Genomic DNA, 57671 nt, shown 5'->3' with positions numbered 1-57671 from the left:
CGGATACAAAAAGGCAAGTCGTTTCATGCTGCGCCTCCGAGCCACTTCATCATTTCCGCAAGCGCCCGAAACATTTTTTCAAACAAGCCGTTCAACGTCAGCAAAAATGCGGGCATGACCACGATCAGCATCAGAAAGCTGGCGAGCAATTTGATGGGCAATCCCACCACAAAGATATTAAATTGCGGGACCGATTTGGCGATAATTCCAAGAGAGAGATCGACCAGAAAAATGGCGACCACGATCGGTGCCGCAATCAGAAAGGCACTGAGAAACATGTCGCGAAACACCTTGACGGCCATCCACATCACTTGCTCACTGCCAAACGCAGCCCACATCTTGTCAAGCGGAATCGCCTGATAGCTGGCAAGAATCCCTTGGATCAGCACGTGATGGCCGTTGATGCTCAACAAATAAAGCATCGCCAGGATGTTCTTGAAGTTGCCCGTCAGCGGCACGTAGGCGCCGGTGCGCGGGTCGATCACGTTGGCCATCGCCAGCCCCATTTGCATGTCCATCAATCCGCCGGCAACCTGGACGGTGACGTACATCAGCTCGCATATCACGCCGAGAATCAGGCCGACCAGCGCTTCCTTGACCGCGTAGAGCACAAAGGTGAGATCCAGCGGAATCTGCCCCTGGACCGGCACGTAGCTGAAACTGATCAGCGCCAGGACAAAAGCCAGGCCGATCTTGTACGGATTGGGCACGCCGCGCACCGAGAAAAACGGAGCCGAGACGAAAAACGCGGTCATCCTGACAAACACCAGCAGCAAAACAGGTAGATGAAGCATGATTGCAGCTATCATTTTTATCTATCCCACAAAGCGGTGCAGATTGCCGAAGATCCCCATCGTGAACTCCAGCATCACCCGCAGCATCCACGGCCCGACGGCCAAAATCGTGACGAAGATGGCGACAATTTTCGGGATGAATGCCAGCGTCTGTTCTTGAATTTGTGTGGTTGCCTGAAAAATGCTGACGAGCAAGCCGACCAGCATGCCGACGCCCAGCGCCGGTGCCGTCACCAGCAGGATGGTGTATACGGAGCTTTGGGCGATTTGCATCAAAAATTCTTGTGTCATGCTCTCCCTCCTAGGCTGGCTTGTCGGCCGGATGTCAGAAACTGGCCAATAGTGATTTCACGACCAAATACCATCCGTCCACCATGATGAACAGCAATATCTTGAACGGCAGCGAAATCATCACAGGGGGCAGCATCATCATCCCCATGCCCATCAGGATGCTGGAAATGATCATGTCGATGACGAGAAACGGAATGAAAATCATGAAGCCGATTTGAAATGCGGTCTTCAATTCGCTGATGGCATACGCCGGCACGAGCGCGCTCAGCGGAATGTCCTGAATTGTCTTGGGCCTTTCTGCTTTCGTGTACGACAAAAAGAGCGCCAAATCTTTTTCCCGCGTCTGCTTGGCCATAAATTCCTTGAACGGAACGACCGCCGCTTCCAGCGCTTGCTGTTGGGTCATTTTGCCCTGCATGTACGGTTGTACCGCCGTCTCGTTTACCTTTGCCAGCGTGGGCGCCATGATGAAAAACGTCATGAACAGCGCCAGCGAAATCAGCACCTGATTGGGCGGCATCTGCTGCGTAGCCAGCGCGTTGCGGACGAAGGACAGCACGACCACGATCCGCGTGAAGCTGGTCATCAACAGCAGGATGGCAGGCGCTACGGACAAGACCGTCAATATCAGCAGAATCTGTACCGCCGAGGAGGTTTCTTGCGGCGTTCCGCTGCCTCCGCCAATCTTCAGATCGATGGTAGGTACGAGCGGCACATTGGCAGGCGCTGCCGCCGCCCATTCCGGTATCGCCAGCAGCACCGCAGCGATCACCAGGAGCTGGAATAGTTGTTTCATCCTCGATCCCCTCTGTCATGACCTTGCTTCTCCACCCAGGTCCCCGTCTGATCGGACCGCTTGTCGAGATCGTTCCACTGCTTGCGCAGCAGTTCTGCAAACGTACGCCCGTCCGCATCCGACAGGTGTATTTCTTCGTCTTCTGTCTGCCGCTTTCGGCCAAACGGCAGCCAATCGAGCGAAAAACCGGCAAGCGGCGGCTTGATCTCCGCTTCTGCCAGGATGAGGTCTGCCTCTTCCCCTGGTGGAATCTGCTTGAGCAGCTGAACGTTCTCTCCCACGCCGAGCAGGTACAGCGACTCCCCGATCATCACCAGTTGGATCGTCTTGCCGTTGCCCAGCGGAGCCGCACTGATCACTTTGATCGGACCATGCGCCTGTCCCATCTGCCGCCGGCCGAGAAAACGAAGCAGCAGATAGATCAGGACGACGATCACCCCGAGTGAAAAGATCACCTGAAACAGATAGCCCCACATGCTGCCTGTCTCACTGCCGGGTATGGCCGCCGGCTCTGGGCCGCCGGCGGGCGCACCGGGAGAGAGTGTTCCTTTGCGCAGGGCGTCTGCTACGGAGTCTTCCTCTGCCAGTGCGGAAGCCGGAAGGGAAGCGACAATCGCAGCGATGATGCAATACACCCAGATGAGACGCGCCCCTGGTTTCCGGAAAAACTTCATCATTAGCCCAGCGTTTTCTTGATCGCTTCCAGCACGCGATCAGCCTGGAACGGCTTGACGATAAAATCCTTGGCGCCCGCCTGAATCGCATCAATGACCATCGCCTGCTGCCCCATTGCCGAGCACATGATGACACGGGCGTTCGGATCAATTTTCTTGATCTCCTTCAGTGCAGTGATGCCGTCCATCTCCGGCATGGTAATGTCCATCGTCACCAGATCCGGTCCCAGCTCTTTGTACTTCTCCACCGCCTGCGCACCGTCGCTCGCTTCGCCTACCACGGTGTATCCGTTTTTGGACAGGATTTCCTTGATCATCATGCGCATGAACGCTGCGTCATCGACAACGAGTACTTTGTTGGACATAAGTAAGCTCCTCCTTTTTTATCCGGTGATTTGATGATTCATTGTAATTTTTGTACGCGGTCCCACTGGCTGATGATGTCTGTGACGCGCACGCCAAAATTTTCGTCAATCACGACGACCTCCCCTTTGGCAATCAGCTTGTTGTTGACCAGGATGTCGACGTGTTCGCCTGCCAGCTTGTCCAGTTGGATGATCGAGCCGGCGGACAGGTCGAGAATTTCCTTGATCAGTTTTTTCGTCCGTCCCAGTTCAACGGTCACTTGCAGAGGAATGTCCATCAACAGATTCAGATTTTGTCCGTCAGCGGAAATCATCGGGTCACCTCCAAACGGCGCAAATTGGGCCGGTTTCACATTGGCCTGGTTGCTCGGTTGTCCACCCAGATGCTGCGGGGCGGACGGCACTTGCTGCCCTGCATACTGAGGCGGATAGGGCGGATAGCCTGCGGGCATTCCCTGTGGGTAAGCGTTCGGGTACATGGGCTGTCCCGGATATCCCATCGGCGCATAACCGGCCGGAGGAGCTTGCGGGGGTTGCACCGGTTGCTGCGGCGGCATCTGCTCTGCAGCGGGAGCGTCCTGTTGTACCTCCTGCTGTGGAGCCGACACGCTCAGTGCGGGCATTTCCGTCGCAGCCGCGGCCGCTTCCAGCTCGCTTGCAGAACCGCCGGTCAGCCTGTTGATCATTTCACGAGCGAAGGAGAGCGGCAGCAGCTGCATGATGTTGGAGTCGATCAGCTCACCTTGTTCCCCTACTTTCAGCCGGAAAGACACCTTGACAAGCGGCGTGTCATCTTCGGTGAATTTATGCCCGTCCTTGCCCTTGGCCAAATCCATGATGTCAATCCCGGGCGGCGAGATGTTCACCATCTGGTTGAAGATGGTGGACATCGACGTGGCGGCTGACCCCATCATCTGGTTCATCGCTTCCTGCACCGCGCTGATGTGCATTTCTGTCAACTCAGTCGACTCTGGCCGGCCGGAACCGCCCATCATCAGGTCGGCGATCACCGCAGCGTCTTCCATCCGCACCACCAGCAGATTGATTCCCTTGAAGCCGTCTGTGTACTCGACGTGAACGGCGACGTGCGGGATGGGAAATTCCTTCTCCAGGTCGTGGACATGAACCATCGAAACCGTCGGCGTGGTGATGTCCACTTTTTGGTTCAACAACGTGGAAAGAGCCGTTGCAGCGCTTCCGAAGGAGATGTTGCCGATTTCACCGAGCGCGTCCTGCTCAAACTCGGACAGGAATTCAGCGACGTTGGGAGCGCTCGAAACTTCTTCTACTTCCTCTTCCTCCTCAACCAGATTGTTCGCGCGGAGCAGCGCGTCAATCTCTTCCTGCGAAAGCATGTCTCTAGTCATTGTTCTCCTCCCCTTCCTCGAGGACTTCTTCGATCTGCACGGCTACACGCCCTTTATGTGTACCGGGTTGTCCAAGGAACTTCAGGCGATTGCCCACCCGGATTTTCAGCTTGTTCTCGATGAGCTGGTCGAGCTGAATTACATCACCCGGCTGCAACTGCAAGAACTCGCCCACCGTGATGGTGGCCGTGCCCAGCTCGGCGATCACCGGCAGCTTGGCCGTCTTCACCCGCTCCTCCACGCGCAGCCGCTCTTCTTCGTCCCTGTTCTTCTTCTGCTTGGAAAACCAATACTGCCCGGACAGTTTCGGCATGATCGGCTCCAGCACGACATGGGGCAGGCAGAGGTTGATCATGCCCGTGGTGTCTCCGATCTTCGTGCTGAACGAGATGACCGCAACAATTTCATTGGGGGAAACGATCTGCATGAACTGCGGATTCATTTCCAGCCCTTCCATGTACGGATCAAGCTCGATGATCTGCTTCCATGCCTCATGAAACGTATCCAGCGCCTTGCTGAACACCCGTTCCATGACAGTTGTCTCAATTTCCGTCAACGCCCCCATCTTGTCCGGAATCGTTCCCTGTCCGCCGAGAAGCCGATCCAGCATGGTGTATGCGATGTTCGGATTCACTTCCAATACCATGCGCCCTTCCAATGGCGGCGCCTCAAAAATGTTGAGGATGGTCATTTTGGGAATGGAGCGAATAAACTCGTCATACGGCAATTGGTCGACGGAGGCAACCGTAATTTGCACGAAGGTACGAAGCTGAGCGGAAAAATACGTCGTCAACAGCCGCGCGTAGTTTTCGTGAATGCGCGTCAGGCCGCGGATCTGATCTTTGGAAAAACGCAAGGCCCGTTTAAAGTCGTATACTTTTACCTTTCGCTCAGACTCTTCTTTTTTCAGCTCGTTGGCATCCATCTCTCCCGACGAGAGCGCGGCCAACAACGCGTCAATCTCACTTTGTGAGAGAACCTCGGCCATGTGTCGTCACCTCCCAGCTATGTATACATCCATCGTGGCTTACGACAAGACGCGCTTCGTCGTCAGCACCTGTACGATTTTTCCTTCCTGCATGAGCGCACTGATTTCGTTCATGATCTTGGCTTCCAGTTTGTTGACGCCTTCTGTTCCTTTGATGTCTTCGGGGGACAGGCCGGCCAGTGTCTTGATGATGATCTGGTTGACCTGGGGCAGGCGCTGCTGCAGTTCTTCCTTGGCATCTGAACTGTCCGCCGTTATCGTAAAGCGAACAATAATGTAGTTGTCGGAGAGCAGATTGGTCGTGATTTCTCCGGTATCCACGGAGTATGCCTCCAGTTCTTTAGCCGTGAGAGCCCGTACCCCCTTTTCTTCACCATGGCTTGCGGTTTGTGCTGCTGGGGACAGGTACGTCTGCCAGAGAACGAAGGATACGACACCCAGAAGCGAAATCGCGATGATGATGATAAGTGCCATGTTAAACAACCGGTTTTGAAACATCACACGTGCCTCCCGCTATTCAATGAAATCGTCCGGAACGCGCGGCGCCGCGCTTGCCGGGAACGTCTGCCTGTAAAAGTCCACTATCCGCGAAGCCACTGCCTCAGCGCTTTCCCTGACGATGTATTTCTTGCCGTTAAACAGCGTGATGACCGTGTCGGGAGTGGATTCCACCATTTCGACATGGGTAGCGTTGAGGTAAAACTCCTCGCCGTTAAATCGCGTCAGTCTGATCATCGGCTGCTCCTTTCGGGATGGGGGGCGGCGGGATGACCGCCTCCCCCTCATTCATCCGCTAGGCGTTATCGTTTCAGGTTGACCAGTTCTTCCAGCACGGTGTCGGACGTGGTGATAATGCGGGAGTTGGCCTGGAACCCGCGCTGAGCGACAATCATCTCGGTAAACTCTTCAGACAGGTCCACATTGGACATCTCCAACTGACCGGAGATGATGTTCACCTTGGCAGTTGCCGCATCAATCGGTGTGGTCGGATCTTCTCCGTATGCCCCTGCGTTGACGGTATATTCGTACAGGGAGTTGCCAATTTTCTTCAGGCCGCCCGGGTTGTCAAACGTCATCAACCCGATCTGGATGGAAGAATCCAGCTCTCCAGCCTCATCCACCGTGGTGATGACCCCGTCTTTACCGATGGAGTAAGAAACGATACCATCGTTCCGCGAGATTTGAATCGGTTCGCCATTCACGTCTACCAGTTTCAAACCTTGCGGGTTTACCAAATAACCAAGCGCGTCACGGGTAAAGTTGCCGGCACGGGTGTAGTAGTACGTCTCGCCGCCATCCGGCGTAACCATGAAAAACGCTTCCCCTTCGATCGCCAAATCCGTGATCACGTTGGTGGTCATCGGGCTGCCGGCCGTAAACACCGTGTCAATGGAACCGATCTGCGTCCCCAGTCCGACTTGCATCGGGTTGGAACCGCCCTTGCCGTCATCGGTTGGTGCAGTCGCACCGGCAATGTTTTGGCTGAGAATGTCCTGAAACATCGCGCGGCCTTTCTTGAATCCTACCGTGTTCACGTTGGCAATGTTGTTGCCGATTACGTCCAGTTTGGTTTGAAAACCGCGCAGACCGGAAATGCCGGAGTACATGGAACGAAGCATTAACAATTCCTCCTTCACAAACAGGTATCGGGTCTATTGGCGACTGCCTCGGTCATTCGGCAGCCGACGGGCTTCCTCCGAGAGGTCCAGCCCTCTGATCCATTCATGCAAAGACCGCGCTGTCGATGTTGGTAAACACGTTTTCCTTCATGCTGACGTCGTCGACGGCGGTAATCACTTTTCGGTTGATGATGCTGACGACGTAGGCGACGTTGTCCATCAAGATCAGCGATTCTTTCGCCCCTTTGTCAGCCGCTTTTTGCACAGCCGACTGCAGTCGGTTCAGCTCGGCTTCGTTGAGCGAAATCCCCCGTTCGCGCAGACGCATCAGTGCGTGCTGACTGAACGTGAGGGGCTTGGGGCCTTTCGCTTTGTCAACAGACTCGGCGAGGTAGTGGCGAAACGATTTGCCTGCCGGTTCCGCACCGGTCGTGCTAACAGCAGCTGGTCGCTTTGGCTTGTTGGGAAAGTAGGTCTGCCCCACGTAAAACGTGTGCATGGCGGTCCCCCCTTTCACGAACAGCTAGCCCGGCTAGCGAATGCCAGTAAAGGCAGCACGGCCCAATTCCCGCCCAACCGCGGCAAAATCACTATCCTCCAGCAGTCCTTCCAGCGAAAATTCCACCTGATCTTCCTGCTGTTCCTGTCGCTGGCGCCCATCGCCTTGCTGACGTGCCTGCTCCCGCTGCTGCTGGAAGGCAAACGAACTTGCCTGATGCTGATTGACTTCCAGGCGATCCACCTGCAGACCTTGTTGGGTCAACGCTGCGCGAAGCTGCGGAAGCTGGTTGTCCAGCAATTCCTTGCCGGCTGCCGTTTCCGCGGAAAACTGAGCCGTAATCACCCCGTCACGAGCGGTGATGATCACGTCCACTTGGCCCAGCGACTGCGGGTGGAGAATCAGTTTGGCCTCGTGCACGCCGTTCCCCTGGGTGATTTTCATCTGTTGGACAAACAGCTGCGTGACTTGCTGCGCAAACTGCTGGGCGTGTACGGGATGAGCTGTCACCGTTTGCTGCGGAATTCTGCCGTGATTCACCACTTGGTGGAACGGAAGAGCAACCGCGTGCTCAGGCAAGATGACTGATTCCGATTCCGCCAGCGGCGAAGCCTGCACATTCAGCGTCTGCTGAACGGGTGTGCTGCTGCTGCGCACCTGCACGGCGGCTTCCGCCTGGTAGCTGGACAGGGCCTGGGTGACGCGAAGGGACTGCATGGTGAGTTCCTTTTCCGCGTGCCGGATGGGAACGACAGATGGTTCCGCGCTCCGGATGCCGCCTTTTCCATGGATCAGGACAAGCGGCTGCTTTCTGGTGTCACTTTCCTGTTTGCCGGCTGCTGCCCGCAGCTCCTCGCCGAACTGCTTCAGCAGAGCCTCCACCTGCTTGTCCACCTGCTGCCATTCGATCACCTTCGCGCCTCCTTCGGCACGTGCGAACGATACGATGGCTTCGGCCAGTTTTTCTGCCGTCGCCTGCGGGATGCCCCGCTGAGTGAACGTAGCGGCAACCTCTTCGGGATCCTGCATGTGAAGCGTCGGGAAAAGCTGTTGGATCAGTGCCAGCAGATCAGCCAGCAGCGCCATGTCTTCGGCGCCTGCTTCGCCTGGCAGGGACTGAGACGGTTCCCCCGCCTGCACATTTTGCAGCACGCTGCCAATCTGTGCAGCAAACAGATCTCCACCCTCCGGATTCGGCTGTGCAGAGACGCCGACTGTGATGGCGGACGCCGCCGGAGCTCCCTTCACATTGGCTACATTCATCTCATTCACCTCCTCGGATTGTATTGTTGCTTATGAAAACGACAGACGCGGTGCTTGTATGGCCCGTCGCCTATCGAAGCAACTCGCTCGTGATGCGCGCAGCCACGTTTTCTTTCCGCTGGCTGTCCTGCTGGGCGATTGCCGCCAGGATTTGCGCCCGTTTGTCATGAGACAGGCCGGCCATAATCGAGATGGCCCGGTTGCGGTCGGTACCCATCAGCGTACGAATGACGGTAGCGGCATCCGCAGCCGGCATTTGCGAGAAGGTCTGGATCAGCGAATCGATGCTGGTCGTATCCTTTCGCGTCTCGCTCAGCGCCTTGGTCAAGATTTGTACCCGTTCCTGCAGCGCGGCGATGTCATCGTCCTTGTTTACCACCGTATCCTTTAATTGAATGGAGATGTCGGCCGCTTTTTTCGGGTCCATCTTGGCCAGTATGTTCGCCTGCTGCTCCGCTTTCATCTTGCTCATGACCGAAACCGCTTCGCTCATGCTGAGGTTTTCGACGATGGCTGCTGCGTTTTTCGGCGACATCGTCGCGTACAATTTGGCCAGGTCCTGATACTGCTTTTGCCGCTCTTCCTCGCTGGTGCGCTTGTCCTCAAGCAGCTTTTGCAGATCCAGCACCTGTTTTTCCAACGCCTGAATGGTGGCGTCCTTTTTCGCCGTTTCACTCTGCAGGTTGGCGATTGTCTGCTTGTTTTTCGCCTGCTCCTCCTGCAAGCTGCTCACCTGTTTGCCAATGTCGACTGACTTCTCTTCTGCATCGGACATCGCGTACTGGTCAGGCACGATTTTTTCCACGATCGGAATCGTGTTGGCCCAACTGAGCACGCTGCCCAACACGTTGTATCCCAACAGGCTGAGAAGCACGCCTCCGAGGAGAGTGGCAAACAGAGCGGGGATTGCAATCATGTAGAAAAACCATTCCCACCTGCTGTACTCCCGTTCTTCTTGGATCTCTTCCATCGTGAACCTCCCTCAGTTGCTCCTGCGAAGATAGAGCTGCGTGCCAATCTCGTCCAATTCTTTCTGCTCTTTGAGTCTTTCCGCGTAGAGAAACTGCCCGAGCGCCTTTTCCCGCAGCCGCTGCCACAGTTGCGTCTCCTGCACCCGTTCCGCCAGTCTGCGCTGGCAGCGCTCCACTTCCTGTTCACACCCGTACAGCGTCCGGCGCTGGTTGACAATGGACTGTTCGACCGCCTGACGGTACTGGCTGAGTTCGATCAACTGGGCTGCGCTGCAGGTTTGGCTTTGCGCCTCGTGCAGCATGTTGGTCACTGCCTCATGCCGCTCCGTCAGTCGAAACAGCTTGAGCTCCTCTTCGTTCTTTCGCTGCACGGACTTGCCAAACGCCCACTCGGCCTGCTCTTTTTCCTTTTCTTTTACATCCAGCACTTTTTGCAGTTGAAACCGGAACACGTTCACGCTAGTTCACCCCTCCGAAATGGGCGGTTAACGCCTGAATCGTGGTGTCCAGATCGGACGGTTCGTGCGTTCCCTGCGCCGTAAAATCGCGGATAATGTCCTTGTAGCGGATCGCCGCATCGATCTCCCGGTTGGTCCCCGGCTTGTAGGCGCCGATGTTGATCAGGTCCTCCGCTTCCCGGAATGTGGCGAAATGACGCTTCACCTGGCGGACCGCTTCAAGATGACGTTCGGTGCAGATCTCGTTCATTACCCGGCTGACGCTGGCAAGCACGTCAATCGCCGGAAAGTGTCCCTTTTGCGCGATTTTTCGGTCGAGGACGATATGCCCGTCCAAAATCCCGCGCACCGCGTCCGCGATCGGATCATTCATGTCGTCAGAATCAACCAAAACGGTGTAAAAACCGGTGATGCTGCCTTTGTCCGCCGTGCCGGCCCGCTCCAACAGCTTGGGCAACAGCGCAAACACGGACGGGGTGTAACCGCGTGTCGCCGGCGGTTCGCCGATCGCCAGGCCGATTTCCCGCTGCGCCATGGCAAATCGGGTAACCGAATCCATCATCAACATGACGTTCAGGCCGCGGTCCCGAAAGTACTCGGCGATCGAGGTGGCGATCATCGCCCCTTTGATCCGGATCATGGCGGGCTGGTCGGAAGTGGCGACAACGACGACCGACCGTTTTAGTCCTTCTTCCCCGAGATCCCGCTCGATAAACTCCATCACCTCGCGGCCGCGTTCCCCGATCAGGGCGATGACGTTGATGTCCGCCGTCGTGTTGCGGGCGATCATTCCCAGGAGCGTGCTCTTTCCGACGCCGGAACCGGCGAAAATCCCCACACGCTGTCCTTTTCCGACCGTCAAGAGCCCGTCGATGGCCCGCACGCCCACGCTCAGCGGTTCTCTGATGCGCGGCCTAAGCAGCGGATTGGGCGGTGCATTGTTGGTCGGATAGGAGGCAAGGCCAGGCGGGATGCTTCCCTGCAGCGGGCGCCCCAATCCGTCCAGCACCTTGCCGAGGATTTCCGGCCCCACCTTGACGGACAGCGCGCTGCCGGTGGCTACGACGTCACTGCCCGGCCCGATGGACGTCAGCTCCCCAAGCGGCATCAGCAGCACCTTGTTGTCCCGGAAGCCGACTACCTCCGCGATGATGGGCTCGCCGCTTTGCGGGAAGATCTGGCAGATTTCTCCCAGCTTCACTTCCGGGCCCTGCGACTCGATGGTAAGACCCACCACCTGCGTAACCTTTCCGTTGACCCGCACCGGGTCGATACCCTCCAGCGCCTGCCTGTACTTCCCCAGGTCGAGGATCGTCATGTCACTTCACTCCCCCTGGCGATGTCCAGCAAACACTGTTTGATTTCATGCAATTGCGTATCAATTCGGGCATCGATACTTCCCAGCGGCGTCCGAATCACGCAGCCGTCGTCCTGGACGGTGTGATCCGGGTAAATGGAGAGCTCCGCCTGTCCGTCCAGGAGGGCAAGCAGTTGGGCGCGCTGCTCCTGGACAAATGCGTAGTGGCGGTGATTGACGCAGACGGTCACGTGGCCGTGCACCCGAGAGCGGCGCAGCAATTTTTTCACCATCTCCAAAACCGTTTCCGGCGAGCTGTGCAGCTCCGTCCCAATCACTTTTTGTGCTACGTCCACACTTAGCTCTACCAGGAACGGTTCCGCTTCGGCGATGATCCGTTCCTTTTCGGCGTACGCCTGCTCCAGAAGGGAACGGGCTTGTTCCACACAAGCGGTCTCTTCTTCCAACGCCTGCCGCTTTCCATCTGCGTAACCGGCGTCAAATCCTTCCCGGCTCGCCTGTTCCCGCGTTTCCTGAAACAGAGCTTCGGCTTCGCGCCGTTTTTCCTCCCACCAGCGTTCCACTTCCGCGAGCGCCTGCCGCTTGATTTCCTCGGCCTGCTCCATGGCCTCGCGAAGCACGCCCTGCGCGGTTTCTTCCGCATCCTGGAGGATAATTTTCGCTTCTTCCTCAGCATTTTTTACCAATTGATGATTTTCTTGCAACCTTTCGGAAGTTTGCTCCGTCTGTAATGGTGAAGTCCTTAATTCAAGGAATACCGATTCGTCTGAAGCCTGGTAGTGGGACAGCTTGATGATTCTAGACAATGATATCATCCCCTCCACCGCGGGCGATGATGATCTCACCCGCCTCTTCTAAGCGGCGAATGATTGCGACGATGCGGGATTGAGCTTCTTCGACGTCGCGCAGACGAACAGGACCCATAAACTCCATTTCTTCCTTGAAGGTGTCTGCCATCCGTTTGGACATGTTCCGGAAGATGACTTCGCGGACTTCCTCGCTGGCCACCTTGAGCGCGAGCTGAAGATCGGTATTTTCCACGTCGCGGATAACCCGTTGGATGGAACGGTTGTCCAACGTGGCGATGTCTTCGAAGACAAACATGCGCTTCTTGATCTCTTCTGCCAGTTCGGGGTCCTGGATCTCCAGCGAGTCCAAAATGGTCCGCTCGGTTGCGCGGTCCACGCCGTTGAGAACGGCGACGATCGCTTCGATACCGCCAGCCTGGGTGTAATCCTGGGTGACGGTTGCGGACAGTTTTTGCTCCAGAACCTGCTCCACCTGGGCGATGACCTCCGGTGACGTGCTGTCCATCAGCGCGATCCGCTTGGCCACGTCAGCCTGCCGGTCCTGCGGCAGCGCGGAGAGAATCATCGCTGCCTGCTGCGGCTCCAGATAGGAGAGCACCAGGGCAATTGTTTGCGGATGTTCGTTCTGGATAAAGTTCAGGATTTGGCCCGGGTCCGCTTTGCGGGCAAAGTCGAACGGGCGTACCTGCAGATTGGCGGTCAGACGGTTGATAATATCCATCGCTTTCGATTCGCCCAACGCTTTTTGCAAAATTTCCTTTGCGTATGTGATTCCGCCTTGGGCAATGACTTCCTTGGCGACCGCTATCTGGTGAAACTCAGCAAGAATCTTGTCTTTTTCATCGGAATCAACCTTCCGGACGTTGGCAATTTCCAGCGTAAGCTGTTCAATCTCATCTTCGCGCAAGTGCTTGAACACCTGGGCGGAGATTTCCGGCCCGAGCGAGATGAGGAGGATTGCTGCCTTCTGTCGTCCGGTCAACTCTTTGGCGCCGCGAGCCATACTGTTTTCACTCCTTAGTCTTCAGCTAACCACGTGCGAAGCAAGACAACGAATTCGTCCGGCTTGCTGCGCGCTAGTTTTTCCAGTTGCTTGCGCACCACCACTTGATCCGTGTCTTCCTGGTAGGTCAAATCCGGAATCTCCATCGGTTGCGGCGGCATCAGGTCCGGAACCTCTTCTTCTTGCAGCTTCGCTTGGCGGCGGCGATAGATAAGGAATGCGACCGCACCAAGAGCCAACAGGGCGATTGCACCTGCTCCGTACAAATACGGTGTCAAGTCGGTGGAGCTGTCAACTGCCACCTTGCCGGAGAACTGACGCGGCAAGACAGAGATGTGCTGGTCCAGTTCCTCCTGGGTCAACTGCACGCCACTGTCGCTTAACGTGACTCGCACCACGTTGCGGAGTACCTGCTTGATGCTTTCGATGGTCTGATCATCCAACTGCCCGCCTTCCGGAGGCTCTACGCCGACGTTGATCGTGATGTCCTCGATCTTGTACGGGCTCATCGTGATGTTGCGGGTGATTCGGTTTACTTCGCGGTTGATCGTATCGCTCAGTTCTTCGTACTGGCTGTTGCTTCCCTGCGGCGAGCTTCCCGGATAACCGGGGACGGCATTTTCGCCAGTTCCTGCTATTCCGCCAGGAGGAGCACCCTGCCCGGAGAACGTTTTGGATGATTTTTGGGATGAGATGATAAGTCCTTCGTTGTTTTCCTTATCCGGCGCTTCGACCAGGTTTTCCACGCGGTTTTCCTTGTCGAAATTCATCTTGATAAACGTATGGACGATGACCTTATCCCTGCCCATCATCGTGCCCAGGAGTTGGTACAGGTTTTGCTGAATCTCGCGCTCGACGTTGGCTCTGATTTTCTCCTGCTGCTCGAAGCTGGTCAGCGAGCCTTCCGTTTCGGTGCCTTCCTTCCACTCCAGCAGATTGGAGTACTGGTCGGAAATTGTGATGTTATCCGGCGGCAGTTTGGGTACGCTGCGGGATACCAACAGGTACAGCGCGTTGATTTGCTTTTGGTCCAACCGGGTACCCGGTTCCACGTCTACGATGACGGAGGCGGTTGCTGATTCAGGCTTTTCCGTGATCCAGATGCTTTCCTCCGGCAGGTTGATCATCACCTGAGCGCTTCGGACACCGTTTACCCGTTCCAGCATCTTGCGCAGTTCTTGCTGCAGCGCCTCTTTTTTCATCACGTCAAACTGACGGTCCGTTACACCCAGCGTGTTGGAGAAGATCTCCGTGTTGATGCCTGCCTGGCTGGGAATTCCTTGAGCGGCCAGATCGACGATGACATCTTGAGCCAGCTTTTGCGGAACCTCGATGTTGGTCCCGTTATTCGTGATGCGGTATGGAATATTCTTGCTTTCCAGTTCCTGCTTGATCAATCCGATTTCCTGTTCACTCAGCCTCTGGTTGTAGAGGGGCGTGTAGACCGGCTGTGAGGCAATGTATATGTATAGGCTGAGCGAGATGAGCAAAAACAGCACGATCCCGGAAATCATCCACCTTCGCTTGGGCGAAAGCTGATTCCATTTCGTCAAGACTTGCTCTTTATACTGTAAAAGACGTTCGTTCATGGTTCACCTCACCAAGAATACCGACGACGTTAAATAGGCATGCGCATGATTTCCTGGTAGGACTCAATCACCTTGTTGCGCACCTGCAAGGCCATTTGCAGCATGATCGTGGATTTCTGACCGGCGATCATGACCTGATGCACGTCCTGGACTTGTCCGGCTGCAAACCGGTCCGCCAGCACGGCTGATTCCACCTGTGCCTGATTGACCTGATCCAGCGCATCCGCGAGATAGGCTGAAAAGGACTTCGTGACCTCTGCAGGCGTATACGACTTCGTCACGGATTTTGGCTGTATCGCGTCCACTCGGGAAAGCACGCTAATGTCCATTCCTTACGCCCCCTCTTACTTGATCTCCAGTGCTTTCATCATCATGCTTTTGGCTGCGTTCAGGACAGTGACGTTGGCTTCGTAGGAACGCGAAGCAGAGATCATGTCCACCATTTCCTTCATCACGTCGACGTTTGGCAGCAGTACGTATCCTTCTGCGTCAGCATCCGGATGCGTCGGATCGTACATTCGTTTGAACGGCGTATTGTCTTCGCGGATTGCCGTCACACGTACGCCTTGTTCAGTCTGGCCGGTCACCGTACCAATCGCCGCCTGAAGCAGGTTGTCAAACGACTGCCCGTTTACCGGCGACAGTTCCACCATTTTGCGTTTGTACGGCTGCCAGGCCCCGTTCACGAATGTGGCGCGGGTCGTATTGGCGTTGGCGATGTTCGCCGCGATCGTATCCAACCGCAGGCGGTTGGCTGTCAGCGCAGAGGCGCTTGTATCCATTCCCTGAAACAGGCTCATCTACTATCTCCCTCCACCTTCGAGCACGCTGCGCAGCTTCTGGAAGTATCCTGCCGTGAGCTGCGTCAGACCATTGTACCAGATCTGGTTCTTGGCCAACTCATTCATCTCAAACTCCAGATCTACATCGTTGCCGTTGTGTTGCATCATGTTCCCGACATTCGACAAGATTTGCGGCATCGGCAGTGTCCCCATTCGGTTAAATGGGATGTGCCGCTCATTGGTACGGTACGCCTCCAACTTCTGTAGACCCGCAGTCCCCGCAAGTTCCTGCTGCAATAACTCCTCAAAGACGACACGCTTGCTTTTGAACTGAGGGGTATCTACATTCGCGATATTGTTCGCGATGGTTCGTTGTCGAAGCATGGCGGTGTCCAACGACCGCTCTAGGACCTGCAAATGAACGCTTTCCAGCATCTTTCCACCCCCTCATTCCGCTCTTTTTCCGCATAAATGTCGGAATTTCTCGCTTATTCGACACAAGAATACGACTCCATCATAGCAAAACTGGTATAACGAAAAAAGCCCTATTGTGGCAACTTTTCTCAAAATGATTCAATGGGACTAAATCCCTTATCCTTCCTGATATTACTAAGTTTTTGGTACGATCCTTGCTAGAATTCAATAATTTTACAGAGATTCGCCAATTTTAGGCTCGTGAGACCAGTTAGTCCCACTCAATAAACAGGACTATTTGCCCATGAAAAAAGGTGTAGCTTTTCACTGTCGCTACACCTTTCCTTCACAGAATTGTCACCATCTGGAGACATTATCTCCTGACTCCAGGGGCTTCAAAAGTCATGAAGTTTTCAGTTTTTCCAGTTCCGGCAGCAGTTTTTCGTTCAGCACCTTGATGAAGGTACCTTTCATCCCGAGTGAACGAGATTCAATCACACCTGCACTTTCCAGTTTGCGCAGGGCGTTTACAATGACGGAACGGGTAATGCCCACGCGGTCAGCGATTTTGGATGCGACCAGCAGGCCTTCCTTGCCTTCCAGCTCTTCAAAGATGTGCTCCACGGCTTCCAGTTCGCTGTAGGAAAGGGAGCCGATGGCCATCTGCACAACCGCTTTGCTGCGCGCTTCCTCCTCGATCGCTTCGGAGCGTTCCCGCAGGATTTCCATGCCGACCACGGTCGCGCCCACTTCGGCCAGGATCAGGTCATCGTCGACAAACTGGTTGTTGACGCGGCCGAGAATCAGCGTACCCAGCCGGTCGCCACCGCCGATGATTGGCACGATGGTGGTCCACCCGGAGCGGAATACTTCTTTCATCTCAACCGGGAAAATGGTGTACGGGCTGTCTACATCCAGGTTGGCAGACGTCTCTTCCACTTTCAGAAGACCGGTGCTGTACTCTTCGGGGAAACGGCGCTCTTCCAGCATTTTGCGGATGCGATCGTTGTCCACTTCCTGGTGAATCGAAAAGCCGAGCAGTTTGCCTTTGCGGCTGACGACGAAAATGTTGGCCTCAATGACATCACTCAGCACTTGCGCCATCTCGTTGAAGTTGACGGCATGACCCGCCGATTTTTGCAGCAGGCGGTTAATTCTTCTGGTTTTTGATAACAAATCCATTGTTACGTTCCTCCCAATAATAGTGATCGTTCGGATTTAGAGAATGTACTGGCTTAAATCCTTGTTGCCGGCAATCGATCCGAGTTTGTCACGGACGTACTCCGGCGTGATTTGCACCACATCCAAATGAATGTCAGGCGCCTCAAAGGAGAGGTCTTCCAGCAGTTTTTCCAGCATCGTGTGCAGACGACGCGCACCGATGTTGTCGGTAGACTGGTTCACCTCGGCTGCCAGACGGGCGATTTCCTGGATTGCCTCCGGGGTAAATTCCACCCGGACCCCTTCCGTCTCCAGCAGCGCGCTGTACTGCTTCAAGAGCGCATTTTTTGGCTCTGTCAAAATCCGGACAAAGTCCTCCGCCCGCAAGCTGGTCAGCTCCACACGGATGGGGAAACGCCCCTGCAGTTCCGGAATCAGATCGGACGGTTTGGCCATGTGAAATGCGCCGGCAGCAATGAACAGGATGTGGTCGGTCTTGACCGGCCCGTACTTGGTCATCACTGTCGAACCTTCCACGATTGGCAGGATGTCGCGCTGAACGCCTTCCCGCGAGACGTCGGGACCCCGACCGTCCTTTCCGGCGATTTTGTCGATCTCGTCAATAAAGATGATGCCGTGGTTTTCGGCGCGGTAAATCGACTCCTGCGTGACTTCGTCCATATCCACCAGTTTTTGCGCTTCTTGTTGAATTAATACCTTTCGCGCATCTTTTATTCGCAATTTTCGCTTCTTCGTCCTCTTGGGGAGCAGGTTGCCCAACATGTCCTGCATCTGCATCCCCATTTGCTCCGTACCCGGAACCTGAAACAGGTCAAACATGGACGGGGATTGATCTTCCACGTCGATTTCAATCATCTGGTCCTCCAGATGACCATTCGCGAGCTGCCAGGCCACCTGCCGGCGCTGCTGTTCCAGCGACGCATCTTCCGCATCGGACGTTTGAGTCTGCTGCTGCTGACCGCCGAACAGCATCTCCAGCGGGTTTTTGAACGAATGCTGCTGTTTGCGTGAAGGGACGAGGATGTTGACGATGGCGTCGTTTGCCAGCTTCTCCGCCTTCTCCCGGACTTCCTCCATTTTTTCCTGCTTGACGGTGCGGATGGCCGCCTCGACGAGGTCGCGAACCATCGACTCCACGTCGCGGCCCACATACCCCACTTCTGTAAATTTGGTGGCCTCCACTTTGACAAACGGAGCCCCCGTCAATTTGGCGATCCGGCGGGCGATCTCCGTTTTCCCCACGCCGGTCGGCCCGATCATCAGGATGTTTTTCGGCACCACTTCATCCCTCAGATGTTCCGGCAGCCGGCTGCGCCGGTACCGGTTGCGAAGCGCCACTGCGATGGCTTTTTTCGCCTGGGCCTGCCCGACGATGTACACGTCCAGATGTTCTACAATCTTGCGCGGGGTTAACTGCTCAAGGTTCAGCACAGGGAGTCCTCCCTTCCTTTCATTTCATCTCATCCACGACCAGATTGTCGTTGGTGAACACGCAAATCTCAGCAGCCGTCCGCAGCGCGGCTTCGGCAATCTCCTTGGCGCTCAGATGAGGCGCGTACCGTTTCAGCGCCCTGCCAGCCGCCAATGCGAAACTGCCTCCCGAGCCGATCGCGAGAATGCCGTCATCCGGTTCGATGATTTCGCCGTTGCCGGAAATGAGCAGCAGATGCTCCTTGTTCATCACGATCATCATCGCTTCCAAGCGGCGCAGGATCTTATCCATGCGCCATTCTTTCGCCAACTCCACAGCCGCCCGCTGCAGGTTGCCGTGGAACTCTTCCAGTTTGCCTTCAAACTTTTCAAAAAGGGTGATCGCATCCGCGACAGCCCCAGCAAAACCCGCCAGCACCTCACCGCGGTACAGTCGGCGCACTTTTTTTGCCCCGTGCTTCATCACCATGCTGTTGCCGAACGTGACCTGTCCGTCGCCGGCCATGGCCGCTTCGCCGTTGTGATGTATGGCAAAAATCGTCGTTGCATGAAACTGTTCCATTGCAGATTCCTCCCGCTCATGTACTTCCGGCGGACCCGGAATGACGCGCGGTCGCACGCGGATGGGCCGCGTCATAGACATGGCGCAGCCGTTCCTTGGTCACATGCGTATACACCTGCGTCGTCGAAACGTTGACGTGGCCCAACAGCTCCTGAACGGTCCGCAGATCGGCTCCCGCGTTCAGCAGATGGGTGGCAAAGGTGTGGCGGAACGTGTGCGGCGACACGCGCAGGTTCAGGGCGTGCTGCTCCACGTATTTGTCGACGATGCGGCGGACGCTCCGGTCGGACAGCGGTTCCCCCCTGTAGTTGAGCAGCAGATAGCCGTGGTCGCTGTTACCGGATAGCAGTTTTGGCCTTCCATATTCTAGGTATTGCCGGAGAATGTCACAAGCATAACTGCCGATCGGCACATATCGCTCCTTGGCCCCTTTTCCGTACACCAGGGCGATTCCCCTGGAGACATGGACCGCATCCAGCGTCAGCGTCACCAGCTCGGACACGCGAATCCCGCTCGCATACAGCAGCTCGAAAATGAGCCGATCGCGCATGCCGAGCGGGGTCTGTGTGTCAGGCAGGTCAAAAAATGGTTGCAGTTCATGCGGATATAGGAACGAGGGGAGCTTTTTTTCCACCTTGGGCGTGGACACCAGTTGAAACGGATTTTGCTCCAACCGGCCTTCCCTCAGCAAAAAACGGTACAGACTGCGCAAACTGGACAGCTTGCGGGCGATACTGCGCCGTGACAGCCCCCTTTTCGCCAAATGAGCGAGAAAAGAGCGGCCGTGTAAATAAGAAACAGCAGCAAATACGGGGATTTGGTGCTGTTCCATAAAGGCGACGAATTCGTTAATATCAGCCACGTACTGCTTCACCGTATGAGGAGAGGCATTTTTTTCGACGCGCAAGTAACGGGTGAACAGCTCAATGTCTATGGATATCTGCTGCGATTTGTCCATCTGGCATGCACCCTCCTCAAAGGCACCTATATAGTAACACAGCCGAAAATCGTATATCAACTTAATTTGTGTCTTTTTTGTGTAAAATTCTGAATTGTGTCTAGCGCCCGCTCAGCGAGTTTTTCGTTCTTCTCCCGCTTGTTGCGAATGCGTTTCGGCAGCTCGGGAACAAGCCCGAAGTTGGCATTCATCGGTTGAAAGTTGTTTGGGTCTGCGGTCGTAATGTACCGCGCCATGCTGCCTATCACCGTCTCCGGTGGAAGGACAAGCAGTTCCTCTCCCTTGGCCAGCCGGGCCGCGTTTATGCCCGCCAGCAATCCCGATGCGGCCGACTCCACGTATCCTTCCACGCCGGTCATCTGTCCGGCGAAAAACAGCGTGTCCCGCCCCTTGTACTGATAGGTGGGACGAAGCAGCCTGGGCGAATTGATGAACGTATTGCGATGCATCACGCCGTAGCGGACGATTTCGCAGTTTTCCAAGCCAGGGATGAGCGAAAAGACCCGTTTTTGTTCCGGCCACTTGAGATGTGTCTGGAAGCCGACCATGTTGTACAGGGTGGCCGCTCCGTTGTCCTGGCGAAGCTGCACGACGGCAAACGGCTGCTTGCCGGTGCGCGGATCAATCAAGCCCACCGGTTTCAGCGGACCGAACAGCATCGTCTGACGTCCCCGTTTGGCCATCACTTCAATCGGCATGCAGCCTTCGAAATAGATTTCCTTCTCAAACTCCTTGAGCGGGGCTTCCTCCGCCGTGATCAGCGCGTCGTAAAAGCGGTTGAACTCCTCTTCCGTCATCGGGCAGTTGAGGTAGGCTGCTTCTCCCTTGTCGTAGCGCGACGCGACAAACACCTTGTCCATGTCGATGGAGTCCTTTTCGATGATGGGCGCCGCCGCGTCATAGAAGTACAGGTACTCTTCACCAGTCAACTCCTTCAGCTTCTCCGACAGCGCCGGCGAAGTGAGCGGGCCGGTGGCAATCACCACGATGCCCTCGGGAATCTCCGTCACTTCCTCGTTGATCACTTCGATCAGCGGGTGGTTGCGCACGGCATCGGTCACATATTGGGCAAACTCGTGCCGATCCACGGCCAGCGCACCGCCGGCCGGAACAGCGCACTTGTCCGCTGCGCCGATGATGACCGAGTCAAAGCGGCGCATTTCTTCCTTTAATACCCCTACCGCGTTGGTCAGCGAATTGGCCCGCAGTGAATTGCTGCAGACCAGCTCCGCAAATTTGTCGGTATGGTGAGCGGGCGTCTGTGTCTTCGGCCGCATTTCATACAGTTTGACGCGGACGCCGGATTGGGCGATCTGCCAGGCCGCTTCACTGCCTGCCAACCCGGCCCCCACCACGGTTACGTACGGTTGTTCATTCATGCTGGTATCCTCCACACGTCCTCAGGAATCGGCTTCTTCCTGGTAATCGCATTTGGTGCAGACAATGCTGACGCCCTGCTTTTTCCGTTTCTTTTCGACGAGCATCCCGCCGCACTTCGGACAAGGACGCGCAATTGGTTTGTCCCAGGAAACAAAATCGCATTCCGGATAACGGTTGCATCCGTAAAAAATACGGTTCCTCTTAGATTTACGTTCAATGATCGATCCGGTTTCACACTGCGGGCAGGGGATGCCGAGTTCCTTGACGATCGGTTTGGTGTTGCGGCATTCGGGAAATCCGGAGCAGGCGAGAAACTTCCCGAAACGCCCCAGTTTGTACACCATCACCCGGCCGCACAGTTCGCACGTCTCGTCGGATTCTTCGTCCTTCAGCTCTACTTGTTCCATCTGCTCCTCGGCAACGGCGAGCCGCTTGGAAAAATCCTGGTAGAAGGCGTCGAGCACCTTCACCCAATCGACAATCCCTTCCTCGATGTTGTCCAGGTCGGATTCCATGTGGGCGGTAAACTCCACATCCAGGATTTCGGGGAAGAACTCTTCGATCAGGGAAATGACGATCTCCCCCAGTTCGGTCGGGACGAACCGCTTCTCCTCCAGAGCCACGTAGCCCCGTTTCTGGATCGTGTCCAATGTCGGCGCATAAGTGGAGGGGCGTCCAATCCCCAGTTCCTCCAGCGTCTTGACCAGCCGCGCTTCGGTGTAGCGGGGCGGCGGCTGCGTAAAGTGCTGGGTCGGTTCGATTTCCTTCAATTCCAGCGTCTGTCCCTCTTCAATCGGCGGCAGGAATGTTTCCTCTTCCTTGCCGTCGTCGCTTCCTTCAATATATACCTTCATGAAGCCGGGGAACTTTACCTTGGAACCGGTCGCCCGGAACGTCACTTCACCTGCCGCGATGTCCACGCTCATCGTGTCCAGCACAGCAGACGCCATCTGACTGGCAAGGAAGCGCTCCCAGATCAGCCGGTACAGGCGAAGCTGGTCGCGGCTCAGCACATCCTTGAGCTGGTCCGGCGTGCGCATGACCGACGTCGGGCGAATCGCTTCGTGGGCATCCTGGGCATTTTCCTTTTTCACCTGGGCACGCGGCTCGGCCGGGACGTAATCAGCCCCGAAGTGTTCCACGATGTAGGCTTTGGCTTCCTCTTGGGCCGTCACGGAAACGCGCGTGGAGTCGGTACGCATGTAGGTGATCAGACCGACCGTTCCTTCCTTGCCGCCCAGATCAATCCCTTCATAGAGCTCCTGCGCAATCCGCATCGTCTTGGCCGCCCGGAAGTTCAGCTTGCGTGCCGCTTCCTGCTGCAGCGAGCTGGTGATAAACGGTGGTGCGGGATTGCGCTTGCGCTCCCGTTTGGTCACCTTCTGCACCACGTACGGCTGTCCCTGAATGCGGTCCAGCACCGCATTGACGTCCGCCTCTGACTTCAGATCCCTTTTTTCGTCGCCGTATCCGTAGAATTTGGCCTCAAACGGCTTGCCGTTGCTCAAGAGCGTACTGCTGATCGTCCAGTACTCCTCCGGCACAAACCGCTGGATTTCCCGCTCGCGGTCAATGATCAGCTTGACCGTCACCGTCTGAACGCGCCCGGCACTCAGCCCTTTGCGCACCTTTTTCCACAAGATCGGGCTGATGTTGTAGCCGACCAGGCGGTCCAGGATTCGCCGCGCCTGCTGGGCGTTCACCAGGTCCATGTTGATGTGACGTGGGTGTTTGAACGCCTCCTTGATGGCGTCTTTGGTAATCTCGTTGAACACCACGCGCAGCGGCTGGCTCATGTCCAACCCGAGATACTGCGCCAAGTGCCAGGCAATCGCCTCCCCTTCGCGGTCCGGGTCCGCCGCCAGGTATACCTTTTTTACTTTCTTGGCGGCGTCCTTAAGGGTTTTCAGCACATCCCCCTTGCCGCGAATGGTTATGTATTTCGGTTCAAATCCTTTCGATACGTCAACACCCATTTGGCTTTTTGGGAGGTCGCGCACATGGCCCATGGACGCTTTCACCATATATTTGCTTCCCAGATATTTTCCAATCGTTTTTGCTTTTGCTGGGGATTCGACAATCACAAGCGTGTCAGCCACTTATTTCCTCCCCTTTCTGTAAGGAATCTCCCCTATTATTAAATATGCTCATCCGATTTGTCAAACACCTGCAAGGCTTGATATTGCTTAGAGGAAATCGGACGAGGTCACTTTCTGGCAAAATAGCCTCCGGGCAAGCTGACAATGAATCCTCCTGTTTCCAGCATAAGCAGGGTCTGGTGTAGCCGCTGCCGTTCCCGCGGCGGGAGCGCTTCGGCCAGCTGGTCAGTGTGGACGGGCTCGCAGCCGATCAGCGCGTATACTTTGCTCTCCGTTTCGCCCAGCCTGCCCCCATCTCCACAGGCTGGCTGATCGTCCGCAACAGGCGTCTTAGGCCATACCCTCAATTCATCCATCACGTCGGCCGCATTCGTTACTAGCTTTGCACCTTGTTTCAGCAAGTTATGCGGACCCGCGCTCACCTCGGAAAATATCGGCCCGGGGACGGCAAACACTTCCCGCCCCTGCTCCAGCGCACAATCGGCCGTAATCAGCGATCCGCTGCGTTCCGCCGCTTCGACGACCAGCACGCCGAGACTCAGCCCGCTGATGATCCGGTTGCGCTCGGGAAACAGGCCCGGCTTTGCGGGCGTCCCCGGCGGATATTCCGAAAGAAGCAGGCCGCTTGACCCAATCTCCGCGTAGAGACGCCGATGAAACACGGGATACACCTGGTCGATTCCGCAGCCCATCACCCCGACAGTAGGCGCTCCGGCGTCAAGTGCCGCCCTGTGCGCTTCAGCGTCAATTCCGTACGCCAGCCCGGAGACGATTACCATGCCTGTTTGGGCCAACTGTTTGACCAGGTGGCGGCACGCCGCCCGTCCATATGCAGTCGGCTTGCGGGCGCCCACGACACCGATCGCAGGCTGCTTCAGCAGCGACACATCCCCTCTGTAAAACAAGGCTAATGGCGGGTCTGGAATGTTCCTGAGCAGCGGGGGAAATGCCTCTTCCCAGAAACATACGAACGAGATGCCGGCGCGGATTCGTTCCTGCTTCACTGCCAGCACAGCGGATGGCGCAAGCGCGTCCGTCCAGGTCTGCACAGTTCTCACCCGTACGTTCCCCTCTTCCAAAACGCTCTTCCAGTTGACGGCAGCTTGCGCGAATGATCCCCAGCGCCCGTACAGCTCCCAAAGTTTTTTTCGTCCCAGACCGTTCATCTTGATCATCGCATACAGCCAATCCCGCTCTTCCAATCGATCACTTCCGACCTTCACCCGACCGCCTCCGATCTGTGCGTGGTTGTCCGGCGGCATCTGCCGCGACGTTTCGCCTGCTATTGTACACGGAGACAGCGGCGGGCACAAAAAAAGAAAGAGGGCAAGCGTCCATGCTTGTCCTCTTTCGGCACGCAAACTGCGACCAGATTGAATTACTTGTTCATTACTTTTTCCAGCAGACCGCGCTCTTTGAGCACTTCCACCAGCGTTTCGCCGATGACTGCCGGCGTTTTTGCCACGCGCACGCCGCACGCTTCCAGCTTGGCGATCTTCTCGGCTGCCGTACCTTTGCCGCCGGAGATGATTGCACCAGCGTGGCCCATACGTTTTCCCGGAGGAGCAGTTTGACCGCCGATAAAGCCTACGACCGGCTTCTTCATGTTGGCAGCGATCCATTCAGCCGCTTCTTCCTCAGCCGTACCGCCGATTTCCCCGATCATGATAACCGCTTCGGTATCCGGGTCTTCGTTGAACAGTTTCAGCACGTCGATGAATTCCATGCCTTTTACCGGGTCACCACCGATACCGACTGCGGTGGACTGACCGATACCGCGGGTCGTGGTTTGATGAACCGCCTCGTAGGTCAGGGTGCCGGAGCGGGATACGATGCCCACTTTACCCGGGGTGTGAATGTAGCCCGGCATGATGCCGATTTTGCACTCACCCGGCGTGATGATACCAGGGCAGTTGGGGCCGATCAATTTGGTCTTTTTGCCTTCCATGTAGCGTTTTACTTTCACCATGTCGAGAACCGGGATGCCTTCGGTGATGCAGATGACCAGATCCAGTTCGGCATCAACCGCTTCCATGATGGCGTCAGCCGCAAACGCCGGCGGAACGTAGATAACCGATGTGTTGGCACCGGTCGCTTCTTTTGCTTCTGCTACCGTGTTGAATACCGGAACCGATACAGTGCTGCCGTTGTCCAGCGTGAAATCGACTACGGTGCCGCCTTTGCCGGGTACTGCACCTGCAACCATTTGCGTGCCGTACTCCAGACCGCCTTTGGTATGGAACATACCGGTTTTACCAGTCATGTTCTGGGTGATTACCTTTGTATGTTTGTTCACGAGAATACTCATCGCGTAATTGTCCCACCTTTTTCATCGCGTATAGATACTTCTCGAAAAGCCTTTTCTCCGGTGCGTCCGAGACTGTGCCTTATTGAACCAGCGCTACGATCTTCTCAGCGCCATCCGCCATGGAGTCAGCCGCAACGATGTTGAGCCCGGATTCGCTGAGGATTTTCTTGCCGAGGTCCACGTTGGTGCCTTCCAGACGGACAACCAGCGGACGATCCAGTTTCACTTGTTTCGCAGCAGCAACAACGCCGTTTGCGATGACGTCGCATCTCATGATGCCGCCGAAGATGTTGACAAAGATCCCTTTTACTTTCGGGTCTTTCAGGATGATCTTGAACGCTTCGGTTACTTTTTCTTCGGTAGCGCCGCCGCCTACATCGAGGAAGTTGGCAGGTTCGCCGCCGTAGAATTTGATGATGTCCATGGTCGCCATGGCCAGGCCGGCACCGTTTACCATGCAGCCGATGTTGCCATCCAGGGCGATGTAGGAGAGGTCAAATTTGGATGCTTCGATCTCTTTTTCGTCCTCTTCATCCAGGTCGCGCAGTTCCACGATCTCAGGGTGGCGGAACAGGGCGTTGCTGTCGAAGTTCAGCTTGGCGTCAAGCGCCATGACTTCGCCGTCACCGGTAACCACGAGCGGGTTGATTTCGGCGATGGAGCAATCTTTGTCGACAAATGCTTGGTACAGGCCCATCATGAACTTGACGGCTTTGTTTACCAATTCGTTCGGAATATTGATCGCAAACGCCAGCTTGCGCGCTTGGAATGGAGTCAGGCCGGTAACCGGGTCGATGACTTCCTTGAAGATTTTTTCCGGAGTGCGTGCTGCCACTTCTTCGATTTCAGTACCGCCCTCTTCGGAGGCCATCATAACGACACGGCCTGTCGAACGGTCAACCACAAGACCGACGTAGTATTCCTTCTTGATGTCGCAGCCCTGCTCAATCAGGAGGCGTTTTACTTCTTTGCCTTCCGGACCGGTTTGGTGAGTAACCAGAACCTTGCCAAGCAGCTCTTGCGCATATGTACGGACTTCGTCGAGGCTTTTCGCCACTTTTACCCCGCCTGCCTTACCGCGTCCGCCGGCATGGATTTGCGCCTTCACGACGACTACCTGGGTGCCCAGTTCCTTGGCCGCTTCCACCGCTTCATCCACGGTGAACGCCACGCGTCCTTCGGGAACCTTTACACCGTACTGCTTCAGTATCTCTTTGCCTTGATACTCGTGAATGTTCATTCTCCATCCTCCTAATGGCAAATAAAGATCGGCAGGTTCGCACCGGCCCAAAGTTTGTTCCGCCAGACACAAAACTGCCTTTATCAGTGCAACGTAACTATTCTACGACAAAAATCGCAAAAGTGGTAGTGGAATTGACATGTTCTCTACTAGCGTGACCAGAAGTCGAACATTTCATGAGAATTCCGCTTACTTTTTTCCTCCAAACAGGGTCAGCAGCTTGTCGTCCAGATGCTCGTGGACATACCAGGTGTCGTTCACGCGAATGTGGCGATCGTAGACGTGCACGGTCACGTCGCCCTGTTCGACGGAAAAGATCAGGCGATAGCGCTCATTGCCCGGCGACTTTGGCTGACCGGCAATCGCCACTCCGCCTTTCAGCAGCCGGACACACTGATGTGCTTTCCCCTGCTCCACCGTCGTTTCCGTCGCGCTTTGCTCGACAGACGCCACGCTTACATCCCCGGACGGCTCGATGCGGATTTTCGACGCTTGAAACAGCCTGTCCAACGCATCACCCTCCGTCCGCCGCGGCGGCAGCCATTGGGTGAGCTGCGAAAACAGCGAACCCTGGATGCTGTAGTAATGCGTTTCCCGGCCGAACGGAATGGACACCAGCGTCGGCGTTAGCATGGAAACGTGCAGGGAACGATCCCCTGCATCGATGCGCAGCAGGTAATTGGGATACAGCGGGTACTGATCGATCTTCTCGTCGCTCAGCGGGGTGGCAGCCGCAAGCACCCCCTGGAGAAATTTCGCCTGGGTTGTGCCAAGCGTAACCGTTTGACCCAAGTCTTCAGCAGTGACCACCGCCGTCTGGACTGCTGTCGGCAGCAGCCCTTTTCCCGCCTTCCGATGGATCCACTGGTAAAAGCGGTCGGCACCCGGTCCGCGATATGTATTCTCTCCGTACTGGCTTGCTTGCTTGCCCACTTCCACCACCAACGGGGCCAGCTTCTGCCGGTAGAGCACCAGCGTATAGCGAATCTCGTCCCGCTTCAGCGGCTGCGGGGAAACCTGCAGGTCTTTTCCCTGCTCGGGAAGTTCCTTGAGAAATTCGTCGAGAGCAAGAGGAACTTCCTGACCGTCCGTGGAGAGCACGGTTACCTTTTCCACGGCTCTCAGATCGGCGTCCAACTGCTTTTTCATGTCGGACTCCGCATCTTTGACGCCCTCGGAGCAGCCGGCCAGCAACAGACCGGCCATCAGTACCGGAAACACATACGCACGCAAGGTCCTTTTCATGCAGGTATCCTCCCATCGTGATCGCTGGCTTGTCAGACATCCCTGCAACAGCCCCAATCGACAGTGCGGATCGCGCCGCATTTGTCACCACGCTTGTCCAATCCGCAAACTGGTTCTGCGCCCGCCTCGTCGAAGGCGGCCGCGACGAAATTATCCCGTCTTTTTCACGAATCTGGCGTTTGCCTTCAGCATCAGGCGCTCGGCTGGGGCTGCTTCGACAGGTGGTAGAAGTCAACGTGCACGGTGTGGTCTTCCAGCTTTTTGATAACAGCCAAAAAGGTACACGAGCGGTCCCTCATTATGGAGACAGTAGTTCGCAGGTCTTATTTTATCGCAGGACTCCAAGTCTTGACCAGTTTTTTCTACCATGGTCGACAGAGCGGGAATTATTGTCTCAATGCCCGCAGATGAAGGTTTGTATCTCGCGCTTTCGGCGTTTTGGGGGAACGGCCTCGCCGCCGCCATGTATTATAGTTCTTTGGCAGGGTGAGCTGCTGCGTCTACGGAAGTCCGTTCTCCCTAATGGGATGCCGGCAGCGTATGTTATTTGCTGACAATTTAGAAAATACTTGTTCACTTGTTAGAATAGTATTGCTTCCCATTCGGAGTAAAGCATTTTTTGCTCCGCTTGTTTTGTCCTACCCGATCGCATCAAAGAGAAAGCCGGGCAGATGCCCGACTGTCACTTCACCCGTACCGCTGTTCCCGTAGCGATTACCATCATCATGCCTTCGCGCAGCGTCTCGAAGTCCAAATCCACGCCGATGACGGCATTTGCCCCCAGGGCTCTCGCTTTCTCCTTCATTTCCTGGATCGCCAGTTCCCTGCCTTCGGCGAGCTTGTTCTCATAGGCACCGCTGCGGCCGCCGATGATGTCAGTGATCCCTGCCAGAAAATCGCGAACCACGTTGGCCCCCATAATCACTTCACCGCTGACAATGCCCAGATACTCCACAACTTCTTTGCCCTGCAAGGTGTTGGTGGTTGAGATGAGCATGTGATTGCCTCCCCATGAATCAAGTTCGTATTCCTACTATTATTACGGTTGGGGCAGCTGTTCGGTTGCAAACGTTTTTTCACACCGTGCCGACAGCACCTTGGCTGGCACTCCCCTGCTGCATACCGGATGCAGGTTTCGATTCTTGCAGTTGATGTTGCGGTTGCTGTTGTTGCTGTTCTTGTTGTTGCTGCGGTTGCTCCTGTTGCTCCTGTTGCCAGATATCGCCAAGTGCTCCTTCTTGCAGTTCTTGTTTGGATTCCTGGATAAATTGATTGATTTTTTGATGGTTCACCTGATTCTGCTGCTCCTCCCGCTGACAAGGCGCGGCTGGCGGCGCTATCTGCTGCCGCTTCTGCTCAATTGCCTGCTGTACGTCCTGCTGCCCATGCTGTCGTTCGTCGTTCTGCTGCTTCTTCTGTTGGTCATTCCCGGGCTCCTCGAGCTTGTTCTCGACCAGATTGAAAAACGGATTCTCTTCTTGATGCTCTCTGTGATTCAAATGAATCCCTCCTTGTTCGTAAGCGCTCAGACATCGTGTTCGCCATAAACCCCCAGTTTCATATCCATACATTTCCCATGAACAACGTTTGTATGTGTAGAAAATCCTGCATTATGCAAAAACACCCTACCGATGCCGGCAGGGTGTTTTGCACGTGCAGTTTGATAGGGTCACGCACATGTCTATTTCCTGGGTTCCACGTAACTGTCAAAGTGCCTCCAAACCTCTTCCAATTCCAGCAGGACATCCTTGGCCTGTTCGGCAGACGCCTGGGTCATCGCTCGCAGCAGGGCAGTGACGACCGAAAGCGGCGCTACCAGGGAATCCATGTGTGAAGCAATTCCTGTCGGCGTATAGAGCACCTCGTCGGCATGGCGAACCAGCGGCGAAGAGGGATAGTCAGTAATGGCTGCGACATGAACCCCTTTTTTCTTCCCGTAGGCCAGACAGTCGACCGTAAAACGGGAGTATCGCGCAAAGCCGATGCCCACAATCACATCGTCTGCGCCAAAGCGTTGCAGCTGATCAACCGTGCGCGGCTCTCCGGTAAGCAAGACGGTCTCCTTGCTCAGAAAACGCAGGTAAAACTCGAAGAAAAGCCCGATGGACAGCGTGCTTCGCGCACAAACGATTCCGATGCGCGGAGCCGCGACGAGACGTTTGACGATCCTTCCAAACGCCTCCAAATCGATTCGTTCCATCATCAGCGTCAGGTTTTGCACATCCTCTTCGAAATACTGCAGGACTGTTCGCTGCTCGGCGCTTTCCACCACGCGCGAGAGCTGGAAGCGCTCGCCGGTGGTCAACTTTGATCGGACCAGTTCCTGCAGTTCCCGCGAGAGGGCCGGATAGCCCGAACAGCCGATAAACGAGGCAAAGCGGGTAACGGTCGATTCGCTGACACCGGCCTTGCGGGACATTTCGGCGACGTTGTAAAAGGCGGCCGATTCAGGGTCCCGCAGTATTACGTCGGCAATCCGCTGCTGTGAGGGACTCATCTGTGCGTACAACTGTGACACCTTCTGGAGAATGGAAGGTCCGTATTCCATCGTGATCACCTCAATACGTTGTCCCGTACATCCAATACCGTTAAGTATACGAAAGGATAGAAGCGGCGACAACGCAGCGGGACACGACTATGCGGTCACATGTTGGCCCAGCGCGGCAAAACTTTTTTCAAACGCGTCCAGCGTCGCCTGAATCTCCGCCGGGCCGTGCGCGTCTGAGAGCGAAAAGCGATTGAGCGGTTTTGAATAGACACCGTGATCCATCAGCAGATAGTCGAGCGCAAGGCGAAGCTCGTGGCGGTTCGCCCCCAGATCGCGATAATTCCGTACTTCAGCCTCCGTAGTCAGGACGTTGAAAATGGTCCCGACGCCCATTGTTTTTACGGGGACGCCATACCGCCGGGCAAGCTCGTGAATTCCGTCGCGCAGCTGATGTGTGCGCTGCACCAGCGATGCAAAACGGCCAGGCTCCTGCAAATACCGAATCGTAGCCAGGCCTGCCGCAAGGGAGATGGGATTGCCGTTGAAGGTGCCGCTGTGAAAGACGACTTCCTGACGATTGCGGGAGCGCAGAGGCGAACACATCTCGAGAAGGCGGCGTTTTCCCCCGACGACGCCGATCGGGAACCCTCCTCCCACCACTTTCCCCAATGCGCTTAAATCTGGCGTTACGCCATAGTAATCCTGGGCGCCCCCCAAGGAAACGCGAAATCCCGTCTTGACTTCATCAAAAATGAGGATGATTCCGAGGTTGTCAGTCAGCTGCCGCAGATTTTTCATAAACTGGCGGTCGGCCGGGATATATCCGGATTGCATCGGTTCCACGATGACAGCGGCGAGCTGATCCTTTTTCTCTGTCATAATTTTTTCGCAAGCATCCCAATCGTTGAACGGAAGCACGACGGTATGCTGCAGATAGTAATCCGGTGTCCCCAGGGATTCCGGAACGGACGCCGGCGATGTTTGATCCCCGAAGCGGTCAAAGGTCGGATTTACGCTGACCAGCACATGATCGTGCGCCCCGTGATAATGGCCCTCAAATTTGGCGATATGCGTTTTCCCCGTGTAAGCCATTGCCAGACGCAGAGCAAACAGCGTCGCTTCCAAACCGGAATTGGTAAACCGCACTTCCTCGAAGCTGGGATACAGACCGGCCAGTTCTTGTGCCATTTCCAGCTCCAGCGGATGAGTTGCACCAAAACTGCTGGTCCCCTGCTGTTCCCATACTTGTTGAATCGCCTTCTGCACAACCGGATGACCATGCCCCAAAAGCAAAGCGCCATAAGACAGCAAGTAGTCGACGTACGCATGGCCGTCCAGGTCATACAGCCAGGCATCACGCGCCTGCGCAAAGGTAATGGGAAAGGGTTGATAGTATCGCAGATTGCCGTTCACTCCACCGGCAATCAACATTTGTGCCTGCTCAAAAAACGCCGCTGATTTCGGACGTTTTTCACGGTAGTGCTGCTGAAAGGAAGAAAGATTCATGGTGACTCCCCCCACGTCGTTTATGAAATAATTATTGCACCACATTTTAGTTATTGCAATATTAATTTCATAACAGCACGATCATGAAATCGGGACACAGCAGCGCAGTTACGTGATATGCCTACTTCCACCTGCTTGTTTCCCGAACAGGCGGCTGCCGCCTTTACAACGTAACATTGTTATGTTACACTAATTGTGCGAAAGGGGGGCCCGTTGTGGAACAGGATCTCATCTCCAAGAAGGAACTGCTGGAACTGACAGGCATCTCATACGGCCAACTGTACCGCTGGAAGCGAAAAAAGCTCATTCCCGAAGAGTGGTTCATCCGCAAATCCACCTTCACCGGTCAGGAGACGTTTTTTCCCCGCGAAATGATCCTCGCTCGCATTGACAAGATCAAAAACATGAAGGATGACTTGTCGCTCGACGAACTGGCCGATATGTTCTCGCCCGCGCCTGCGGACATATCCTTGAGCAAACAGGACTTACTGAAACGTAACATTGTTTCAAAAGTGGCACTGGACTTGTTTACGGAACAGTTCGGGGATGCACCGGTGTTTCCGTTCGACCACATCCTGGCTGTCTTCATCCTGGAAAAGCTGCTCCAGCAGGGCGTCATCAGCCTCGACGAAGGCAAAAACCTGCTCGGCACGCTGCTCCGACACTACGGCAAATTCGCAGGAAAAAATTGCGAACTGATCTTCGTGCGCAAAATGGGCGTGTCCGCTTTTCTGCTCGTCTCAAGCCCGAGCGACGTCTACTTCGAGCAGAGCGTCAACATCGTGGAACGGCTCAATATCGCCGACGTTATTGAAACACTGAAATTGAAACTATCGTAAGGGAGGAATCGCCTATGGACAGGGAAAAGCGGCACAACCTGCTGATCAGCGGGATGGGAAGCGCGTCGGGCGGGGTTTTCAACAACGTCAGAATCGACGGAATGAGCAAGGTAAACGGCGATCTGTCATGCGTCAGGTTTCTCTGCAACGGCAAGGCAGACATTAACGGCAGCGTAACAGCTGACGACAGCATCGAAGTAAACGGGCTGGCCACCATCGCCGGCTTTCTCAAGGCGGAGCACGTCGTCATAAACGGCAAGGCGACCGTCCGCGGCGACATTGTCGGTGAGCGGGCGGAGCTGAGCGGAATGCCGAACATCACCGGAAACTGCGAGGTGGAAACCCTCACCATCAAGGGCGGTATCCGCATCGACGGACTGGTCAACGCGGAAACGATTGATGTCAGGCTGTACGGACACAGCCGCATCCGGGAAATGGGCGGCAAAACGATATCGGTTCGCAGAGAGACAAACGACCTTTCCAGATTTCTGGCGTTTCTCTTTCCCCCGTTTGCGTCCAAACTGAGCGCAGACAGCATCGAGGGTGATGACATCTATCTGGAATACACGCAAGCCGGCGTGGTTCGCGGAAACAACGTGCGCATCGGTCCGGGCTGCGACATCGAACTGGTCGAGTACCGCAACAAATACGAGCAGTCTCCCGAGGCCAAGGTGACCCGTCATCAACAGGTGTAATCGTCGAAGGAGACCTGAGACATGTCCGTTGACCACTGGCATCCATGACCGCACGGCCCAAGCTGTGTCAAGCAAGCTGTGTCAAGGAGGGATACAAATGGAACCAGGCAATATCAGATCAGACTTGACCATCACCGGTACAGTGAGCGCGTCCGGCGGGGTCTACCATGACGTAAAAGTGCGCGGAGAAGGCCGAGTGGACGGCGATGTGGACTGCCGCACATTTACCTGCATGGGGAGATGCGAGTTTTATGGCAGCTTGAAAGCAGAAACGGCGAAGATCACCGGGGATGCCATCGTTTCACAAAACATGCAGGCGGCAAAGGCAAAGATCACCGGCAATCTGGACATTCACGGCAATGCCGAACTGCAGGAAGTCCTGCTTCGCGGAGAGTTACGAGTAGACGGCCATATCAGCGGAGAGGAACTGGAAATCAAAGGGATGCTCAAGGCAAAAGGCGACTGCCAGGCTGAGAGGTTTTTGGCCACCGGCAGCTTTACCGTCGGCGGGCTGTTGAATGCGGGCAGGGTCGACGTCCGCCTGTACGGTGATTCCACAGCCAAGGAAATCGGCGGCGACCAGATCTGTGTCCGCAGAGGGTTCGGGTCGGGCCTTGGCGCAATGTTTCAGTCATTGTTCTCTCCGTCCGCCGGTTCACTTACAGCCGGCACGATCGAGGGCGACGACATCTATCTGGAGTACACGAAGGCCAGCGTCGTGCGCGGAAACAACGTAACGATCGGCCCCGGCTGCGAGATTGGCCTCGTCGAATACAAGAAAACGTTACAGCAGGACAAAGACGCGAGGGTAGCCGACAGCAGAAAAGTGTAGGGATGCGTCACGAACGGAGCCGGATGACCGGCTCCGTTTCAGCGTGTAGACAAAGTCTGCGGCGCATGGGAGATCGGGCCCGCTCGCTCGCTTGACGCCCAGCACAGAAGCGAATGATGTCCGCTCCAAAACGAGACGCGGGCAGGGGACAAACATCTGGGTATTTCGATGAAGTGAGACTTGTGTCCCCTGTTGATTCCCGCGTCTTCGTTTTTCCGCTAAGTCGGTCGTCAAAGGAGCTCGCTTGGCCCATCACTCCATGCCCGTACTTTATCTCCACCTTCGGTTGATCAATGTGCAGGCCTTTCGGCCTGACAACGATGGAAAGATTGTTTCCTTGCGGAACCTCAATGAAAAAGTACAGTTTGTCTTCAGTCTGGAACGGAGCCGGATGACCGGCTCCGTTTTTGTCGGTTGAATCTGGTTTTACACGGTAACACTTTTCACTGCCTGGCTCTTGACGGGATTGACCAGCACGCCGATGCCGGATATCTCAATCTCGATCCGATCACCGTCGGCCAGCGTGAACTCATCCGGCGGGACGATGCACGTGCCGGTCAACAACACGGTGCCGTCAAAAATCTGGTTGTCCCGCAGCAGATACGCGACCAGATCATCGTACCGCCGCTTCAACTGTCCGGTGCTTGCTGTACCTTCCACCACTTTGGTTCCGTTCCGGCTGATGCGGCAGGTGATCTGGAAGGCGTACGGATCATCCACCGTTTCCGCCAGACGTATCGCCGGGCCAATTGAGCAGGAGCCCCGCCACACTTTCGCCTGGGGCAGATAAAGCGGGTTTTCTCCCTCGATGTCACGGCAGCTCATGTCGTTGCCGACCGTATATCCGAGTATTCTGCCGTCACTGGCGAGAACCAGGCCAAGTTCCGGCTCCGGGATCTGCCAATTGGAGTCACTGCGCAGGTACAATTCCCGATTGGGGCCGACCGTTCGGGCTGCGGTCGATTTAAAGAAGATCTCCGGCCGTTTCGCCTCATATACTTTGTCGTAAAACGTCGTGACGTCCAGCTTTCCGCCGGTAGCCTCGTAGTTTCTCGCATCCCGGCTTCGCTCGTACGTCACGCCGCAGGCCCAGACCTCCGGCGCTTCCACCGGCACCAAGAGCGGCAGTTCTTCCATTCGCTGCGGAATCGGCTGCGCATCGGCGATGGCTTCCTGCACCACGGCAAGCGGGCTGATCCCGCGCTCATCCGCCTCCCTCACCAGCTCGAGAAAATCGCGCTGCGGCAGCACATATACCCGGGAATCATCGAGGACAGCTGCAAGCACCGGAACAGAGTCCCCCATCAAGAATCGAATAATCCGCATATGGTACCCTCCCATTTGTTTTGTATTGTAAAACTATGTTTTAAATTATGCTGACACCCACGGGTGCACTTCCTTGTCACGAAAGTTGCGAGACGATTTGTTACGAATGCTGTGAGGCGATACCGTACCCCATCTGCTGCGACATTTCCTCTGCTGCCGGCTTCAACATGCCGAGGAACTCCATCAACATGTGGTCATCTACGCGGGAGACCAGCGTGGAGATGCTGACAGCAGCCACCACCTGCCCCTTGTGATTGCGGATGGGAACAGCGATGCAGCGAACGCCCGGCTCGTTCTCCTGATTGTCTACTGCATAACCAGCCTGCCGCACCTTCTCCAGTTCCTGCCGAAACGCCTGTTCATTGGTGATCGTGTTTGGCGTCTGCGGCACGTACTGATATCCATCCAAGATGTATCGAAGTTCTTCCTCCGGCAAGAAGGCGACCAGCACCTTGCCCACCGCGCTGGAATGTACGGGAATTCTCCTGCCGATGCGCGAGTACAAAATCGTCGCCATCGGACCTTCCACCTTATCGATATACACGCCCTCTTTGTCGTCCAGGATGACAAGATGCGTTGTTTGCCCGGTCTTCATGGACAAGTCGACGAGGTATCTTTTCGCTATTTTCCGAATATCCAGACCATGGATGACATAATGCCCTCGTTCAAACAGCTTCATCCCCAACCGATATTTGCCGTTTTCCGGGTTTTGGTCAATGTAGCCGTGTACCTGTAGCGTCTTTAACAGGGAATGAACCGTACTCTTGTGCAACTGCATACGTTCGCTGATTTCGGTGATTTTCAGTTCGGTTACCTGTTCATCAAAAAGGTCGAGTATTTTCAGAGCACGTTCCACAGCTTGAATGATCGGCATTGTATCCTCCCTTTATCCATGTGATTGCGGAAATGATGTTGGAGATATATTACCATAGAATCGGGACCTATGAACGAGACTCTTTACGCTGATTTTCCGCAATCAACACGGGCACGGCGAACGGCGTCCACAATTGTTCGGGCCGTTTGTTCCACGGCGGCAAAGTCACCGGCAGCAATCGCCCGGCGATTTAGCAGTTTTCCGCCAATACCGACTGCTGCCGCTCCCGCCTCGATAAACGCGGCGACATTGTGCTCGTCAATGCCTCCGGTAGGAATGATCGGAATGTGTGGAAACGGCGCTTTGACATCTTGTAGATACTGCACCCCGAGCGCGGCCGCGGGGAATAGCTTGACCAAATCGGCCCCCCACTCCACCGCCGTAATCATTTCGGTCGGCGTCATCACGCCCGGTACGGCGATCTTCCCGTAACGCAAGGCGGCACGAATCACGCCTTGATGCAGGCTGGGGCTGAAGATGAAATCGGCTCCGCTTTTGATCGCCATCACGGCGGATTCGCTGTCGATCACTGTTCCCGCTCCGATGATCGCACGTCCCTGATAACGGCGGCTGAGCGTGGCGATGGAAGCGTACGCACTCTCTGAATCCACCGTAATCTCAAGGGCCGTAACGCCTCCCCGCACCAGACTGTCCGCCACTTGTTCGATCCTGTCTTCGGGAATCCGGCGGATCACGGCGATCACACCGCTTTCCACCAATCGTTCCAGCAACTTGACTTTCGGCAGCACGGTTGGCTCTCTCCCCTCCTTGTATGTTTACTGGTCAGCGATGAATGTGCGGCTTCTCATCCGCGATCTGCGACCAGTACGGATATCCTTCGACGTCTCCGACAACCGTCAGCGCATAAGCTCCGACGCGGTTACCCAGCCTGACGGCGTCCCGGTACGACCAGCCTCTGATCAATCCCGACAGGAAACCGGCGGCAAAACCGTCTCCGGCCCCAATCGGGTCCACGATCTGCGGGACGGGAAATCCGTCGACGTACGCGCGTTCGTCTGCGGTCGCATAGTAAGCGCCGCGCTCGCCCAGCTTGACCACCACGGCCGCTGCCCCGTTTTTCCGCAATCGTTCGGCGATTTGCTCGGGAGCGTCTTCTCCCGTCAGCAGCCGGCCTTCCTCCCATCCGGGCAGGACGATGTCGCATTGGCCGGCGATGTCCATCAGCACGTTGCGCGCTTCGTCAGCGGGCCACAGCTTCAGCCGGATGTTGGGGTCGAATACGACGGTTACCCGATGCCGTTTCGCTTTTTCAATCGCCATGTACACGGTATCCCGGCACGATGGACTGAGCGCCGGCGTAATCCCGGTGACGTGCAGAAACTTCGCCCGGGCAATCAACTCCTCGCGGACGTCCTCCGGCTGGAGGCAGCTGGCTGCCGATCCCCGGCGGTAATAGTACACGTTGGACTCGCGGGCAATTTGCCGCTCTTTGAAAAAGACGGCCGTGGGATGATCGGCGTCAAACACGACGTGCGACGTATCGACCCCCTCGCCGCGAATCACATTGCGGATGTACAAGCCGAACTCGTCGTCACCGAGTCGGCTCACCCAGCTTACGTGATGGCCCAACCGCGCGAGGGCGATTGCCACGTTGGACTCGGCACCGCCGATGGTTTTTTCAAAGTGGGTTGCGGAGCGGAGCGGTCCCGCCGAGACCGGAGTAAACAGAACCATCGTCTCGCCAAAGGTGACTACGTCCATGCGTGTTCACCTTTCATCGGCAGGGCAGGAACGGCCAATCCGGCGGCACCTTTTTCCGAAATCTTCAGATCGGGCGCGTACCGTTGAATGATGTCGAGACCGATCCGGGCGCGGCGTACCCGCTCTCTGCACAAACTGATCGACGTCTGTTCCAAATGGCTGCCGGAGGGGTAGATGTTTGGCGAGTTGCGCAGGCCGAATTTGATGTAGACGGGAGCCGCCACCCGGATGATTTCCGGGATGTCGTAGTGGCGGATAAACCCGCCCATGTCGTCCGGCGCTTCCACGTAAATGTCAATCGGGATGTCGACTGCTTGCCGGATCGCCGCCAGGCGCGGCAGCGAAAGGTCCGTCGGCACGTTGTACGTGCCGGCGCCGATTTGTTCCATCAGCCGGATCGATACGGGATTTGCCTGGCCCATCTGAACGGAAATCTTTACGAGCAGGTCGGGGGGCAGCTCGCCCAGTTTCTTGAACTCGTTGACCAGCCACAAGAGCCCCTCGTCCGCCACCAAAATGCTGCGGATGCCCGCCTGGCAGGCCCGCTTGATGTCTTCGATCGCATACGCCAGCTGATCCATACCCTGCACCCGCAGTCCGGCAATTTTTCCTGCACTGGCCCAGGTCATCGGCGTAATGTCCCAGGTGCCGCGCGGGCCGACGAACAGGCTCACCTCCAGCTTCTCCCGACGGCCAATCGCCGCCATCTGCTCAAGCTCGCGATCGGTCAGGAGCATGATCCCGCTGCCCTGTGAGATTCGGTGAATCGTCACGCCGTACGTTTCACACGCTTCCAGCACCGCTTCAAACGAGGCTGGCCCTTCCACGCTGGGAATTTCCACGCGATACTGGGCTCCGTCCGGAAATGTTTTTTTTGAGCTGGGCAAATCGTGACAATCGCCTGCCGGAAACCCCAATCTCTCAAACACCGCACGAGTTTGTTTCACCTCTGTCTCCACCCTTTCCCTACGATCTCTTCTGCAATCCATAGACGACGTCTGTAGTGTAGTCGAGCACGGCTTCCTCGAATACGCTGAGCGGAACCACGCCGTGTGCCGCATCGGTGTGTCCCGTCATGCGGTTGCTGGCCGCCACCTGTCTTTGCCGCGTCCGGATGGTGGCAAGCCGCCTGTCCGCCAGGGCCGCCCGCTCCGCTTTGACCTGCTCAAAGGAAAACTGGAGCTTGCCGCTTTGAAAAGCGGCTTGATTGACAAACTGGATCTGCCGCTCACGCAGATTCAGGTACAGGAGATCGCCCGTCTTCAGGTAGAGGATGCCTCCGCCCAGACTGGCTTCCGGAGTCATGTGCCCGATCGCCGCTCCGTAGGTGACGCCGGAATAGCGTCCGTCGCTGATGAGCGTGGCCAGTCGTTTCAGGCTGCGGTTGGCGTTGATGTGCTGCATCGGCGTAAACATCTCGGGCATCCCGAACGCGACCGGCCCCTGCCCGGAGATAACGACGGCGATTTTCAGCACCCCATCCTCCACCATTCGGTCAAACAGCGCATCGTAGTCGAGCGTCTGCCAATCTTCCAGACGGTGAGGCGCATTGTGGCGGAGCACGGCCCGCAGGTTTTCCTCCGCGAAGCATTTCATTCGCTTCACCGTATCCAGCAAATGTGAATCCAGCAAATTGCGGTTGGCGTCATCCTCGTTTTCGTAATAGAGGACAAAGGCCACTTTCTTGTCAAACTCGTCAAGTTGGGCCGTCGTCATGCCGCTGATTTTCACGACGGCTGATTCAAAAAAGTTGCCGGTGAGCACATCCACCCCGCTGAACGGCCGGCGCGGCCGGGAGAGAATGATCGGATTGTCCTTGACGCGGTCTGCAGGCAGGCGCGCCTGGTCAGCCAACCGTTCACGCCACGTCGTTCCCGTTACCGTAGGCGCGTCCACATCCATCGGCACGCCGTTTTGCATCAGCTCGTAAAACAGCGTCTCCATCCCGCGGATACTGCCGCTGCAGCACTGCACCGCCAGCGCGTAAATGTCGCGTCCCTGCGTCAGACTGTAATCAAACAGGTCGGGAACAGGGTATTCGTGGTGAATCCGGTCCAGATCCCACAGGCTGAACCTGTAGCCGCCATACAACATGGCCGCTACCAGGTGCATCATCAGGTTGGTTGATCCGCCCGACGCGCTGTGTATGCGGATCGCGTTTTTGATGTTGGCTGCCATCACATTGGCCACGCCAAACACCGGATCGTTGATCATCAGGGCAAGGCTGTCCACGGCCTGGTTCACCTGCTCCTGACTGGGCGGAGCAGTCAACAGCTCCACGGCCGGATGAACCAATCCCAGGCCGGCGACAAGATGGCGGGAACTGTTGCCCGTGCCGTTGAAGGCGCAGACCCCGCCGTTTGCGTCACACGTGGCCACAGCCAGCCGCTTTTCGTACTCCTTGTGCGCCGCCTTGCTGATGATCCCCCTGTCCACCGCGCGTTCCAGCACGCCCTGAAACGCGGTGTTGGAGGAACACTGCAAAATGTAGGCCATCGCATCGCGCAAATCGTGCGCGATGTCGGACGCTCCCCGCTCTTCCGCCGCCGCGGCCACCTGCTCCAATTCGGCATACAGCTCGGCCGGGATCGTCCCCCCTTTCAGGACGTGGGCAGGAGCAAAAGTGGCAAAGAACGGCGCCTCGCCGCGGTACCGGCGAATCCGGTCGAGATGGGCCAGCGCACTGACCACGCCAAGCGGCTGTTTATCACAGCCCTGGATGACGAACGCCCCATGGTAACTGTGCGCCTCGATCTGGTTGACCACCATCTGGGCAACCGCGTTGCGGCTTTGCAGCGAATAGCTCATGCCTTGATTGCTCTGCGCGGTGCCGTCGCACATCACCGGCGTGGAAAAGGCAAACGGCACGCCGCCATTCTGCCAGATGCGGATGGCGGCACGGGCGATCGTCACCCGATCCAGGATATGAGCCGGGTGATCGGGCGAACCGCCGATAATCGCGATGCGGGGGGCGTTTTCCTCCAGCCGGTTGTAGATTTCTTCCAACGTCCAGTCCGGCGCCGGACCGTCGTAGGCGGAACCGAGTATCTGTTTTGAACTGTCGAGCAGTCCCGCAACGCAAATCGGCTCGTTCGCTTTGCCTTGCACATTGTCCCGATACGGGTTGGTTTGATTATTGATCGGCGGAAATCGACGCGACATGGAATATCCTCCTTCCAATCGTTCTACCATTCGGCCACACTGCCGTCCTCATGACGCCACACCGGGTTTTTCCAGTTGTGCCCCCTGCGCGCCGCCTCTTCCACCTTTTCTTCGTTGATGTCGATCCCCAAACCGGGGCCGCGCGGAATTTCCACATAGCCGTCCTTGTACGTAAACACGCTCGGATCGAGCAGATAATCGAGCAGATCGCTGCCTTGGTTGTAGTGGATGCCCAGGCTTTGCTCCTGAATGACGGCATTTGGGGTACACGCGTCCACCTGCAGCGAAGAGGCCAGCGCGATGGGACCGAGCGGGCAGTGCGGCGCGACGGCTACGTCAAACGCTTCCGCCATCGCGGCGATCTTTTTCACCTCAAGAATGCCGCCGGCGTGGGACAGATCGGGTTGAATGATGTCCACGCAGCCGTCCATGAGAAGCTGCTTGAATCCCCAGCGGGTGTATTGACGTTCGCCTGTGGCGATCGGAATGGTGGTGTGGCGGGCGATTTCGCGAAGTGCTTCATTGTTTTCCGGCAGCACCGGTTCCTCCAAAAACATCGGACGGTACGGCTCCAGTTCCTTGGCCAGCACTTTCGCCATCGCCTTGTGGACGCGGCCGTGAAAGTCAATGCCGATGCCCACGTCCTTACCGACTGCTTCCCGCACAGCGGCGATGCGGTCAACCACCGCCTCCACCTTGGCATGCGAGTCGATGTAGTTCATTTCCTCGGTGGCGTTCATCTTGACTGCGGTATAACCCGCCTCCACTTTTTCCTTTGCCGCCGCTGCCACGTCGCGGGGGCGGTCTCCGCCGATCCACGAGTAGACGCGTACCTTGTCACGCGCGGCTCCACCGAGCATTTGATAGACGGGCATGTTGTAGTACTTGCCGGCGATGTCCCACAGCGCCTGCTCGATCCCGGAGATGGCGCTGGTCAGGATCGGACCGCCGCGATAAAAGCCGCCCCGGTACAGCGTCTGCCAATGGTCTTCGATCCGCAGCGGCGATTGGCCGATCAGGTAGTCGCTCAGCTCGCGGACGCACGCTTCCACCGTACCCGCCCTGCCTTCGACAATTGGCTCTCCCCAGCCAACGATGCCTTCGTCGGTTTCCACCTTTAGAAACAGCCATCGGGGTTCCACCCGATACAGCTTGAAGGCCGTGATCTTCAATCTGTTCACCTGCTTTCACGGATAATCGGCCGAAAAGTCCATCGGCAGCGGCTCGCTTACGACCTCGATATCGTCCCGCTGCTCCGCCTCGTGCAGCAGACTTTCGGAAATCCAGATGTCCTGTAAATGCAGCGTGTTTTTGATGCGGACGAGCCGGACACGGGTCAGGTCAAAAGCGTTGCACGTTTTGATCGCCGCTTTGACTGCCAGCTCGCCGGTATCGAGAAACATCGGCAGTTTGACCGTCCCCACAACGGTGCTGGTCAAGGCGTTGGCGTACCCTTTTTCCCAATCGATCGCCTCAAACACGGCCCGCGTGGTGATGTCGGCCAATCCGATTCCGTTGGCGTTGCCGTGCGTTTTTTCGGTCAGACGGAGCACGACCGTGCGTGCCGCCTCCACGCCGCCGCTGGCATATGGCGTGGCATACCGGCCGGTGATGTTCGGGTCCATTCCGTCCCCGGAAATGTCTTTGCCGATCTCGTCTACCACCAGCACATCCAGCGGCGAGAAGGCAATTTTCGGCATCAGCGCCTTTGCCTCCAGCAGCAGCTTTGGTTCCTCATCCACCAGCTTTTCCGCCGGGATGGCCACGATTTTCGCCGGACGGTCATAGGCGTTCTCAATCGTGCCGACGCCGAAGACGATCGGCGCTTTGGCGATCACCATTTTGGCCATCTCCAGCACGTGCTCGGCCATGTACTTGAAGCTGTAGGCGTGCGCGGCCTCCGCTCCCTTTTGCTTGCCAAGACCAATCGTGATCATTTTCAGCAAACCGCTCTCCACTGGACCGCGAAACGCCGTGTGCGGCTTGATCCGGTTGATCACCACAATCTTGTCCGCGTGATACGCATGCTTGTCAGTGTAGACCGGCAGGCCGTTGGGCAGTCTGCCTACTTCCACCACATCCATGCTGGAGATGATCGGAGCCCCGACAAATGCTTCCGTGACGCCGAGGGATTCCAATACCTCCCGCTGTCCTGCCGCCGTCGCTCCCCCGTGGCTGCCCATCGCCGGGACGAGAAACGGCTGCCCGCCGACTGACGCGATCGCCCTCACCACCTCCCTGACGATCGTGGGGATGTCTGCCACGCCTCTGCTGCCCACGGCAATGGCCACCCGATCCCCCGGCGCGATTCGCCGCAGCACACCCGCTTCCGTGATCGCCCGGCGAACCGCAGACGCCACATCGTCAATCTCCGGCGCGTGAAAGTGCTGCCGAACCTTGACCATCCGGGGAAGGGGGATGTCGCGGAGCAGTTCTTCCAAGATGCCCATGGCCGTTCCTCCTTTACTGTCTCGCCTTTTCCACCTGGTCGTACATCTCCTTGACGAGATCCTCGCCAAATTCCTTGGCGAACTTGTCGATCACCGGCTTGATGATCGCCTGCATGTTGGCCCGTTCTTCATCGGACACCTCATTGACCTCCATCCCGAGATTCTTTAGCTCTTCCAACGCTTTTCGGTTTTCCTCCCGGTTCACCTCGCGCTGGTAGGTGCCGGCTTCGACGGCCGCTTCCCTCAAAATCTGCTGCTCTTCCGGGGACAGCTTATCCCAGAACTTCTTGCTCACCAGGAAAACAAACGGCGTATAGACGTGCTTCGTCAGGCTCAGGTACCGCTGCACTTCGTCGTATTTGCTCGTCTTGATGGTCGCCAGCGGATTTTCCTGACCGTCCACGGTTTTGCTCTCCAGTGCGCTGAATACTTCCGAGAACGCCATCGGGGTGGGGTTGGCGCCCAGCGCCTGGAACGCTTCGAGGTGAACCTGGTTTTGCATCGTGCGAATCTTCAGACCCTTGAAGTCTTCTGCTATCCTTACCGGATGCTTGCTGTTGGTCAGGTGGCGAAACCCGTTTTCCCAATAGCCCAAGCCGATCAGGTTGTGTTCCGGCAGTTTCTCCAGCAGTTTTTGGCCGAGCGGACCGTCCAGCACCGCGTCCGCTTCCTTTTCGTCTTGAAACACAAACGGAAAGTCAAAAATCCCGAATTCCTTGATCATGCCTACCAGCGGCGACGTGGATGGAATCGTAATCTCCTGCAGTCCGCCCTGCAGCGCCTCGGTCATTTTTTTGTCGTCGCCGAGCTGGGCATCGTAAAAGGGCTGCACCTTCAGCTTTCCGCCGCTTTTCTGGCTGACAAGCTCGGCGAATTTTTTCAATCCTTTTCCTTCGGGATGTTCCTGGTTCAATCCAATTCCCGCCTTGATCGTCCGCTCCTGAATCCCGCCGGCCGCCGGTGATCCAGAAGAGGCGGTGCTGCCGCCGCCGCACCCGGCCAACAGCAGCAGCGCCGGCACGACACAGCTGATAATCCCGTGTTTCATCCATGATTTCATGCCCATTTCTCCCCTTTCCATTTGATCCATCGCTTACGCTTCAACCGCATCGCGGTTCGCCAGACCGTGTTCGTTCAAGCGGACCTTCTCTTTTACCTGCGTGTTGACCAGGTATTGCGGATATTTTCCATACAGCAGAACATCGACGACCCCCATCGCCGCCTTCGTCCTCATTTCCGCGGCAGATTCCTCAGAATACCAGGCGACATGCGGGGTGAGAATCACCTGTTCCATCGTCAGCAGGGGATTGTCCGGGGAGATCGGCTCCCGCTCGACCACGTCAAGTGCCGCTCCGGCAATCCGGCCTGTGCGCAGGGCGTCGATTAGCGCGCGTTCGTCAATGACCGGCCCGCGCGACGTGTTGATCACGACCGCGTGCGGTTTCATCGCGGCAAACTGCTCGCTGCCCACCATGCCTTTCGTCTCTTTGGTCAGCGGAGCATGGACGGAGATGAAGTCGGCCAGCCGGCACAGCTCATCAAGGGAGACGAGCTGCACCCCCTTTGCCTGCGCCAGCGTTTGCGGCACATACGGATCGTGGGCGATCACGCGCAGCCCGAGCGGCTTCACTTTCTCCGCCAGCGCCTGCGGAATCTTTCCGAACCCGATCAAGCCGAGCACTTTGCCGCGCAGGCGGTTGATCGGCTGCGTCACTTTGTAATCCCAGACGCCGCTTTTTACATGCGAATTGGCGACAACCACCTTGCGCGTCCAGGCGAGCAGCAAGGCAAGGGCGTGATCGGACACTTCGTCCATGCAGTAATCGGGCACGTTGGCGACACAAATCCCGCTGTCTGTCGCCGCCTCGAGATCAATCGTATTGACCCCTACGCCGTACCGGGTGATCACCCGGCATTTCTGCAGGCTGTCGATCACCTTGCTCGTAATCGGCGCGTACTGGTTGATCAGCGCGTCGGCATCGCGGCATGCCGCGATCACCTCTTCCTCCGTGCGGCATTGCGCCGGCACCAGCTCGAACCGCTCGCTGTCCAGCACGCTTTCTTCATACCGCAAATCGCTGTACTCCCAATCGGTCACGACGACTTTCCACTTTTGCATGTTCGCTCCTCCTTACGTCAACCACTCTAATGGAACCGTCACCAGTGCAGGGAACAGAATCAACAGGACGAGAATCATGACCTCGACCAGCAAAAACGGCCAGACGCCTTTCATGATGTCTTCGATGCCGATCTTCCCGACGCCGCAGGCGACATTGAGCACGGTGCCGACGGGAGGGGTCAGCAGGCCGATGCAACTGTTCAGGATAAACAGGACGCCAAAGTAGATCGGATCAATCCCGGCCTGTTCGATCACAGGCATCAGCACCGGCGTCAAAATCAAAATGGTCGGGGTCAGATCCATGGCTGTGCCGACCAGCAGAACCACCGCGTTGATCACAATCAGCAGGAGCAGCGGATTGTCAACCAGCGGTCCCAGGAAGTCGGTCAGCGCTGCCGGGATATTGGCGACCGTGATCAACCAGGCGGACACCATCGCCGCTGCGGCGAGAAACATCACGACGCTGGTCGTCTTGGCGGCGGATACCAGAATGTCGTACAGTTGGGACAGCTTCAACTCCCGGTAAAAGACCAAGCCGACGAGCAGGGCGTAAAAAGCGGCGACAACCGCGGCTTCCGTCGGTGTAAACACACCACCGCGAAGCCCCCCGACGATGATCACCGGCAGCAGGAGTGCCCAGATTGCCCCTTTGGCCGCGGCCAGGATTTCTCTTAGCGACCGGCGCGGGTATGTCTCAAACCGGCCATTTCTGGCGATCACCCACCAGGTGATCATCAAGCCGACCCCGATGAGCAGTCCCGGCACAATGCCCGCCATGAACAGTTTTGTAATGGAGAGGCCGCTGGTCACGCCAAAGATGATCATCGGAATGCTGGGCGGGATGACAGGGGCGATAATCCCGCCGGCGGCGATCAACCCGGTGGAGCGGTTGCGGTCGTACCCCGCCTGCACCATCATCGGGATCAGGATCGCGCCGAGTGCGGCCGTGTCAGCCACGGCGGACCCGGACAGCCCGGCAAACATGATGCTTGCCAGGATCGCCACATAGCCCAATCCGCCGCGGATGTGCCCGACGAGCGCCAGCGCAAACTGGATGATGCGCTTGGAGATGCCCCCGGCGTTCATCAGTTCTCCGGCGAGGATGAAAAACGGAATCGCCATCAGCGGAAAGTTGTCCGCACCGTTGATCAGGTTTTGCGCGATGATTTGGCTGTCGAAGATGTCGAGGTAAATCATCAGGGCGACGCCGCTGAACAGCAGGGCAAACGCAATCGGCATCCCCAGTGCCATCACTCCCAGCAGTGACCCGAGAAACACGCTCAGCGTCATTTACCAGACACCTCCGACATCACCTGCTGTTGACCCGACACCAACAGCTCCTCTTCCGATTCCCGCGCGCGGATAAATTCTTCGACGGAACGCTTGCCAAACAGCACCCGGTACAGATTGCACACGATGATGGCCGCCATTGAGATGCTCGTGACAATCCCGATGCCGTACACACACGCGAGCGGCAATCCCGTCGCCGGTGCCATACTGTCCATGTTGATCAGCGTCATTTTCCAACTGCCGTCCAATACCAGCCACAGCACGTAGAGCAGGATCCCGTTGGTCAGCACAAACACCGCTTTTTTCATCCGGGGCGACAGCTTCTTGACGAATATGTCTACTCCTAAGTGTTCATTGTCTTTCAACGCACTGATGGCCCCCAAAAACGTCATCCAGACAAACAGGAAGCGCGACATTTCTTCGGACCAGGTAATGCCCGAATTAAAGACATACCGCAGCACGACGTTGCCGAATACGAGAATGGCCATCACTGCCAGCGAAACCGCAGTGACGCCATTCAGCACCCGATTCAAGAAGTGCAGGACATTTTCCACAAAACCTCCCCCTCTCTTGTCAGCCTGCCCGCCCTACTTGGCCGCAGCCTTGATTTTTTCTACCATTTCCTTTGCCCACGGATACGTCTGATAGATTTCGTCATAGAGCGGCTGAGCCGCGGCTTCCATCGCCTGCCGGAACGAATCGTCAGGCGTCGTGAAGCGGATGCCGTGTTCCTGGAGAAAGGCTTTGTCCGCTTCGTAGCTCTTTTCCATCAGCTCCCACTCGTAGTCGGCCGACGCTTTTGCGGCCTGCTCGATGATCTGCCGCTGCTCGGGCGTCAGCTCGTTCCACAATTTCGCGTTGATGATGTACAGGTTGGGGCTGAACATGTGGCGGGACTCCAGCACATCCGACTGAACTTCGTACCAGCCTGAGGCTCTCAGGGTGGCGATCGGGTTGTCCTGTCCGTCTACTACACGTTGTTCCAGCGCCGTAAACACTTCGGAGATGGGCATCGGCGTCACATTGGCCCCCAGCAGTTGGCCCAGCCGAATGTAGTTGGGGATGTTGGGCATGCGCAGACGCAGTCCTTTGAAATCATCCAGCTTGCTGATCGGCCGGTTGCTGGAGAACATCCGAAAACCGTTGGCGCTCCACGCCAGCGGATGCACGCCGTGTTTGCTCTCCAGTTCTTCTGTCAGCTCTTCGCCGATCGGGCCGGTAAAGACCGCTTTGGCATGGGCAAAATCCTTGAACAAAAACGGCCACTCACCCACAGCCAGCTTGGGAATGTCCGCCTGCATGATCAAGCCCGGGATTCCCATTTCGATGGTGCCGTTGCGCACCCCGTCGTAAAATTCCTTCTCCGCCCCCAGCTGGCTGTTGTCGAAGATTTGCACCTTCAGCGTGCCGCCCGACATTTCTTCCACCATCGGTTTGAACTTTTCGCGCAGGGCCACGTTCTGCGGATGGTCGGTCGCGAAGTAGTTGGCCACTTTCAACGTGTGCGTCTTGGCACCGCTCCCTGCCCCCGGCGAACCGCTGCCTGTCGTTTGCTGCGCTCCGCAGCCGGAGAGCAGCACCGCCGCCGCGATGGACAGGGTCAACAGACGTTTTTTCACTTGACATCCCACCTAGCATCGCTTGTTTGATATGACAAAACCAAGTTTTATTTCATGCTCGCAGCCACTCCTTCATTCGGTGACGAGATTGGGCGGCCGTTTCCCGAGCAGTGCGGCAACGAGATTTTGCGCCGCCAGCTTTGCCATGGCCAACCGCGTCTCGCGTGTAGCCGAGCCAATATGCGGCAGCGTTACGACATTGGGCATGCGCAGCAGCGGATTGTCAGGCGGCGTCGGCTCTTCTTCAAAGACGTCGAGTCCTGCACCCCAGATCCGTTTCTCCTGCAATGCTTCGATCAGGGCGGCCTCGTCTACCGTCCCACCGCGCGACGTGTTGATGAAAATCGCGGTCGGTTTCATCAGCGCAAACTGTTCGCGGCCCATCATGCGCCTCGTCTGCTCGGTCAGCGGGACCATCAGCAGGACGAAATCGGACTGCCGCAGTAGGTCTTCCAAGGAACAGTAGGTGATCCCCAGCGTTTGCTCCGCTTCCGGTTTACGGCGGCGATTGTGGTACAGCACATTCATGCGAAAGCCGTGTACAGCCCGCCTGGCGATCGCTTCGCCGATCCGGCCCAGGCCGATGATGCCCAGCGTTTTGCCGTGCACATCCAGCCCAAAGAGCCACTCGTCGTGCTTCCTCTCCCATTTGCCGTCCTTGACGAGCCGGTCCAGCTCGGGGATGCGGCGGGCAGCGGACAGGATCAGCGCAAACGCCAGATCTGCCACCGTCTCGTCCAGTACATGCGGCGTATTTGTCCCCATCACGCCGCGCCGTTTCATCGCTGCCAGGTCAAAATTGTTGTAGCCGACGGAGATATTGCTGACGACTTTCAGCCTGGGCGCATGGTCCAACAGTTCGCTGTCGATCCGCCCGCCGACTGTCAGCAACCCTTCCGCATCGGCAATCTCCCGCAGCAGCTCCTCGCGGGAAATCGGGGCCTCTCCCTCCCACTTGCGGTATTCGCAGTGCTCCGCCAGATACGCTTCCACTTGCGCCGGAATCGGCACAGTTACATACACATGCGGCTTCATATCCATCCTCCTCACGCGATGTATGCAGATGTATGCAAACGATCGATCAGGCCTGCTTTTCCCCAATCGGTTTTTTGACAAGCAACCAGTAACACAATGCTGCGCATCCGGCGATCACGCCTCCCGATATAAAGGCGAGCGCATATGAACCGGTCGTATCAACGATCATTCCGGCAACAACCGGGGAGAACGCGCCGCCAAAATAACCGCCAAAGTTTTGAATCGAACCGACCGACGCCACCATTGACGGGGGAGCGATATCTCCGGCAAGCGCCCACGCACTGCCGGTAATCGCCGAGATAAAGCAGACAGCCAATGTCATCAGCGTAATCGTTGTCCCAATGCCGTGTACGAATGGAATGATCACGACGACGGCGGCGGCAGCCAGGGCGCAAATGCCGATCAGCATCCGTTTGGCGTGCATCGGCTCGGCGATTCCCTTGTCCGCCAGTTTTTTCGTCAGATACCCGCCGAAGATATTGCCGAAGATTCCGCCGATCCATGGAATGCTGGCGTATATCCCCAGCTCCGTCAGTGAGATGTGGTGAACTTCTACCAGATAGAGAGGGAGGAAAATGAGAAAGATGTTCCAGATCCAGATGGTGCAGAAAAAGCCGAGAATCATCCCCCATACGCTTCGGTATGTAAACAGGGTGCGCCATTTGATGCCGGACTGCTGAATGCCCTGCTCGGTTCCGGCTCCGTCGGACTGAATATAGGCACGTTCTTCGGGGGACAGTTTGCGGCTGTTCTCCGGATTTTTGTAGAAGATGAGGAAGAAGATCACAAACACGATGCCGAGCAAGCCTGTGATGTAAAACAGCGCCCTCCAGCCGAAGCTGATCAGCAGGAACACGAGGATTGGCGGCGCAATCGCCGGACCCCATTTGGACGAGGAGTCCCAAATCCCTGTAGCCAGGCCGCGTTCTTTTTTCGGAAACCAGTACGACGTGATCTTGGCCGCCGTCGGGAAACAGGGAGCTTCTCCGATGCCGAGCAGCAGGCGGGTACCGATCAGGGAAGACAGTTTGCTCACGGCACCTGTCATCATCGTTGCGAGACTCCACCAGATCACGGCGATGGAATACACCTTTTTGGCTCCAAAGCGGTCAACCAGCCATCCCGAAGGAAGCTGCATCAGCGCGTACGACCAGGAAAACACCGTTCCCAGAAGCCCGATATCGGTTTTGCTCAGCCCCAGTTCCTTCATCATTTCCGGCGCGGCGATGGACAAGTTGGCCCTGTCCAGGTAATTGATGATTCCGCCGATCAACAACCACACCACGACCGTCCAGCGAACATTGTGCCTGGCCTGTAGGGAGTGTTCTGCTTTTGGCGACAGGAATGGCATAGGACAACCTCCTCAGGAATGGATTTATTGTTTTATAATATAAAACCATGTTTTACAATAACGGCACAACACAGGCACAGCATCATGTCCACAAACACCCGTCAGTGCACGATGGAAAGCGCTGTCATTCTTTCAAAGAAAAAAATTTGCCATGCACAGGCGGCGGAATCAGTCATGTTTTATCATATAAAACCATGTTCTCAGTTCAGTCTATTCTTTATTTTCTGTTAATACTTATACTATCGGCCTCGCACGGTGCTGTCAATGAATTTTTTTCCTTTTCTTCAGCTATTTCCGCCGGGGATGATCCACACTCCTTTGATTTAATCTTGCCTTGACGTCCGATTGCAGGAGAACCCGCCGCACAGGCAAAATCGACCATCAAATCCCCTTCCCTGTGGTATGATGAGGTCACACGAAGTCGTTTTGGGAAAGGAGTCCGCGATCCATGTATGTGGTAACCGCCGAAGAGATGCAAAAGATGGACCGGCATGTAATCGACGTTATCGGCATTCCTGCCGCCGTACTGATGGAAAACGCGGGCAGCGCCATCGCCCGCGACGTTCAGGAGTATTCCCGCACTCACGGGATTGACAAAGGGAAACGACCCCCCCGCTGGGCGATCCTCGTCGGAAAAGGGAACAACGGCGGTGACGGACTGGTGGCGGCGCGGCATCTGATGGAAAACGGCGTAGACGTCACCCTCCTTTTTGCACAATCGCCGGAACAGTTGACAGGGGAAGCCGCGCGGCAGCAGGAAATCGCGCGGCGATTGGGGATACCCTCCATCGTGTACGGCACTTCCCCTGTTGATTGGCGCTCATTTGACGGAATCGTCGACGCGCTGTTGGGGACGGGCAGCAAAGGCGCGCCGCGCGGCCCCTACGCGGATCTGATCCGGGAAGCGAACGCGAGCGGGCTGCCGATCATTTCCGCCGACATTCCCAGCGGTCTGGACGCGGATACCGGCGTGCCCCACGATCCCTGCATTCGGGCAGTGCGCACGGTGGCCCTCGCTTTTCTCAAACGGGGGCTGGTTCAGACAGGCGGCCTGGACAAGGCGGGAGAGGTCGTCGTACGCCCCATCGGTATCTGGCCGTCACTTGCCGACACATTCGGCATCCAAACCTTCCTGCTCGGCGAACAATTGTTTCGCGAACGGTTCCGGCTGGATCCGCGATTGCCGCGTCAAGCCGACACCCACAAGGGAACCTACGGACACGTGCTTGTCGTGGCAGGCAGCCGAGAGATGAGCGGGGCCGGGCTGCTCTGCAGCAAAGCAGCGCTTCGTGCAGGCAGCGGGCTGGTGACCTGGGTAATGCCCGACGCACTCCTCCCCGCGCTGATCGGACATGTACCCGAAGTGATGCTGGCCGGGCTTCCCGGGAAGTGGAATCTGCCGGAAGCCCGGGCAAAGCTGATCGCACTGGTCCGCAGCCGCTGCGTCACTGTCATTGGCCCGGGGCTGGGACGCTTTCCCGGCGATGCGGACTGGCTGCGCATGCTGTGGGAGGAGACGAACAGTCCGCTGGTCCTGGATGCCGACGCCTTGAACATTCTGGCTGACGCTGACCTCTCATCCTGGCCGAAGCGCGAAACCCCCACCATCCTGACCCCTCACCCCGGCGAGATGGCCCGACTTGCCAACGTGACGACAAGCGAGGTACAGCAGAACCGGATCGAGCTGGCCCGCTCCTATGCCCGTCGCCACCGACTGACGCTGGTGCTGAAAGGAGCCGGTACGGTAGTCGCTGCACCGGACGGCAGCGTGTACATAAACCCGACCGGCAACCCCGGAATGGCGACCGGCGGCGCCGGCGATGTCCTGGCCGGAATGATTGGCGGATTGCTCGCCCAAGGACTTCCCGCCGACCACGCAGCATGTCTCGCCGTCTGGCTCCACGGGTCCGCCGGTGACCGCGCAGCAGCCAAGCGGCCGTCGGGGTATTCGCTGATTGCAACGGACATCCTTGAGGAATTGTAGCGGATGACATCTTGACGTCCTGTACCGTGTCGATGATAACCTTGGCGGGAAGACAAAAAACCGTCCCCTGCGAGAGCAGGGGACAGTCCACAAACGACCGGTTTTATTCAATCCGTCACTGATTTCTTCCGATCCATAATGATGTCGGCTGGTTGGGTAATCAGATGTCTCTCCGGTGTGACCAAGCAGCCGGCGGCAGCCAGACGGTACGGCCAGAAGTACAGGGGATTTGCCTCATAGAGCGTGTGTTTGAACAGCAGCTCCGTTTCTCTGGTAATGGTGGTCAGCGGCACCTGATACGTCTGCAGTCGCCGATACTCACAGGCGTCGTTGAACCGCTCCGGACTTTGGCGAATGAGAAACGACAAACTTTTCAACCGGTGCTGCCCATCCACGAAAAACACGCTTTTCCAGAAGCCGAAGGGAATTTTCACCTGGCAGCCCGGTTGGCCCCGCACGCCGCAGTACTCTTCGTCGTCCTCCCTGAAAATCGGCCCGGTATACACGATTAATTTTTTCTCGCTTTCCATACGGTTCAGAATCCAATCCTCCAGACAGTTCCACACCCCCGTGTTGAAGTTGTGGTGCTGCAGGACGATATTGGCATAGCAGAACGAGTCCCGGTTGGCTTTTTCCGCTTCGTGCCGCTCTCCCCAGCATACGTCTCTTCTGCGCGTCAGATGCCCCTTGTCATAGTCATTTTGCGCATAGTATTCCGGCCCGACCTGATTCATTGCCCCGATGCGGTCATCCAGATGCCACAACCGGTTGGTGCGCGGTATGTTGACGAATCGGCTTTTATCCACGCATGCAGCAGAATAAACCGCAAACTTTCGCCGTTTGTTCATCACAATGGAGAAGTGGGTAAAGTCGTACACCCTCCCGTTTTCCAACGCGTCTTCCGCCGTTTTTCCCAGCAGCACAGGCAGAGGAACTTCGTGCCGTTCTCCCAGAAAAACAGGATCATAGCCCATCCCCGATTCCTCCCTTTCTCCGTCGTGATAAAAATCCGGGCTGCATTTGCTGCGCTGCGTTTCCTGCATCAACATTTCGACAGCCCGTCTGTCGAATCCTTTGACGAAAGAAGGGAGGTTTTGTAAAGATCGACGCCAATCTTTTTCATCTCGATTGTCCGATCGGCCACCTGTTCCGCCGTTCCGATGAGTCCTGTCTTGAACCCGTCATTGTACTGCACGAGATTCACAAAATCGAAATTCGCCCACATCCCCTGCCGTTCCGGCGACGCCTGACCGGCAAAGCGCACCGCCGTTAATCCGGTAGAAATCGCCGCGAAACACGGTCTCTTCTTCGGACCACATCTGTTTGAGAACGCAGATGAATTCTTCCGAACGCCTGTACCGTTCATCGTGATCCAGCCACGGTTCGCCGAACGCGTGGAATTCGCCTTTGAACCACCCGCTGACCACATTGACCGCTGCCCGGCCATGGCTGATCTGGTCCAGCGTGGAAATCATCTTGGCCACCACCCCCGGTTCCATAATCCGGGCAGCACAGCGGCAATGAGTTTGATCTTTTGCATGACTGCTGCAAGGGCGGACACAAGCGTTATGGCTTCCAACTGATTTTCCGCGTCGTAGCTGGCAACAAAGCGAGTCTGGACCAGCGCGAATTCAAAGCCGGCTTTGGGGAAACTCACCCTCTCTCATGGCAGCGTCAATCATATGCAGTCCCTGTACGTTTTGTTCATGAAAATGCCATTTTCCATGCCTGCATAATAGCCCGAGTGAGCCATTCTCCTCTGTCTGTTTTCTTGGTAGGGTAAAAAAGGTGTGACCACACTTTCAAGTCAGGTGAATCTCATGAAACGAATGGTTGTGTGCTGGTTTATCCTGTTGATGCTGCTTTGCGCGGGCTCTCCCCCTGTGTTTGCCCATGCCAGTCTCTTGGCTACCATCCCCCAAGACGGACAAGTCGTGCAAGCCAGCCCCGGGGAGATTGCGCTGGAGTTCAGCGAGCCGTTGGAAGAAGGGCTGATCGATCTCAGGCTGTACGATGAACACGGCCGTTCGATTGCGCTGACAGGCCCCCATCTGACAGCGGGCAACGCCGCCCGGATGCGGGCTGAACCGCCGAAACTGCCCGATGGCACGTACACCGCAGTCTGGTCCGTCGTCTCCGAAGACGGTCATCCGGTCAACGGGTCTTTCACGTTCTCCGTCGGGCGTTCCGCGTCCGGAACCATCGCCCCCGTATCGGATGGAACTTCCGCCCTGCTCGACCGCATTCTGGCGGTGATCCGCTACGTCGTGGAAGGAACGCTGTTGATCGCAGCCGGCCTTCACTGGATCTCCTGGCTCGGCCGACGACGCGGCTGGCCCGCAGACATGCGCGCAACCGGAGGCAGGCGGCTGGCGGTGTGGATCGTCATCGTCGTCGGATTGATTGCCGAAGGGCTTCTCTACCTGGCGTCCCTGCCGGGGAACGCTCTGACATCGGTGTTTGCAAAAGGACAGTGGGCGCTCCTCGGACAATCCCCCTTCCTCGTGATGGTCGGGGCGCAGCTTGTGTGCATGCTGCTCGCCGCCGTCCCGGGCATGGTGGAAGGCTGGTACCTGGTCATGTGGGCACTGGCCGTGGGAGCGCTGGCCTTTGGCGGGCACGCGTGGGGCATTCAGCCGGTGTGGCTGGCCGCCTCGTTCCGAATCCTGCATCTGTTCGGCCTGGCGCTCTGGCTGGGGGCGCTGACCGGCCTGGTCCTGGCGATGCGCCGGGCGAGGAAAAGCGGTGACGCGATCGAGTGGGGGGCGCTCCGCCGGTTCTTTGTTCGGCTGGCGCTGCTCGCGTCCGCCACTGCCCTGCTCTCCGGCGCTGCCTTGACCGTCCAGCAAACGGATTGGGCAGTCTTGTGGAAGGGGCAGACGTGGAGCGTGCTGCTTGGCCTCAAGCTGGCGCTGACCGGCGTGATGCTGGCGCTTGCGATCGCGCAGACCCTGCGGTGGCGAAAGCACGGCCGCCTGACGTCGCCCGCGCTGCTGCGCTGGGAGTGGCGGGCGGGTGCACTGGCCCTGCTGGCCGGCGTCTGGATGAGCCAGTCGGCCTATCCCCTGCCGGTGACGTCCTACGCCAAAACCTTTCCTGCCGCTGACGCGCAAGTGGTGGTCAAGATCCCGCGAGTGGCACCCGGCACGCAGATCATGACCATCGAGTTCCCCGCACCGATGACCGAGCCGCGGCAAGTCCAGGTGCAGGTATCCAAGCCGGATGCGGAGATAAACAGGCAGCCCATCCCTGCTGAGCGGACAGGTACGGGGCGTTATCAGGCGGACATTCCGTTTTCCATGTACGGAACGTGGACCTATCGGATTGACGCCGCCTTCCACGATGGGACACATGCAGCATTCACCGACACGCTGTTTATACCAGGAGGAGGAGAAACACGATGAAGATGAACTGGAACAAATGGGCAAGCTCGCTCGCTGTCGCCGGAGCGCTTCTGACCTTCGCGGGAACGGCTAGCGCCCACGTCACGGTCTGGCCGAAGGAAACGAACGCGAACTCGTATGAACGCTATACCGTTCGCGTCCCGGTGGAAAAGGACAGCAATACTATCAAGGTGCGGCTGGAATTCCCGGCGGGTGTAAAAGTGGGTACGGTTCTGCCGGCCCCCGGCTGGACCTACGAATGGGAAAAAGACGCGGACGGCCGGTTCAAGGCGATTACCTGGACAGCCACCGCCGACGGGATCAAGCCGCATGAATTCATGGAGTTCGGCCTCTCCGCCAAAAACCCCGCCGAACCGGGCACGCTGATATGGAATGCAACTCAGACGTACGCCGATGGCACGGTCGTCGAGTGGACAGGTGCCGCAGGGTCTGACACGCCGGCCCCTACCGTCGCGGTTAAGGAAGCAGCCCAAACCGCCGATGACCATGCCGATGAGCATAAAGCAGCAGGGAACTCAGGGAACAACGAAGCTGGTCAGGCTGCGGCTCCGGCGGCACAGAACAGTTCTT

General features: G+C 56.8%; 58 protein-coding genes and 1 pseudogene (2 of these 59 running past the window's edge). 6 read left to right on the top strand and 53 right to left on the bottom strand.

All coding sequences use genetic code 11. The features are described 5' to 3' along the window. The 36 genes from flhB to ETC00_RS03765 form a co-directional block, all read right to left on the bottom strand. Positions 1-27 carry the start of a flagellar biosynthesis protein FlhB gene (flhB, locus tag ETC00_RS03940; protein ID WP_171564651.1) on the bottom strand. It extends 1071 nt beyond the left edge of the window, so 27 of the gene's 1098 nt are visible here — the first part of the coding sequence; the start codon lies at positions 25-27; its stop codon lies beyond the left edge, outside the window. Next, complete coding sequence (fliR, locus tag ETC00_RS03935) at positions 24-809, bottom strand: flagellar biosynthetic protein FliR (RefSeq protein ID WP_216369253.1); 786 nt, start codon at positions 807-809, stop codon at positions 24-26. The genes flhB and fliR overlap by 4 nt, the downstream gene beginning before the upstream one ends. Positions 810-815: 6 nt before the next feature. Beyond that, positions 816-1085: a flagellar biosynthesis protein FliQ gene (gene fliQ / locus ETC00_RS03930; protein WP_029098961.1), complete on the bottom strand. Its 270-nt coding sequence runs from the start codon at positions 1083-1085 to the stop codon at positions 816-818. A gap of 34 nt (positions 1086-1119) precedes the next feature. Next, on the bottom strand, positions 1120-1881 hold the full coding sequence (gene fliP, locus ETC00_RS03925; RefSeq protein ID WP_171564650.1) for a flagellar type III secretion system pore protein FliP: 762 nt from the start codon (positions 1879-1881) through the stop codon (positions 1120-1122). Then, positions 1878-2516, bottom strand: a complete 639-nt coding sequence (locus ETC00_RS03920; RefSeq protein ID WP_230077022.1) for a flagellar biosynthetic protein FliO — start codon at positions 2514-2516, stop codon at positions 1878-1880. Before ETC00_RS03920 ends, fliP begins: the two co-directional genes overlap by 4 nt. Before the next feature lie 41 nt (positions 2517-2557). Beyond that, entirely contained in the window at positions 2558-2920 is a 363-nt protein-coding gene (locus ETC00_RS03915) for a response regulator (protein ID WP_029098958.1), read from the bottom strand. Between the two features lie 38 nt (positions 2921-2958). Further along, positions 2959-4287: a flagellar motor switch phosphatase FliY gene (gene fliY, locus ETC00_RS03910; RefSeq protein WP_171564648.1), complete on the bottom strand. Its 1329-nt coding sequence runs from the start codon at positions 4285-4287 to the stop codon at positions 2959-2961. Then, complete coding sequence (gene fliM, locus ETC00_RS03905) at positions 4280-5275, bottom strand: flagellar motor switch protein FliM (RefSeq protein WP_171564647.1); 996 nt, start codon at positions 5273-5275, stop codon at positions 4280-4282. The genes fliY and fliM overlap by 8 nt, the downstream gene beginning before the upstream one ends. A 39-nt stretch (positions 5276-5314) precedes the next feature. After that, the gene (locus ETC00_RS03900; protein ID WP_171564646.1) at positions 5315-5773 is read right to left on the bottom strand and encodes a flagellar basal body-associated FliL family protein; all 459 of its coding nucleotides are present in this window, start codon (positions 5771-5773) and stop codon (positions 5315-5317) included. A 15-nt stretch (positions 5774-5788) separates the two neighbouring features. Further along, complete coding sequence (locus tag ETC00_RS03895) at positions 5789-6010, bottom strand: flagellar FlbD family protein (RefSeq protein WP_171564645.1); 222 nt, start codon at positions 6008-6010, stop codon at positions 5789-5791. Positions 6011-6075: 65 nt separating this feature from the next. Beyond that, positions 6076-6894 (bottom strand): flagellar basal body rod protein FlgG, encoded by an 819-nt coding sequence (flgG, locus tag ETC00_RS03890; RefSeq protein WP_171564644.1) that lies wholly within the window; start codon positions 6892-6894, stop codon positions 6076-6078. A 103-nt stretch (positions 6895-6997) separates the two neighbouring features. Next, positions 6998-7393, bottom strand: a complete 396-nt coding sequence (locus ETC00_RS03885) for a TIGR02530 family flagellar biosynthesis protein (protein WP_171564643.1) — start codon at positions 7391-7393, stop codon at positions 6998-7000. Positions 7394-7426: 33 nt separating this feature from the next. After that, a complete protein-coding gene (locus ETC00_RS03880) occupies positions 7427-8656 on the bottom strand; it encodes a flagellar hook-length control protein FliK (RefSeq protein WP_171564642.1) in 1230 nt (409 codons plus the stop codon). A gap of 70 nt (positions 8657-8726) precedes the next feature. Then, on the bottom strand, positions 8727-9626 hold the full coding sequence (locus ETC00_RS03875) for a MotE family protein (protein WP_171564641.1): 900 nt from the start codon (positions 9624-9626) through the stop codon (positions 8727-8729). Positions 9627-9638: 12 nt separating this feature from the next. Beyond that, entirely contained in the window at positions 9639-10085 is a 447-nt protein-coding gene (fliJ, locus tag ETC00_RS03870) for a flagellar export protein FliJ (RefSeq protein WP_171564640.1), read from the bottom strand. 1 nt (position 10086) lies between these two features. After that, entirely contained in the window at positions 10087-11403 is a 1317-nt protein-coding gene (gene fliI, locus ETC00_RS03865; protein ID WP_171564639.1) for a flagellar protein export ATPase FliI, read from the bottom strand. Next, on the bottom strand, positions 11400-12218 hold the full coding sequence (fliH, locus tag ETC00_RS03860) for a flagellar assembly protein FliH (protein WP_171564638.1): 819 nt from the start codon (positions 12216-12218) through the stop codon (positions 11400-11402). The genes fliI and fliH overlap by 4 nt, the downstream gene beginning before the upstream one ends. Next, on the bottom strand, positions 12202-13215 hold the full coding sequence (gene fliG, locus ETC00_RS03855) for a flagellar motor switch protein FliG (RefSeq protein ID WP_171564637.1): 1014 nt from the start codon (positions 13213-13215) through the stop codon (positions 12202-12204). Before fliG ends, fliH begins: the two co-directional genes overlap by 17 nt. A gap of 14 nt (positions 13216-13229) precedes the next feature. Then, complete coding sequence (gene fliF, locus ETC00_RS03850) at positions 13230-14804, bottom strand: flagellar basal-body MS-ring/collar protein FliF (protein ID WP_171564636.1); 1575 nt, start codon at positions 14802-14804, stop codon at positions 13230-13232. A 29-nt stretch (positions 14805-14833) separates the two neighbouring features. Next, positions 14834-15133 carry a flagellar hook-basal body complex protein FliE gene (gene fliE / locus ETC00_RS03845; protein ID WP_171564635.1) on the bottom strand — a complete coding sequence of 100 codons (300 nt, stop codon included), beginning with the start codon at positions 15131-15133 and terminating at the stop codon, positions 14834-14836. Between the two features lie 15 nt (positions 15134-15148). Next, a complete protein-coding gene (flgC, locus tag ETC00_RS03840; protein ID WP_171564634.1) occupies positions 15149-15604 on the bottom strand; it encodes a flagellar basal body rod protein FlgC in 456 nt (151 codons plus the stop codon). A gap of 3 nt (positions 15605-15607) precedes the next feature. Next, on the bottom strand, positions 15608-16021 hold the full coding sequence (flgB, locus tag ETC00_RS03835; RefSeq protein ID WP_171564633.1) for a flagellar basal body rod protein FlgB: 414 nt from the start codon (positions 16019-16021) through the stop codon (positions 15608-15610). Between the two features lie 381 nt (positions 16022-16402). Further along, positions 16403-17182, bottom strand: a complete 780-nt coding sequence (codY, locus tag ETC00_RS03830) for a GTP-sensing pleiotropic transcriptional regulator CodY (protein WP_171564632.1) — start codon at positions 17180-17182, stop codon at positions 16403-16405. Between the two features lie 36 nt (positions 17183-17218). After that, positions 17219-18613, bottom strand: a complete 1395-nt coding sequence (gene hslU, locus ETC00_RS03825; RefSeq protein ID WP_304415445.1) for an ATP-dependent protease ATPase subunit HslU — start codon at positions 18611-18613, stop codon at positions 17219-17221. Positions 18614-18632: 19 nt separating this feature from the next. Next, on the bottom strand, positions 18633-19175 hold the full coding sequence (gene hslV / locus ETC00_RS03820) for an ATP-dependent protease subunit HslV (RefSeq protein WP_171564631.1): 543 nt from the start codon (positions 19173-19175) through the stop codon (positions 18633-18635). Positions 19176-19191: 16 nt separating this feature from the next. Continuing rightward, complete coding sequence (gene xerC / locus ETC00_RS03815) at positions 19192-20133, bottom strand: tyrosine recombinase XerC (RefSeq protein WP_171564630.1); 942 nt, start codon at positions 20131-20133, stop codon at positions 19192-19194. Positions 20134-20189: 56 nt separating this feature from the next. Further along, complete coding sequence (gene trmFO, locus ETC00_RS03810; RefSeq protein WP_171564629.1) at positions 20190-21512, bottom strand: FADH(2)-oxidizing methylenetetrahydrofolate--tRNA-(uracil(54)-C(5))-methyltransferase TrmFO; 1323 nt, start codon at positions 21510-21512, stop codon at positions 20190-20192. 21 nt (positions 21513-21533) lie between these two features. Then, the gene (topA, locus tag ETC00_RS03805; protein WP_171564628.1) at positions 21534-23612 is read right to left on the bottom strand and encodes a type I DNA topoisomerase; all 2079 of its coding nucleotides are present in this window, start codon (positions 23610-23612) and stop codon (positions 21534-21536) included. A 107-nt stretch (positions 23613-23719) separates the two neighbouring features. Beyond that, positions 23720-24835: a DNA-processing protein DprA gene (gene dprA / locus ETC00_RS03800; RefSeq protein WP_371808869.1), complete on the bottom strand. Its 1116-nt coding sequence runs from the start codon at positions 24833-24835 to the stop codon at positions 23720-23722. 155 nt (positions 24836-24990) lie between these two features. Beyond that, complete coding sequence (gene sucD, locus ETC00_RS03795) at positions 24991-25920, bottom strand: succinate--CoA ligase subunit alpha (RefSeq protein ID WP_029098935.1); 930 nt, start codon at positions 25918-25920, stop codon at positions 24991-24993. Between the two features lie 79 nt (positions 25921-25999). Beyond that, the gene (gene sucC, locus ETC00_RS03790) at positions 26000-27160 is read right to left on the bottom strand and encodes an ADP-forming succinate--CoA ligase subunit beta (protein ID WP_171564626.1); all 1161 of its coding nucleotides are present in this window, start codon (positions 27158-27160) and stop codon (positions 26000-26002) included. Between the two features lie 189 nt (positions 27161-27349). After that, positions 27350-28405 carry a hypothetical protein gene (locus tag ETC00_RS03785; RefSeq protein WP_171564625.1) on the bottom strand — a complete coding sequence of 352 codons (1056 nt, stop codon included), beginning with the start codon at positions 28403-28405 and terminating at the stop codon, positions 27350-27352. 682 nt (positions 28406-29087) lie between these two features. Beyond that, positions 29088-29402 carry a YbjQ family protein gene (locus ETC00_RS03780; RefSeq protein ID WP_171564624.1) on the bottom strand — a complete coding sequence of 105 codons (315 nt, stop codon included), beginning with the start codon at positions 29400-29402 and terminating at the stop codon, positions 29088-29090. Between the two features lie 79 nt (positions 29403-29481). Then, positions 29482-29904, bottom strand: a complete 423-nt coding sequence (locus ETC00_RS03775; protein WP_171564623.1) for a hypothetical protein — start codon at positions 29902-29904, stop codon at positions 29482-29484. A gap of 182 nt (positions 29905-30086) precedes the next feature. Further along, a complete protein-coding gene (locus ETC00_RS03770) occupies positions 30087-30953 on the bottom strand; it encodes a MurR/RpiR family transcriptional regulator (RefSeq protein ID WP_171564622.1) in 867 nt (288 codons plus the stop codon). Positions 30954-31040: 87 nt separating this feature from the next. Next, a complete protein-coding gene (locus tag ETC00_RS03765; protein ID WP_171564621.1) occupies positions 31041-32399 on the bottom strand; it encodes an aspartate aminotransferase family protein in 1359 nt (452 codons plus the stop codon). A 215-nt stretch (positions 32400-32614) separates the two neighbouring features. Here ETC00_RS03765 and ETC00_RS03760 point away from each other — a divergent pair, with 215 nt between their 5' ends. The 3 genes from ETC00_RS03760 to ETC00_RS03750 all read left to right on the top strand — a co-directional run bounded on the left by ETC00_RS03760 (position 32615) and on the right by ETC00_RS03750 (position 34765). Beyond that, complete coding sequence (locus tag ETC00_RS03760) at positions 32615-33238, top strand: YhbD family protein (RefSeq protein WP_171564620.1); 624 nt, start codon at positions 32615-32617, stop codon at positions 33236-33238. Positions 33239-33252: 14 nt separating this feature from the next. Continuing rightward, on the top strand, positions 33253-33933 hold the full coding sequence (locus ETC00_RS03755) for a polymer-forming cytoskeletal protein (RefSeq protein WP_171564619.1): 681 nt from the start codon (positions 33253-33255) through the stop codon (positions 33931-33933). A gap of 97 nt (positions 33934-34030) precedes the next feature. After that, positions 34031-34765: a polymer-forming cytoskeletal protein gene (locus ETC00_RS03750; protein ID WP_171564618.1), complete on the top strand. Its 735-nt coding sequence runs from the start codon at positions 34031-34033 to the stop codon at positions 34763-34765. 426 nt (positions 34766-35191) lie between these two features. Here ETC00_RS03750 and ETC00_RS03745 read toward each other — a convergent pair whose 3' ends face one another. From ETC00_RS03745 to ETC00_RS03675, 15 genes are all read right to left on the bottom strand, one after another. After that, positions 35192-36091 carry a fumarylacetoacetate hydrolase family protein gene (locus ETC00_RS03745; RefSeq protein WP_171564617.1) on the bottom strand — a complete coding sequence of 300 codons (900 nt, stop codon included), beginning with the start codon at positions 36089-36091 and terminating at the stop codon, positions 35192-35194. Positions 36092-36191: 100 nt separating this feature from the next. Continuing rightward, complete coding sequence (locus tag ETC00_RS03740) at positions 36192-36965, bottom strand: IclR family transcriptional regulator (protein WP_171564616.1); 774 nt, start codon at positions 36963-36965, stop codon at positions 36192-36194. A gap of 83 nt (positions 36966-37048) precedes the next feature. Further along, the gene (locus tag ETC00_RS03735) at positions 37049-37714 is read right to left on the bottom strand and encodes a bifunctional 4-hydroxy-2-oxoglutarate aldolase/2-dehydro-3-deoxy-phosphogluconate aldolase (protein WP_171564615.1); all 666 of its coding nucleotides are present in this window, start codon (positions 37712-37714) and stop codon (positions 37049-37051) included. A gap of 34 nt (positions 37715-37748) precedes the next feature. After that, entirely contained in the window at positions 37749-38687 is a 939-nt protein-coding gene (locus tag ETC00_RS03730) for a sugar kinase (protein ID WP_171564614.1), read from the bottom strand. Continuing rightward, positions 38678-39634 (bottom strand): U32 family peptidase, encoded by a 957-nt coding sequence (locus ETC00_RS03725; protein WP_171564613.1) that lies wholly within the window; start codon positions 39632-39634, stop codon positions 38678-38680. Before ETC00_RS03725 ends, ETC00_RS03730 begins: the two co-directional genes overlap by 10 nt. Positions 39635-39653: 19 nt before the next feature. Then, positions 39654-41849: a dihydroxy-acid dehydratase domain-containing protein gene (locus ETC00_RS03720; protein ID WP_171564612.1), complete on the bottom strand. Its 2196-nt coding sequence runs from the start codon at positions 41847-41849 to the stop codon at positions 39654-39656. 23 nt (positions 41850-41872) lie between these two features. Next, positions 41873-43021, bottom strand: a complete 1149-nt coding sequence (dgoD, locus tag ETC00_RS03715; RefSeq protein WP_171564611.1) for a galactonate dehydratase — start codon at positions 43019-43021, stop codon at positions 41873-41875. 15 nt (positions 43022-43036) lie between these two features. Further along, positions 43037-44299 (bottom strand): nickel pincer cofactor-dependent isomerase, group 22, encoded by a 1263-nt coding sequence (locus ETC00_RS03710; RefSeq protein WP_171564610.1) that lies wholly within the window; start codon positions 44297-44299, stop codon positions 43037-43039. A gap of 13 nt (positions 44300-44312) precedes the next feature. Further along, positions 44313-45365, bottom strand: coding sequence for a TRAP transporter substrate-binding protein (locus ETC00_RS03705; protein WP_171564745.1), 1053 nt, complete (start codon positions 45363-45365; stop codon positions 44313-44315). A gap of 27 nt (positions 45366-45392) precedes the next feature. Continuing rightward, on the bottom strand, positions 45393-46418 hold the full coding sequence (locus tag ETC00_RS03700; protein ID WP_171564609.1) for a C-terminal binding protein: 1026 nt from the start codon (positions 46416-46418) through the stop codon (positions 45393-45395). 12 nt (positions 46419-46430) lie between these two features. Further along, complete coding sequence (locus ETC00_RS03695; protein WP_171564608.1) at positions 46431-47708, bottom strand: TRAP transporter large permease; 1278 nt, start codon at positions 47706-47708, stop codon at positions 46431-46433. After that, a complete protein-coding gene (locus ETC00_RS03690; protein ID WP_171564744.1) occupies positions 47705-48196 on the bottom strand; it encodes a TRAP transporter small permease in 492 nt (163 codons plus the stop codon). The genes ETC00_RS03695 and ETC00_RS03690 overlap by 4 nt, the downstream gene beginning before the upstream one ends. A gap of 99 nt (positions 48197-48295) precedes the next feature. After that, positions 48296-49327 carry a TRAP transporter substrate-binding protein gene (locus ETC00_RS03685; protein WP_171564607.1) on the bottom strand — a complete coding sequence of 344 codons (1032 nt, stop codon included), beginning with the start codon at positions 49325-49327 and terminating at the stop codon, positions 48296-48298. Positions 49328-49399: 72 nt separating this feature from the next. Beyond that, positions 49400-50362: a 2-hydroxyacid dehydrogenase gene (locus ETC00_RS03680; protein WP_171564606.1), complete on the bottom strand. Its 963-nt coding sequence runs from the start codon at positions 50360-50362 to the stop codon at positions 49400-49402. A gap of 46 nt (positions 50363-50408) precedes the next feature. Continuing rightward, a complete protein-coding gene (locus tag ETC00_RS03675; RefSeq protein ID WP_171564605.1) occupies positions 50409-51713 on the bottom strand; it encodes an MFS transporter in 1305 nt (434 codons plus the stop codon). 448 nt (positions 51714-52161) lie between these two features. Between ETC00_RS03675 and ETC00_RS03670 the strand changes: the two genes are divergently transcribed. Further along, complete coding sequence (locus ETC00_RS03670) at positions 52162-53697, top strand: NAD(P)H-hydrate dehydratase (protein WP_171564604.1); 1536 nt, start codon at positions 52162-52164, stop codon at positions 53695-53697. Between the two features lie 107 nt (positions 53698-53804). Here ETC00_RS03670 and ETC00_RS03665 read toward each other — a convergent pair whose 3' ends face one another. Both ETC00_RS03665 and ETC00_RS03660 read right to left on the bottom strand, forming a co-directional pair. Further along, complete coding sequence (locus ETC00_RS03665; protein WP_171564603.1) at positions 53805-54671, bottom strand: DNA/RNA non-specific endonuclease; 867 nt, start codon at positions 54669-54671, stop codon at positions 53805-53807. Between the two features lie 107 nt (positions 54672-54778). Further along, positions 54779-55342 (bottom strand): annotated as a pseudogene (locus ETC00_RS03660) (LLM class flavin-dependent oxidoreductase); the annotation flags it as partial. A 175-nt stretch (positions 55343-55517) separates the two neighbouring features. Here ETC00_RS03660 and ETC00_RS03655 point away from each other — a divergent pair. Beyond that, complete coding sequence (locus tag ETC00_RS03655) at positions 55518-57101, top strand: copper resistance CopC/CopD family protein (protein WP_171564602.1); 1584 nt, start codon at positions 55518-55520, stop codon at positions 57099-57101. Between the two features lie 2 nt (positions 57102-57103). Continuing rightward, positions 57104-57671, top strand: the 5' portion of a protein-coding gene (locus ETC00_RS03650) for a YcnI family copper-binding membrane protein (protein ID WP_171564743.1). 86 nt of this gene lie beyond the right edge of the window; 568 of the gene's 654 nt are visible here — the first part of the coding sequence; it begins with the start codon at positions 57104-57106; its stop codon lies beyond the right edge, outside the window.

This window comes from Brevibacillus sp. MCWH (assembly GCF_013096935.1).
Lineage (GTDB): Bacteria > Bacillota > Bacilli > Brevibacillales > Brevibacillaceae > Brevibacillus > Brevibacillus aydinogluensis.
The sequence above is the reverse complement of the archived record's forward strand: the minus strand, read 5'-3'. Positions and strand labels throughout refer to the sequence as shown.

What these genes read in the sequence shown, in the direction of transcription:
- fliR (WP_216369253.1), bottom strand. Translation starts at nt 809, where the DNA reads ATGATAGCTGCAATCATGCTTCATCTACCTGTTTTGCTGCTGGTGTTT.
- fliQ (WP_029098961.1), bottom strand. Translation starts at nt 1,085, where the DNA reads ATGACACAAGAATTTTTGATGCAAATCGCCCAAAGCTCCGTATACACC.
- fliP (WP_171564650.1), bottom strand. Translation starts at nt 1,881, where the DNA reads ATGAAACAACTATTCCAGCTCCTGGTGATCGCTGCGGTGCTGCTGGCG.
- ETC00_RS03915 (WP_029098958.1), bottom strand. Translation starts at nt 2,920, where the DNA reads ATGTCCAACAAAGTACTCGTTGTCGATGACGCAGCGTTCATGCGCATG.
- fliY (WP_171564648.1), bottom strand. Translation starts at nt 4,287, where the DNA reads ATGACTAGAGACATGCTTTCGCAGGAAGAGATTGACGCGCTGCTCCGC.
- fliM (WP_171564647.1), bottom strand. Translation starts at nt 5,275, where the DNA reads ATGGCCGAGGTTCTCTCACAAAGTGAGATTGACGCGTTGTTGGCCGCG.
- ETC00_RS03900 (WP_171564646.1), bottom strand. Translation starts at nt 5,773, where the DNA reads ATGTTTCAAAACCGGTTGTTTAACATGGCACTTATCATCATCATCGCG.
- ETC00_RS03895 (WP_171564645.1), bottom strand. Translation starts at nt 6,010, where the DNA reads ATGATCAGACTGACGCGATTTAACGGCGAGGAGTTTTACCTCAACGCT.
- flgG (WP_171564644.1), bottom strand. Translation starts at nt 6,894, where the DNA reads ATGCTTCGTTCCATGTACTCCGGCATTTCCGGTCTGCGCGGTTTTCAA.
- ETC00_RS03885 (WP_171564643.1), bottom strand. Translation starts at nt 7,393, where the DNA reads ATGCACACGTTTTACGTGGGGCAGACCTACTTTCCCAACAAGCCAAAG.
- ETC00_RS03880 (WP_171564642.1), bottom strand. Translation starts at nt 8,656, where the DNA reads ATGAATGTAGCCAATGTGAAGGGAGCTCCGGCGGCGTCCGCCATCACA.
- ETC00_RS03875 (WP_171564641.1), bottom strand. Translation starts at nt 9,626, where the DNA reads ATGGAAGAGATCCAAGAAGAACGGGAGTACAGCAGGTGGGAATGGTTT.
- fliI (WP_171564639.1), bottom strand. Translation starts at nt 11,403, where the DNA reads ATGACGATCCTCGACCTGGGGAAGTACAGGCAGGCGCTGGAGGGTATC.
- fliH (WP_171564638.1), bottom strand. Translation starts at nt 12,218, where the DNA reads ATGATATCATTGTCTAGAATCATCAAGCTGTCCCACTACCAGGCTTCA.
- fliG (WP_171564637.1), bottom strand. Translation starts at nt 13,215, where the DNA reads ATGGCTCGCGGCGCCAAAGAGTTGACCGGACGACAGAAGGCAGCAATC.
- fliF (WP_171564636.1), bottom strand. Translation starts at nt 14,804, where the DNA reads ATGAACGAACGTCTTTTACAGTATAAAGAGCAAGTCTTGACGAAATGG.
- fliE (WP_171564635.1), bottom strand. Translation starts at nt 15,133, where the DNA reads ATGGACATTAGCGTGCTTTCCCGAGTGGACGCGATACAGCCAAAATCC.
- flgC (WP_171564634.1), bottom strand. Translation starts at nt 15,604, where the DNA reads ATGAGCCTGTTTCAGGGAATGGATACAAGCGCCTCTGCGCTGACAGCC.
- flgB (WP_171564633.1), bottom strand. Translation starts at nt 16,021, where the DNA reads ATGCTGGAAAGCGTTCATTTGCAGGTCCTAGAGCGGTCGTTGGACACC.
- codY (WP_171564632.1), bottom strand. Translation starts at nt 17,182, where the DNA reads ATGGATTTGTTATCAAAAACCAGAAGAATTAACCGCCTGCTGCAAAAA.
- hslV (WP_171564631.1), bottom strand. Translation starts at nt 19,175, where the DNA reads ATGGAACAGTTTCATGCAACGACGATTTTTGCCATACATCACAACGGC.
- xerC (WP_171564630.1), bottom strand. Translation starts at nt 20,133, where the DNA reads ATGGACAAATCGCAGCAGATATCCATAGACATTGAGCTGTTCACCCGT.
- trmFO (WP_171564629.1), bottom strand. Translation starts at nt 21,512, where the DNA reads ATGAATGAACAACCGTACGTAACCGTGGTGGGGGCCGGGTTGGCAGGC.
- sucD (WP_029098935.1), bottom strand. Translation starts at nt 25,920, where the DNA reads ATGAGTATTCTCGTGAACAAACATACAAAGGTAATCACCCAGAACATG.
- sucC (WP_171564626.1), bottom strand. Translation starts at nt 27,160, where the DNA reads ATGAACATTCACGAGTATCAAGGCAAAGAGATACTGAAGCAGTACGGT.
- ETC00_RS03785 (WP_171564625.1), bottom strand. Translation starts at nt 28,405, where the DNA reads ATGAAAAGGACCTTGCGTGCGTATGTGTTTCCGGTACTGATGGCCGGT.
- ETC00_RS03780 (WP_171564624.1), bottom strand. Translation starts at nt 29,402, where the DNA reads ATGCTCATCTCAACCACCAACACCTTGCAGGGCAAAGAAGTTGTGGAG.
- ETC00_RS03770 (WP_171564622.1), bottom strand. Translation starts at nt 30,953, where the DNA reads ATGGAATACGGACCTTCCATTCTCCAGAAGGTGTCACAGTTGTACGCA.
- ETC00_RS03765 (WP_171564621.1), bottom strand. Translation starts at nt 32,399, where the DNA reads ATGAATCTTTCTTCCTTTCAGCAGCACTACCGTGAAAAACGTCCGAAA.
- ETC00_RS03755 (WP_171564619.1), top strand. Translation starts at nt 33,253, where the DNA reads ATGGACAGGGAAAAGCGGCACAACCTGCTGATCAGCGGGATGGGAAGC.
- ETC00_RS03750 (WP_171564618.1), top strand. Translation starts at nt 34,031, where the DNA reads ATGGAACCAGGCAATATCAGATCAGACTTGACCATCACCGGTACAGTG.
- ETC00_RS03745 (WP_171564617.1), bottom strand. Translation starts at nt 36,091, where the DNA reads ATGCGGATTATTCGATTCTTGATGGGGGACTCTGTTCCGGTGCTTGCA.
- ETC00_RS03740 (WP_171564616.1), bottom strand. Translation starts at nt 36,965, where the DNA reads ATGCCGATCATTCAAGCTGTGGAACGTGCTCTGAAAATACTCGACCTT.
- ETC00_RS03730 (WP_171564614.1), bottom strand. Translation starts at nt 38,687, where the DNA reads ATGGACGTAGTCACCTTTGGCGAGACGATGGTTCTGTTTACTCCGGTC.
- ETC00_RS03720 (WP_171564612.1), bottom strand. Translation starts at nt 41,849, where the DNA reads ATGTCGCGTCGATTTCCGCCGATCAATAATCAAACCAACCCGTATCGG.
- ETC00_RS03710 (WP_171564610.1), bottom strand. Translation starts at nt 44,299, where the DNA reads ATGGGCATCTTGGAAGAACTGCTCCGCGACATCCCCCTTCCCCGGATG.
- ETC00_RS03705 (WP_171564745.1), bottom strand. Translation starts at nt 45,365, where the DNA reads ATGGGCATGAAATCATGGATGAAACACGGGATTATCAGCTGTGTCGTG.
- ETC00_RS03700 (WP_171564609.1), bottom strand. Translation starts at nt 46,418, where the DNA reads ATGCAAAAGTGGAAAGTCGTCGTGACCGATTGGGAGTACAGCGATTTG.
- ETC00_RS03695 (WP_171564608.1), bottom strand. Translation starts at nt 47,708, where the DNA reads ATGACGCTGAGCGTGTTTCTCGGGTCACTGCTGGGAGTGATGGCACTG.
- ETC00_RS03690 (WP_171564744.1), bottom strand. Translation starts at nt 48,196, where the DNA reads ATGGCCATTCTCGTATTCGGCAACGTCGTGCTGCGGTATGTCTTTAAT.
- ETC00_RS03680 (WP_171564606.1), bottom strand. Translation starts at nt 50,362, where the DNA reads ATGAAGCCGCATGTGTATGTAACTGTGCCGATTCCGGCGCAAGTGGAA.
- ETC00_RS03675 (WP_171564605.1), bottom strand. Translation starts at nt 51,713, where the DNA reads ATGCCATTCCTGTCGCCAAAAGCAGAACACTCCCTACAGGCCAGGCAC.
- ETC00_RS03670 (WP_171564604.1), top strand. Translation starts at nt 52,162, where the DNA reads ATGTATGTGGTAACCGCCGAAGAGATGCAAAAGATGGACCGGCATGTA.
- ETC00_RS03665 (WP_171564603.1), bottom strand. Translation starts at nt 54,671, where the DNA reads ATGGGCTATGATCCTGTTTTTCTGGGAGAACGGCACGAAGTTCCTCTG.
- ETC00_RS03655 (WP_171564602.1), top strand. Translation starts at nt 55,518, where the DNA reads ATGAAACGAATGGTTGTGTGCTGGTTTATCCTGTTGATGCTGCTTTGC.